The sequence below is a fragment of the Saccharopolyspora spinosa NRRL 18395 genome, from assembly GCF_000194155.1.
GTDB lineage: Bacteria > Actinomycetota > Actinomycetes > Mycobacteriales > Pseudonocardiaceae > Saccharopolyspora > Saccharopolyspora spinosa.
In genome coordinates this window covers 693948-751618 of the sequence record NZ_GL877879.1, presented here as the reverse complement: position 1 = coordinate 751618, position 57671 = coordinate 693948, and the positions used below count along the sequence as shown (strand labels likewise).

The 57671-nt window shown below is 66.9% G+C and carries 37 protein-coding genes and 1 pseudogene; 19 read left to right on the top strand and 19 right to left on the bottom strand.

The features are described 5' to 3' along the window. The first annotated feature begins 401 nt into the window (after nt 1-401). The 3 genes from SSPN_RS0122635 (at nt 402) to SSPN_RS0122625 (ending at nt 2735) form a co-directional block, all read left to right on the top strand. Entirely contained in the window at nt 402-956 is a 555-nt protein-coding gene (locus SSPN_RS0122635; protein WP_044574778.1) for a sigma-70 family RNA polymerase sigma factor, read from the top strand. Continuing rightward, the gene (locus SSPN_RS0122630) at nt 953-1657 is read left to right on the top strand and encodes an anti-sigma factor family protein (RefSeq protein WP_010309303.1); all 705 of its coding nucleotides are present in this window, start codon (nt 953-955) and stop codon (nt 1655-1657) included. The genes SSPN_RS0122635 and SSPN_RS0122630 overlap by 4 nt, the downstream gene beginning before the upstream one ends. A gap of 91 nt (nt 1658-1748) precedes the next feature. Continuing rightward, on the top strand, nt 1749-2735 hold the full coding sequence (locus SSPN_RS0122625) for a DUF1996 domain-containing protein (RefSeq protein ID WP_010309299.1): 987 nt from the start codon (nt 1749-1751) through the stop codon (nt 2733-2735). Between the two features lie 88 nt (nt 2736-2823). Here SSPN_RS0122625 and SSPN_RS0122620 read toward each other — a convergent pair whose 3' ends face one another. Further along, nucleotides 2824-3744, bottom strand: a complete 921-nt coding sequence (locus tag SSPN_RS0122620) for a hypothetical protein (RefSeq protein WP_010309296.1) — start codon at nt 3742-3744, stop codon at nt 2824-2826. A 280-nt stretch (nt 3745-4024) separates the two neighbouring features. On the opposite strand from SSPN_RS0122620, the pseudogene SSPN_RS0122615 reads away from it, so the two are divergent. Continuing rightward, a pseudogene (locus SSPN_RS0122615) lies at nt 4025-4387 on the top strand (LysR substrate-binding domain-containing protein); the annotation flags it as partial. Nucleotides 4388-4885: 498 nt separating this feature from the next. On the opposite strand, the gene SSPN_RS60145 reads toward SSPN_RS0122615, so the two are convergent. After that, nucleotides 4886-5668: a P27 family phage terminase small subunit gene (locus SSPN_RS60145; protein ID WP_237710807.1), complete on the bottom strand. Its 783-nt coding sequence runs from the start codon at nt 5666-5668 to the stop codon at nt 4886-4888. Nucleotides 5669-6206: 538 nt separating this feature from the next. On the opposite strand from SSPN_RS60145, the gene SSPN_RS0122605 reads away from it, so the two are divergent. Together SSPN_RS0122605 and SSPN_RS0122600 are read left to right on the top strand one after the other, a co-directional pair. Continuing rightward, nucleotides 6207-7034, top strand: a complete 828-nt coding sequence (locus SSPN_RS0122605) for an ABC transporter substrate-binding protein (protein ID WP_029535624.1) — start codon at nt 6207-6209, stop codon at nt 7032-7034. Nucleotides 7035-7045: 11 nt separating this feature from the next. After that, complete coding sequence (locus SSPN_RS0122600; RefSeq protein ID WP_010309281.1) at nt 7046-8539, top strand: amino acid ABC transporter permease/ATP-binding protein; 1494 nt, start codon at nt 7046-7048, stop codon at nt 8537-8539. Between the two features lie 268 nt (nt 8540-8807). On the opposite strand, the gene SSPN_RS61750 is transcribed toward SSPN_RS0122600, so the two are convergent. From SSPN_RS61750 to SSPN_RS0122585, 3 genes are all read right to left on the bottom strand, one after another. After that, nucleotides 8808-9575: an MFS transporter gene (locus tag SSPN_RS61750; protein WP_272941776.1), complete on the bottom strand. Its 768-nt coding sequence runs from the start codon at nt 9573-9575 to the stop codon at nt 8808-8810. Continuing rightward, entirely contained in the window at nt 9559-10275 is a 717-nt protein-coding gene (locus SSPN_RS61745) for an MFS transporter (protein ID WP_010309273.1), read from the bottom strand. The genes SSPN_RS61750 and SSPN_RS61745 overlap by 17 nt, the downstream gene beginning before the upstream one ends. Nucleotides 10276-10338: 63 nt before the next feature. Beyond that, the gene (locus SSPN_RS0122585) at nt 10339-11844 is read right to left on the bottom strand and encodes an FAD-dependent monooxygenase (protein WP_010309270.1); all 1506 of its coding nucleotides are present in this window, start codon (nt 11842-11844) and stop codon (nt 10339-10341) included. A gap of 296 nt (nt 11845-12140) precedes the next feature. On the opposite strand from SSPN_RS0122585, the gene SSPN_RS0122580 reads away from it, so the two are divergent. The 7 genes from SSPN_RS0122580 (at nt 12141) to pabB (ending at nt 30834) form a co-directional block, all read left to right on the top strand. Beyond that, nucleotides 12141-19082 carry a non-ribosomal peptide synthetase gene (locus SSPN_RS0122580; RefSeq protein ID WP_083822028.1) on the top strand — a complete coding sequence of 2314 codons (6942 nt, stop codon included), beginning with the start codon at nt 12141-12143 and terminating at the stop codon, nt 19080-19082. 92 nt (nt 19083-19174) lie between these two features. After that, the gene (locus tag SSPN_RS0122575) at nt 19175-19606 is read left to right on the top strand and encodes an ester cyclase (RefSeq protein ID WP_010309265.1); all 432 of its coding nucleotides are present in this window, start codon (nt 19175-19177) and stop codon (nt 19604-19606) included. A gap of 359 nt (nt 19607-19965) precedes the next feature. Next, entirely contained in the window at nt 19966-25452 is a 5487-nt protein-coding gene (locus SSPN_RS0122570; RefSeq protein WP_010309263.1) for a non-ribosomal peptide synthetase, read from the top strand. Nucleotides 25453-25475: 23 nt separating this feature from the next. Beyond that, nucleotides 25476-26627, top strand: a complete 1152-nt coding sequence (locus SSPN_RS0122565) for a Gfo/Idh/MocA family oxidoreductase (RefSeq protein ID WP_010309259.1) — start codon at nt 25476-25478, stop codon at nt 26625-26627. Then, complete coding sequence (locus SSPN_RS0122560) at nt 26624-27388, top strand: thioesterase II family protein (RefSeq protein ID WP_029535623.1); 765 nt, start codon at nt 26624-26626, stop codon at nt 27386-27388. The genes SSPN_RS0122565 and SSPN_RS0122560 overlap by 4 nt, the downstream gene beginning before the upstream one ends. Beyond that, entirely contained in the window at nt 27378-28463 is a 1086-nt protein-coding gene (locus tag SSPN_RS0122555; protein ID WP_010309254.1) for a class I SAM-dependent methyltransferase, read from the top strand. Before SSPN_RS0122560 ends, SSPN_RS0122555 begins: the two co-directional genes overlap by 11 nt. Nucleotides 28464-28740: 277 nt before the next feature. Then, nucleotides 28741-30834 (top strand): aminodeoxychorismate synthase component I, encoded by a 2094-nt coding sequence (gene pabB / locus SSPN_RS0122545; protein ID WP_010309248.1) that lies wholly within the window; start codon nt 28741-28743, stop codon nt 30832-30834. A 15-nt stretch (nt 30835-30849) separates the two neighbouring features. On the opposite strand, the gene SSPN_RS0122540 is transcribed toward pabB, so the two are convergent. From SSPN_RS0122540 to SSPN_RS0122530, 3 genes are read right to left on the bottom strand one after another with little or no spacing between them, the layout of a single operon-like run. After that, nucleotides 30850-31515 (bottom strand): TetR/AcrR family transcriptional regulator, encoded by a 666-nt coding sequence (locus tag SSPN_RS0122540; RefSeq protein ID WP_010309246.1) that lies wholly within the window; start codon nt 31513-31515, stop codon nt 30850-30852. Between the two features lie 41 nt (nt 31516-31556). After that, a complete protein-coding gene (locus SSPN_RS0122535; RefSeq protein WP_010309243.1) occupies nt 31557-33023 on the bottom strand; it encodes an AMP-binding protein in 1467 nt (488 codons plus the stop codon). Between the two features lie 27 nt (nt 33024-33050). Beyond that, entirely contained in the window at nt 33051-33740 is a 690-nt protein-coding gene (locus SSPN_RS0122530; protein ID WP_010309240.1) for a methyltransferase, read from the bottom strand. A gap of 260 nt (nt 33741-34000) precedes the next feature. On the opposite strand from SSPN_RS0122530, the gene SSPN_RS45105 reads away from it, so the two are divergent. Genes SSPN_RS45105 through SSPN_RS45100 form a run of 4 tightly spaced genes read left to right on the top strand, consistent with a single transcriptional unit; the run spans nt 34001 to nt 38202 of the window. After that, complete coding sequence (locus tag SSPN_RS45105) at nt 34001-34528, top strand: pyridoxamine 5'-phosphate oxidase family protein (protein WP_010309237.1); 528 nt, start codon at nt 34001-34003, stop codon at nt 34526-34528. A gap of 49 nt (nt 34529-34577) precedes the next feature. Next, nucleotides 34578-36230 (top strand): (2,3-dihydroxybenzoyl)adenylate synthase, encoded by a 1653-nt coding sequence (locus SSPN_RS0122520; protein ID WP_010309235.1) that lies wholly within the window; start codon nt 34578-34580, stop codon nt 36228-36230. Further along, entirely contained in the window at nt 36227-37420 is a 1194-nt protein-coding gene (locus SSPN_RS0122515) for an FAD-dependent monooxygenase (protein WP_029535622.1), read from the top strand. The genes SSPN_RS0122520 and SSPN_RS0122515 overlap by 4 nt, the downstream gene beginning before the upstream one ends. 32 nt (nt 37421-37452) lie before the next feature. Further along, nucleotides 37453-38202, top strand: a complete 750-nt coding sequence (locus SSPN_RS45100; RefSeq protein ID WP_158309616.1) for an aminotransferase class IV — start codon at nt 37453-37455, stop codon at nt 38200-38202. Between the two features lie 261 nt (nt 38203-38463). On the opposite strand, the gene SSPN_RS0122505 is transcribed toward SSPN_RS45100, so the two are convergent. The 9 genes from SSPN_RS0122505 to SSPN_RS0122465 all read right to left on the bottom strand — a co-directional run bounded on the left by SSPN_RS0122505 (nt 38464) and on the right by SSPN_RS0122465 (nt 48504). Continuing rightward, complete coding sequence (locus tag SSPN_RS0122505) at nt 38464-38760, bottom strand: muconolactone Delta-isomerase (RefSeq protein WP_010309223.1); 297 nt, start codon at nt 38758-38760, stop codon at nt 38464-38466. Further along, nucleotides 38757-40334: a phytoene desaturase family protein gene (locus SSPN_RS0122500; protein ID WP_029535621.1), complete on the bottom strand. Its 1578-nt coding sequence runs from the start codon at nt 40332-40334 to the stop codon at nt 38757-38759. The genes SSPN_RS0122505 and SSPN_RS0122500 overlap by 4 nt, the downstream gene beginning before the upstream one ends. Then, nucleotides 40331-41347, bottom strand: a complete 1017-nt coding sequence (locus SSPN_RS0122495) for a membrane dipeptidase (protein WP_010309217.1) — start codon at nt 41345-41347, stop codon at nt 40331-40333. Before SSPN_RS0122495 ends, SSPN_RS0122500 begins: the two co-directional genes overlap by 4 nt. Before the next feature lie 48 nt (nt 41348-41395). Continuing rightward, nucleotides 41396-42904, bottom strand: a complete 1509-nt coding sequence (locus SSPN_RS0122490) for an aldehyde dehydrogenase family protein (RefSeq protein WP_010309215.1) — start codon at nt 42902-42904, stop codon at nt 41396-41398. A 105-nt stretch (nt 42905-43009) separates the two neighbouring features. Then, complete coding sequence (locus SSPN_RS45095) at nt 43010-44725, bottom strand: dipeptide ABC transporter ATP-binding protein (protein WP_010309213.1); 1716 nt, start codon at nt 44723-44725, stop codon at nt 43010-43012. Continuing rightward, nucleotides 44722-45819, bottom strand: a complete 1098-nt coding sequence (locus tag SSPN_RS0122480; protein WP_158309615.1) for a LacI family DNA-binding transcriptional regulator — start codon at nt 45817-45819, stop codon at nt 44722-44724. Before SSPN_RS0122480 ends, SSPN_RS45095 begins: the two co-directional genes overlap by 4 nt. A gap of 81 nt (nt 45820-45900) precedes the next feature. Then, nucleotides 45901-46851, bottom strand: coding sequence for an ABC transporter permease (locus SSPN_RS0122475; RefSeq protein ID WP_010309210.1), 951 nt, complete (start codon nt 46849-46851; stop codon nt 45901-45903). A 12-nt stretch (nt 46852-46863) separates the two neighbouring features. Next, nucleotides 46864-47757, bottom strand: a complete 894-nt coding sequence (locus SSPN_RS0122470) for an ABC transporter permease (RefSeq protein WP_083822021.1) — start codon at nt 47755-47757, stop codon at nt 46864-46866. 24 nt (nt 47758-47781) lie between these two features. After that, nucleotides 47782-48504, bottom strand: a complete 723-nt coding sequence (locus SSPN_RS0122465; RefSeq protein WP_010309205.1) for a maleate cis-trans isomerase family protein — start codon at nt 48502-48504, stop codon at nt 47782-47784. Nucleotides 48505-48988: 484 nt separating this feature from the next. On the opposite strand from SSPN_RS0122465, the gene SSPN_RS0122460 reads away from it, so the two are divergent. Beyond that, nucleotides 48989-50590 (top strand): ABC transporter substrate-binding protein, encoded by a 1602-nt coding sequence (locus SSPN_RS0122460; RefSeq protein WP_044574769.1) that lies wholly within the window; start codon nt 48989-48991, stop codon nt 50588-50590. Nucleotides 50591-51367: 777 nt separating this feature from the next. Here the strand turns inward: SSPN_RS0122460 and SSPN_RS0122455 are convergent. Beyond that, nucleotides 51368-52333, bottom strand: a complete 966-nt coding sequence (locus SSPN_RS0122455) for a hypothetical protein (RefSeq protein WP_237710688.1) — start codon at nt 52331-52333, stop codon at nt 51368-51370. 258 nt (nt 52334-52591) lie between these two features. Continuing rightward, nucleotides 52592-53878, bottom strand: a complete 1287-nt coding sequence (locus SSPN_RS45090) for an MFS transporter (protein WP_044575329.1) — start codon at nt 53876-53878, stop codon at nt 52592-52594. 144 nt (nt 53879-54022) lie between these two features. Here SSPN_RS45090 and SSPN_RS0122445 point away from each other — a divergent pair, with 144 nt between their 5' ends. Then, nucleotides 54023-54955 (top strand): LysR family transcriptional regulator, encoded by a 933-nt coding sequence (locus SSPN_RS0122445; RefSeq protein ID WP_010309194.1) that lies wholly within the window; start codon nt 54023-54025, stop codon nt 54953-54955. The last annotated feature ends 2716 nt before the right edge of the window (nt 54956-57671 follow it).

The following is a 57671-nucleotide window of genomic DNA, read 5'->3' as shown; positions in this document are numbered from 1 at the left end:
CGCCGTACCAGGCAACTCCGATGCGTATCGACCTTCCGCCATCAGGTGACCAGGCTCTGGCACAAGGCGCTCCGGCGCCGAAGCCGGACATCCCTGGTGGGTGTGTGAACCGCATTGTTGACCGCGAATGATCGCCACGAACACCAGGATGATCGCCTGCATCACGACAGTGATGAGGTTCTGCGGCTAGGTCAGTATGCTCGCCGCGAGGTCGCTGATCGAGTGGTACCAGTGGCCAGCCCGTGTCACTCCAGCGCGCGAAGGTTCGGCACGACGTCCACGACGGAGTCCGGTACCAGAGTGCCGCAGCCGTTGAACCGTCGCGGCCTGGATTACGTGTGGCTACCAAAACGCTGATCGGAGCCCCATCCATCGGTGCTGCAGGGCGGAAGGAGTGGTAGATGGCGAGCTTATTGTCTCGTCGGACGCAAACCGCTGGCGATGATGCGCTGATCCGGTCGCTGTTCGAGGAGCACGGTCGCGCCCTGCTCGCTTACTCGACGCGACTGACCGGCGATCGAGCGGCGGCCGAGGACGTCGTGCAGGAGACGCTGGTACGAGCGTGGCGAAATCCCAACGCCCTGGTGAACGGGAAGGGTTCCGTTCGCGGGTGGTTGCTGACCGTGGCGCGCAACATCGTCATCGACCGCAGCCGCGCGAAGGCCGCTCGTCCACCGGAGGTCGCGGCCACGCCGACAGCGCCGCCGGCAGTGCGTGACCACGCCGACTCCGTGGTCGACTCGATGGTCGTCACCGAGGCGCTGGATACGCTTTCGGAAGACCACCGCGACGTGCTGGTGCAGATCTACTTCCGAGGACTCAGCGTGGCTGAGGCAGCCGCTGAACTGGCAATACCGCCGGGAACCGTGAAATCACGATCCTACTACGCCTTGCGGGCACTTCGTGAAGCGTTGGGCGGCGCAGCGTTGGTCGCATGGAAAGAGGTGGCTCGATGAGCAGCCAGGATCACAAGGTCGACCTGGGCGCCTACGTGTTGGGCGTACTCGACGAACCGGAACACAGCGCGCTCGACGAGCACCTGACGTCCTGCGGACACTGCCGTGGGGAACTGGAGGACTTGGAGCAGATGCGGGCCGTGCTGGACGAGGTCCCGCCGGAGTTGTTCCTGGACGGACCTCCGGACGACGCAGACCTGCTGTTGCAGCGCACCTTGCGGCAGGTTCGTTCGGAGAAATCCAGGGCGTATGGCATCAGGCACGCCGTGGTAGGCGCGGCGGCGGCTCTCGTCGCGGCCGTCGCCCTCGGCGGCGGCGTGCTGATCGGCCGAGCGGGTGACAGCGCACCGCCGCTGGTCGTCGCGCAGCCGCCGATCGCGTCCATGCCGCCCGCCGGAACGAAGGCCGCCACGGCCGTCGACTCGGCCAGTGGGGCGAGGCTGACTGTGACGGTCACGCCTGCAGCTGGCTGGGTGCGGTTGAACGCCGCGGTCAACGGGATACCGGCGGGCGAACGGTGCCGCTTGGTCGTAGTGGGCAAGGACGGTAGCCGGGAGATCGCTGGTAGCTGGCTGGTGTCCGAGAAGGGCGCGAACGAAGGCAGCGCGCTGGATGGTTCGGCGCTGATGGCGCCGGACGATGTGGCGGCCGTCGAAGTGGAGAACTTCGAGGGCACCAGATTCGTCTCCACGGCGGTCTGACCAGGCGACATATTCCGACGTCAAGCCCCGTCCCGGAACATCCGGGGCGGGGCTTGCTCAGGCCGCGGCCCGGGAGTGCGATGATGGCTCGGTGTCCACAAGCCAAAGACAGTCTGGGCGCCGGGCGTGGCGGCTGGCCGCAGTTCTGCTGCCGGTCGGGCTCGTCGCGGCGTTGGGTGTCGGGTACGTCGACGGGCACGGTGTTCATGGCGCTCCGGGGCCGGTGACCGGCGATTTCGTCGACATCGCAGATGTTCCCCCGATGGGTCCGCAAAACCGGTTCGGCCCGGACGCCTCGACCGGCGTGATGACGGTTGACTGCGGTCGTAACGAAAACGCCCACCGCAACGCGGACAACGTCATCGCATCGCCTGCCGTGTCCGGCGGAGCGCATCACATGCACGATTACGTGGGCAACCTGGCAACGGATGCGTTCGCCACCGACCAGAGCCTCGCTGCAGCCGAAACCACTTGTGTGAACGGCGACAGGTCCACCTACTACTGGCCAGTGCTTCGCCTGCTGAACGGCGACGAGCCGGGTTCCGCCGATATGCCGCACAACCGCGGCACGATTCTTCAACCGGCCTCAGTACTGATAAGTTTCCGCGGCAATCCGGCCAGCAAGGTGATCCCGATGCCCCGGTTCCTGCGGGCCGTCATCGGCGACGCGAAGGCGCTCACCAACGGCTTGGACAACGCCGCCCGAGTGCACTGGACCTGTTCCGGAATGCTCGACCGGCAGACGAACCGCTATCCGAGGTGCCCGGACGGGCATCGAGTGGTCCGGGTCTTCGACTTTCCGAGTTGTTGGGATGGCAGGAGGAACGACAGCCCGAACCATCGCGATCACCTGGTGTTCCCGGCGGGAAACGGGGTATGCCCGACCAACTCGTTCGCCGTCCCGCAGTTGCGCATCGAAGTCGACTACGACGTGCCCAGCGACGCGGAGTACGCCATCGACACCTTCCCCGATCAGCAGCGCAGCCCGATCACGGATCACAGCGATTTCATAAACGTGATGACCGATGAGCAGATGGCACACGTCGTGGCCGTCGTGAACAACGGGCGCATCGGCTGAGGAAGAAACCTCCGAAATGAAAATGGTCGTGAGTGCGTTGTCCGGGCTCCGCCCGGCAACGCACTCACGACCATTGGTCAGCGGTAGGTCAGCCGAAGAACACCGACTCCACGGCATTGTCGAATCCGACCTCGCCGAGATCGGCGACATCACCGTTGATGACCAACGACTTGCCGGTGCAGTTCTGCCCGGACCACAGCTTCAAGGACCCGGACGCCGAAATCGACGACGTCACGTCGCGCCGCGCGACGTTCTTGCAGCCCGGTCCGGCCACGCCCTGCGAAGCACCGTCGTCGCTGAAATTCTTGTCGTCGAAGAGAACCGCGCTGTCGGCGGATTCGGTCGGCTGCGTGCTGCCGTCCTGCGCATCGCCGTTGCCGTCACCGGTTTCGGTCCCGGCTTTCTGGCCGTTCGGAGTGATCCCGAACCACGTTCCGCCCACACCTTGGCCCTTGGCGTCGCCCGGCTTGGTGTCCTTGGCGAAGCGGTAGACCGGCCAGCCACCGATGGTCACCTGGAGGCTGCCGTCGTCCCGTTTGACGGTGCCCACCTTGGACTTCGGAACGCCGGCCAAGAAGATCCTGCCGCCCGGAGCCACGGTCAACGGCGGCCAGGTCTTCGCGCAATCCCCGTTGCAGTTCGACACCGAGGGCTTGGCCGTGTCCTTGTCGAACCGGTACAACGTGAGTCCGGCACCGTTGACCACTACCGGGTCCAGAGCACCTGCCTGGGAAGCCTTCAACTGCACCCACTTTCGCGCAACATTCTGGTCCGCGGTGTTGGCTGTGCCGTCGGACCCGGTTGCCCAGTCCCCGGTCTTCGCCGTCGCATTGTGCGCCTTGGCGGTCCCCGCCAGTAAGGACAGGCCGGCGCTTCCGGTCTCGGGGACCTGCGCACTCGGCGCGGCAGGCGCCGGACCCGCCGCGAAGGTCGGCAACCCGCACGCGCTCAACGACACCGCTCCGGCGACGACGAGGACGGCAACGTACTTGGCTCGCTTTGACAGCATGAGTTCTCCCCTCAAATCCCGGGCTCCAGCCAATCTGCAGCCACGTACGGCGGAAACACGTGCCCCGATCCGCACCGGTTCAAGAGATCGCTGAATTTTTCGGACGCCCGCCGTTGACTCGATGGATGGCGTATGGTGATCGCGTCATGTCTGTGAGTGACATGTGGACAGAGGCGGGATGGACGCCGGGGCGCTGGGCAGCGGCGATCAACCGCATCTTGGCTTCGGTGCGTGCGGCGGCGGCTCGCGCATTAGGTGATCGGCTTGGCCGCACGATCACCAAGGACGATCTTTGGTCGACGCTGCGTTCAGCAAGTACTCGATCTCCGTGAGCCAGCACTTCAACACGTCCAGCGTGGCGACGATCGGCGGTCTCCTACGGACCGGCGTGGGCGTGGCGGCTTTGCCGGCCTTGGAGTTGCAGGGTTTCGGTTTGGAGGATCTCGTCGCGGTACCCGTGGATTCGCCGGGAGCGACCAGGGTCATCGGCGTGGTGTACCACTGCTCCCAGGACCTCTCGCCTGTCGCGGCTCGTTTTCTGGACTTCATGCGTGCGACCGAGATCGATCCCCCGCGAGGAGTCTCCCGCGGCCTCGACGGCGACACCGGCGAACCAGACGCGATCAACTGGCACCGTACATGATCAGCCAGCGCGCCGATGCCGGCTTGTTGCGCGCCGTGTGTCCATTTCGTGCGGACTTTCCCCGGTATGAAGGCGTTCCTGGGCACGATTCCGCTTCCGCCCGAAATCTGTCCAATTGCGACTCTCCAGCGAGGCTTAGTCTCTGCGGTTCCTATTCCTGGTGCGCCACCAGACCACGGGAGCCCTCTTGAGCCCTCTACTTCCTGGCCCGAGTCACCGACCCCAGCTGAGCCGGGGGCCTGCTTAGAGGCTCCGGCAATAGGCCGGGAAAGTTGATTAGAACCGCAGGTAGAAGTCCGTGAGCCCGTTGGGTGCTGCAGAGGCCGCTGTAAAACCCGTTCTGCCTAGAGGTTTCGGTGGCGATCCCAACGGGCGCGGTCTCGTTCCGCCTCGCCAACCGATGTGAAGGGCGAACGGCCTGTTCGCTTCGGTAGGTGGCACGAACGGTCCGTTCGCTTCAAACAACACGCCAAACGCTGCTACCGCACCCAGCCGCGCTCACGGTTTCTGGGCGGGCGGGCGGGCGGGGGGCCCGGTTCTTACCAGGGGACTCGGGTGAGCTTTTCCGGGTTGACGATGTCGCAGATCTGCGTCTCGCTGCGTTCGCTGACCAGCGGCGATTAGCGGGCGCCCTACCAGGGCGACCAGTGCTGCGGCCACGTCGGGAACCTTGAACGACGCCGCGGGTACGCCGCCGGTGATGTCCGCTGCCGGGCTGGCCAGAGCCCGTGTGGTGCCCCGGCGTCGAGGGCGGCGTAGCGGTCGCCATCGACGAATTTCGTTGCCAGACCGAAAGTGTTGGCGTAAAACTGCACGGCAGCGTCGACGTCCGCCACCCGGTGTTGCGTGTTCCCGATTTTGATTGGGTCGATCTTCGCGGGGGCACTCATCGGGCGACCCGTAGCCGGTTCCTTCTGCGCCGTCGAGGTGTGCAGCTCGGCACCTCCGCGACGGAGGATCCGGGGCAGCAGTGGGGTTTCGAGCCCGCGGCTGCTCCAGACTTCGGCACCTCCGCTCCAGACTTCGGCACCTCCGCGTCCGTTCCTTCCGGTGAATAGATTCTTGCGATAGTTGTGGTGCCACCTCGCGCCGTACGGCGCGAACGTGGCCTCGGCCTCCCGCTGCACCGTCAGCGCGGGGGTTCTTCACGAACCCGTTCGGCCCCTGCACCAGCAGCGCGGAGCCGCTGACCAGCTTGGTCGCCTGCTTGTACCGGGTGAGCGCTTCGCAAACCACCGCGAAGGCATCCACGTCCCAAGGCGTGAGCACTCCGACCGCCATCAGATTGGGCGCCAACCGGTCCCACGCCGCACGGGCGTCCTCGGACGGCTCCTTCAACGGGGTGACCTCGCCTTCGGGCGGGATCGGCTGGTTGATGCGGTCGTGGCGGTCGCCGTGCAGCACCTTCAGCGCGCGATGGCTTTCCGAGCCCCACAGGCTCGGGGAGTCAAGCCAAAGCGCGGCAAGCTGGTCGAGCCGCTGCCGGACCGCCGGGTGGTCCTAAAAGTGCAGGAGCAGCACGGGACCGCGCTCCAGCCCGCCGTCCTCGTAGGAGGACAGGTGGGCGGACACCTCGTGGTGGCGGGGAAGTCGAGCGGGTTCCACGACCGGCGGCGTCGCACACGGCGTTCGCCCCTTTGTGCAGTGTTCGCGGAAGCTCGTGCAGCAAAGGCTTTCCGGGGTTGCCCCGGTTTGTTCCCGCGAATATCACAGTTCAATGCGCTGGACGTTGCCAACATATCGAACGGAGGCGCCTAAATGCCTCTCCCGCAGTACCCGCCTCACCACGGCCGCCGTGCTCGCCCTCGCCGTGGGCGGCATGACCGCGTGCGGTGACGGCGGCGCCACTGAGGCGGCCGCACCGTTCAACGCGTCGTTCTGCGCCGAGCTCCGCAAGAGCCACCCGGAACTCGTCGGGGCCGAGCTGAAGGTCGGCACGACCGTTGGGCAGGGCAACTTCGAATTCATCACCCCCGACGAGCCGGATGTGGTGAAGGGCCTCGACCCCGACCTGGTGAGCCTTGTGGGCGACTGCCTCGGCTTCCGCTCCACGTTCGCCCAGATGGAGTTCACCGGCCTGGTGCCCGCGCTCCAGTCCGGACGCGTGGACCTCGTCGCGTCGAACCTCTACGTGACCGAGGAACGCGCGCGGAAGGTCGACTTCGTCACCTACCTGAAGACGATGAGTGCCGTCGTCACGCAGAAGGGGAACCCGAGGAAGCTCACGAGCGCCGACGCGCTGTGCGGCACCACGGCCGCGCAGGTCGCCGGAACCGTCGAGAGCGAGATCATCGAGAAGCAGTCGCAGTCATGCGAGCGGTCCGGCCGCGCCGGGATCACACCGCTGGTCTTCTCCGCGCTGGACCAGGCCGTCGCCGCGACCACCACCGGCCGCGCCGACTTCTTCATGAACGACGCGGGCATCGCGAAGTCAGCCGTTGAGAAGTCCCCCGAACACCTCGACCACGGTTTCTTGGTCGACACCAACCTCGTCATGGGCATCGCCACGAACAAGAACAAGAGCGAGCTCCGCGACGCCGTTCACGAGGTGCTGGTGCGTGCCGAGGCGGACGGTGCGCTGCGCGAGCTCCAGCGGAAGTGGGGCTTCGGCGAGAATCAGCTCATCGCCCCCCAGATCGTGGCCTGACGGAGGTTCCCGTGCCGTCCTTCTGGCACTACTTCCTGCTGCCGTCGATGTGGCAGGGCCTGTTCACCGGGCTGAAGATCGCCGCCGTCGCGTTCGCTGCGGGTCTGGTGCTCGGGCTCGCGCTGGCCGTCGCCCGCGACGCCGCGCTGGGCGTCGTCCGCCTGATGAGTGCGGGCTACGTGTGGCTGTTCCGCGGTACGCCAATCCTGCTGCAGCTGGTCTTCCTGTTCAACTTCCTCCCCGCCGTCGGGATCGGGCTGCCGCCGCTGCAGACCGCGATGCTCGGCTTCGCGCTCAACGAGGCCGGGTACTGCACCGAGATCTTCCGTGGCAGCCTCCGGTCGGTGAGCCGGACGCAGACGACGGCCGCGGCGTCGCTCGGGATGGGCCGGTGGCTCACGCTCTCGCGCATCGTCCTGCCGCAGGCACTCAAGGCCGCCATCCCGGCGCTCGGTAACGAGGCGATCTCGCTCGTGAAACTTACCTCCATCGCGTCAGCGATCTCGGTCACCGAGCTGACATTCCGCAGCCAGCAGATCGTCGCCACCAACTTCGAGGTCGTGCCCGTATACGGCGTGGCAGCCGTGATGTACCTGCTCGTCATCACGGCGATGACCGCCGCGCAGTCCGCGCTGGAACGTCGATTCGGCGCTCCGGCCGACCGTCCGTCGGCCCGGGCGCGCCTCTTCGCGTTCCGCAGCCGGACGCGCCTTCCGCGCGCCGGGCGCTCAGCGGTGCCGGTTGCCGGGGTCGACCGCTCCGGCCGCGACAACGCGTTCCTCTCGATCCGCAACGTCTCCAAGCGCTTCGGCGACCGCGAGGTGCTGCGGGACGTAAGCCTCGACGCCCGGCGCGGCGAGGTTCTCGTGCTGACCGGTCGCAGCGGGTCGGGCAAGAGCACCCTGCTGCACCTGGTTAACCATCTGCAGGCGGTGGACGGCGGGGAGATCCTGGTCGACGGTCGCCACGTGGGCTATGTCGAGCGCGGGGGACAGCTCGTCGAGGTCGCCGACCTCGCACGGGCCCGCGCTGAGGCCCGGATCGGCATGGTATTCCAGCACTTCGACCTGTTCGAGAACCTGTCGGTGCTGGACAACGTGGCGTTCGCCCCGCACCACGTGCACGGGCTCAGCGAGGAGGCGGCGCGCGAGCGGGCGAGACAGCTGCTGGTCCGAGTGGGCCTCGGCGAGCACCTCGGCTCGTTCCCCGCCACCCTCTCCGGTGGTCAGCGCCAGCGGGTCGCGATAGCCCGCGCGCTGGCCGTCGACCCCGTCGTGATGCTGTTCGACGAGCCCACGTCGGCGCTCGACCCCGAGCTGGTCGACGAGGTGCTCGACACGGTGCGTGGGCTTGCGGCAAGCGGGATGACGATGCTGGTCGTCACCCATCACGTCGAGTTCGCGCGGGAGATCGCCGACCGGGTGGTCGTCCTCGCGGACGGGCGCATCGTGGCCCAGGGCCGCCCCGACGAGGTGCTGGGAGGCCCGGCTGGCGCGCGTGGCTGAGCAGAGCCGCAGCGGAATGGTCTTTCGGTTTTAGGTTGATCTGCTTGTGGGGGTTTGCGGGCGGGTGAGTTGATCGAGCGAGTGACCGGCGTCCGGTATTCGGTGACGCAGACCTGGACGGTGTTGCGCGAACGGCTTGGCTGGAGCCGCAAGTCGAGTTATCAATCCCTTGCCGCCGCACGTTCCCCCGGCGTCGACCTCGCTCACGCTGCGACGGCACGCTCGGTCCGTTGCGGACGTACGTGTCGACCGCCGGGGGCGAGCAGTACTACTCGGGGCGCTGGCGGGGAAGCATCTTCACGGACAGCACCGCCGCTACGACGGAGAAGACGATGCTGCCTATCACCACTGTGCTCAGGCCGCTGCTGAACGCGTCCCGCAACAGATCCGCGGAGATCTGCGGGTGGGCGACGATCCTTCCGGCAGCCACCTCGTGCGCGATCTGGGCTGCGCGCTCCACCGGGAAGCCCATGTCACCCAGCTGGCCGCCGAGGACACTGTGGACGTTGGCGGATAGCAAGGTGCCCAGCGCTGCGACACCGACGACCACGCCGAGCGGGCGCATGCTGTTGGCGATCCCACTTGCCAGGCCAGCCCGTTCCACGGGCACGCCGCCCAGGGCTGCCGCCATGATCGGTGCCTGGCAAAGCCCGCCTCCCGCGCCGAGCAGCACGAAAGCGGGTCCGAGCAGCAGCCAGCTGGTGTCGGTGGTGATCAGGGTCAGCGGCAGCAGGCCCAGCAGCGTCAGTGCCACCGCCGTCGTGGTAACGGCAGATGTGCTGTAGCGGCTCAACAACTTGCCGCCCCACGGCGCGGTCACCAGGAACGGCAGGATGATCGGCAGCAGGGCGCTCCCCGCAGCCAAGGCGGAGTAGCCCCGGATCTGCTGGAACCAGATCCCCAGGTACGTCATCAGGCCGAAGAAGGACGCCACGACCGCGAACAGGATGACCAGTGCCCCGCTGTAGTTGCGCTGCCGGAACAGGCTCAGGTCGACCAGGGGGTGGCGGAGGCGGTGCTCAGCCAGGATGAACACGGCGAACAGGACGATGGCAGCGATCAGTGAGCCGAGCACGACGGCGTCGCCCCAGCCCCGGCCAGCCACCGAGATGATGCAGTACGTGATGAAGAACAGCGCCGCCGAGGCCAGCAGCAGACCGGTCAAGTCCAGCTTGCGGTCGGCGTTGCGCTGGTCCCCCCCGCCAGCCCGGCCCGTCGACCAGCACGCCGCCGAGCAGGGGGCCCACGACGAAGGAAACCGACCCGACCGTGGTGTAGATGCCCAGCGCGCGGGCGCGTTGGCCGCCGGTGAAGCCTGCGGTGAGCTGCGCGAGTCCGCTGGCCGTGAGCACCGCTGCCGCCAGCCCCTGCACCGCCCGGGCGCCAATGAGCACGCCCGGGGTCTGTGCGATGGTGATCAGCATCGAAGCGAGAGCGAAGGCCAGCACGCCGATGCCGAACACCTTGCGGAAGCCGATGCGGTCGGCCAGCACGCCCGCGGCGAGCAGGCTGGCTCCGTAGACGAGGCTGTACCCGTCGACGACCCATTGCATGCCCGAGAGCGAAAGCGAGAGGTCCGTGCTCATTCGGGGCAGTGCCACGTTCACGATCGTCGTATCGATGCCGGCCATGCCGACGGCCACGGCCACCACGGTCAGCAGCCTTTTCTGTCCTGGGCTCCACGGCTGTTCTTTCAGCCGCGCAGCAGCGCTTTCCTCCGAGGACGCCTCTGTCATTGCGGGGATTCCTTCAGTAACTGGATTGTTTACTTGTAATCAAACCTGTCTGCGCAGTTATCGTCAAGCCGCGCCGAACAGCTCGGACAATGCGCTGTGCAAGGTGTCCGCAGGGCCGGTGCCATCGCCCGCCCACGCGATATGCCCGTCCGGGCGGATCAGCATTGCGTCCACAACGGACGGTTCCGTGGTCTTGGCGGCGATCAACTTCACTCGATCGGACCAGGCTGCCGCGACTGAGCGGCACCGCGAACCGCCGCTCAGCTCCAGCAGCACCGGTCTGCCGTCGCGCAGCAGCTCCGCCAGGCGGGTGGCGGTCGCGTCGGTGATCAGGGGAACGTCGTGGGCGAATTCCCCGGCCAGCGGATGGGAGTCGAGCCCAGCGGGGTGACGGATCCAGGTGCCGGTGATCATCTCGGTGAGATATCGGTTGACCTCGTCCATCTCGATCATTTCCGCGAACAGCTCGCGTAGCGCGTCGACCTGTGCGCCCGGACGCATGAGTGCGACCTGGGCGCGGGTGTTGGTCAATACGCGGGCCGCCACTGGGTGTTGCTCGCTGTGGTATGTGTCCAGCAGCGTCGGCGACGCCCAGCCGCGCACCTCGGCAGCCAACTTCCAGCCCAGGTTGAACGCGTCCTGCAGGCCCAGGTTCAGGCCCTGCCCTCCGGTGGGGAAGTGCACGTGCGCGGCATCCCCGGCGAGCAGGATCCGCCCGCTCCGGTATTGCGCCGCCTGGCGGGTGTTGTCGGTGAACCGGCTCAGGTGCTCCGGGGTGGACAGCGGGAAGTCCTGGCCAGTGACGCGTCGCACGCTCGCCCTGATCTCGTCGCTGGTCGCCGGGCTGTCGAAGTCGACGTCCTGGTCCCATTCGCAGGTCATCACCCGGTTGCCGAGCCAGTTCAGGCACACACCGCGATCGGTTCGCACCCGCCCGGGCGGGAAGTTCTCGGTCGGTGCCGGGGCGAAGAAACCCAACCGCGCCACCACGGTGTGCCCGGATCCGGGGAAGTCGATGTCGGCCTGCCTGCGCACAGCGCTGCGGCCACCGTCGCAGCCGACCAGGAACGGCGCCCGCGCCCGGTAGGTTCCGTCGGGGGCGGAGATGTCGGCGACGACGCCGTTCTCGTCGTGCTCCATCGACGTGAACTCGTGCCCGTGGCGGATGGACGCGCCCAGGTGCAGGGCGTGTTCGCGGAGGATTTCGTTGATGCTGTCCCGGCTGAACGCCAGGGCCCGCGGCTGCTCGGTGCGCACCTCGGACTTGCCGATCACGAACATGCCGGAGAAGTGCCCGCGCACGCGCGGATGCCCGTCGTCGTCCTGGAAGTACTCCTGCAGTTCGTGGGAGCTGCGCGCCGCGTCGTCGAAGGCCTCCAGCAGACCGCGGCGATCGAGGAGTTCGAGGCTTCGGGAGTGCAGTCCCACGATCCGAGGCTCGGTCTGCTCCGGTCGGCACCGCTCGACGACAAGCGTGCGCACGTCGTGCAGCCGCAACTCGCAGGCGAACAGGAGGCCCACCGGGCCACCGCCGACGATTATCACCTCGAAGTCTGCTTCTGGCCGCATGGTTCTCCTAATGCAGGATTGACACGGCGGCACGCCGTGGACGAAATGAGGGGATTCAGACGAACGCTTCAAACCCAGGAGCGCCGCATGCGGCCGTCCGGAGTAAATCTCTTCCTGGGGGTTTGTTTACATGGTAACATCGTCTTACGGAAACGGCTAGCGGTAAGTGGGGAAACCGCGCTCGGGGAAGTTGGCTCCGGATTTCGGAACATTCCGTTTGTTGCCCTTGGTGTTGGTTGAACACCTGGCGAACTCGCCGATGCTCGCCTGCAAATAGATATGCGTGTGAGGGATAGATGGCAGATCAGGGATATCCGCGATCTCGTGCCGAAGCGGCGGCGGTGTTCGAAGCGGTCGAGGACAGCGTCGCGGCCCTGACGCGTTCGACCACGTGTGCCGCGTGGACGCGGGACCGGGATGATCTGTTGCTGGTGATCGAGGAGCCCGAAGGTGGTGCTCCAGGGGACTTCGGCGCGCTCGCTCAAGAGGTGCGCGCGGCCGTGTCGCGGCAGCACGACCTCGTGCCTGCGGAGATCGTGTTCGTCCCAGCTCGATCCATTCCTCGCGGCGGCAACGACGAGGTGCTGCGCGCGGAGACGGCTGCCATTCATCTCCGGGGTGGCTTGGACGTGCTGCACGCGACCCGGCAGCTGGGAGTCGCGGCGCCGCCGCTGCTCGGCGCGGAAGAATCCATTGTGGACGACGAGGTGCTGCGCGGCCTGGCTGACGCGGCCGAAAGCGGTGGCGAGGCCGCGCCGCTGGACCTCGAACTCATGCGGCTGGACGTCGCCGAGTTGCTCGGTGAATCAGCGGAGAGCATCGCCGACGACGAAGACCTGATCATGCGGGGCTTGGACTCCATCATGATCATGACCTTGGTCAACCAGTGGCGCGCCGACGGGGTGCAGGTCAGCTTCCCGGAGCTGTTCCAGGACGCGGTTCTGGCCAAGTGGTGGGAGAGCATCAGCGGGACCAGCGAGCCCGAGGCCGGCGACGAGGCGGCGGTCGACGAGGCGGTGGTCGACGAGGCGGCGCCGTTCGACCTGTCGGTGATGCAGCATGCTTACTGGGTCGGACGCGGCGACGAGCAGGTGCTCGGCGGGGTCGGCGCGCACTTCTACAACGAGTTCAGCGGTCGCGACGTGGATCCGCCGCGGCTGGAGCGCGCGGTGCGGGCGCTGACCGAACGCCACGGCATGCTGCGAGCCCGGTTCACCGATGACGGCAGGCAATGGATCGCCGCCACCTGCCCTTGGCCCGGTCTGTCGGTGCACGATCTGCGTCAGCTCGCCGCGGACGAGGTCGACCACCGCCTGAGCTCGCTGCGCGAGCGCCTGTCCCACCGCCGGCTGGAGGTCGAGCGGGGGGAGGTGTTCGACGTCCAGCTCTCCCTGTTGCCTGGCGGTGCCAGCCGGGTGCACGTCAACATCGACATGCTGGTCGCCGACGCGTTGAGCTTTCGCATCCTGCTCACCGACCTGGCCAGGTGCTACGAGGAACCGGAGGCCGAGCAGCCGCCCATCGGCTACAGCTACCCGAAGTATCTGGCGCAGCGCAACCGCCGGCGGACCCAGGCGGCCGAGCAGGCGCGCGCATACTGGCGGGACCGGATCGCCGACCTGCCAGGCGGGCCGGAGCTGCCGTTGGCCATCGCACCCGAACGGATCAGCCAGCGCCGGGTGACCAGGCGTTACCACTGGCTCGACGCGCAGGGGCGGGATCTGCTGGCGGCCAAGGCGCGGCAGCACGGGCTGACCATGCCCGTGGTGTTCATGACCGCCTTCGCCGAAGTGCTCGGGACCTGGAGCGCCAGCAAGAGGTTCCTGCTCAACCTGCCCCTGTTCGACCGGGAGGCGGTGCACCCCGACGTGTTCCGCCTCAGCGGCGATTTCACCAACTTGATCCTGCTGGAAGTGGACCTGACCGAGCCGAGCTCCTTCGCTGAGCGCGCCCGGCGGCTGCGTGCGCAGCTGCAGTCCGACACGGCCAACGCCGAGTACTCCGGCGTCGCGGTCCTGCGCGACCTGGCCAGGGCCAACGGCGGAGAACCGGTGCGCGCACCAGTGGTTTTCACCAGCGGGCTGAGCCTCGGCGAGCTGTTCAGCGAGGAGGTCCGCCGCTGCTTCGGCAGCCCGACATGGATGATCTCGCAGGGCCCCCAGGTGTGGCTGGACCACCAGGTCACCGAGCACGACGGGGGCTTGCTGCTGAACTGGGACGCGGAGAACGAGCTGTTCCCCGACGGTCTTCTTGACGCCATGTTCGCCGCCTACCGCGTCGTGCTGGACTGGCTGGCCGCAGCCGACTGGGCGCAGCCGGTGCCGCCGTTGCTGCCGGCCGAGCAAGCGGCGGTCCGGGCTACCGTCAATGAGACCGAGGGGCCGACGTCTGGCCTACTGCTGCACGAAGGTTTCTTCCGCACTGCCGAGATCGCGCCGCAACGGCCCGCGTTGCTTTGGGGCGAGCAGGGCGTTCTCAGCTACGGAGCGCTCGCCGACCGCGCCCGCCGCATTGCCGGCTTCCTGCTGGGGCGCGGGGTGCGGCCCGGTGAGCGGGTGGCGATCACGCTGCCGAAGGGTCCCGACCAGGTGGCCGCGGCGCTCGGGGTACTACTGGCCGGGGCGACCTATGTGCCGGTGGGGGTGGACCAGCCGGTGGCGCGCCGGGCGAAGATCTACCGCCGCGCCGAGGTTCGCCAGGTACTCACCACTGCCGAGGAGCGGACGGACTCGACCTGGCCCGCCGATGTCGAACCGGTCGCGGTCGAGGTCGCCACGTCGGTGGACCCGCTGACCACCCAGGTGCCAGGGGACCGAACCGACCTCGCCGCCTACGTGATCTTCACGTCCGGTTCGACCGGCGAGCCGAAGGGTGTGATGGTCAGCCATGCGGCGGCGATCAACACCATCGCCGACCTCAACGAGCGCTTCGAGGTCGGCGCCGAGGACCGGGTGCTGGCGATCTCCGCGCTGGACTTCGACCTGTCGGTCTACGACATCTTCGGCCTGCTCTCAGCTGGCGGGGCGCTGGTGCTGGTTCCCGAGGCCGAGCGGCGCAACGCCGCGCACTGGGTGGAGTTGGCACGGCGCTGGAAGGTCACGATCTGGCAGTCCGTGCCCGCGTTGCTGGACATGCTGTTGACCGCGGCCGCGGCTGCGGACCAGGTGCTGGACCTGCGGTTGGCGCTGCTGGGCGGTGACTGGGTGACCGTCGACCTGCTCGACCGCCTGCGGGCCTGCTCGCCGAAGGGCAGGCTCGTCGGTCTCGGCGGGACCACGGAGGCCGCCATCCACTCCACCATTTGCGAGGTCGAAGAGATCCCGGCCCAGTGGAGCTCGGTGCCCTACGGCACCCCGCTGCGCAACGTCCGCTGCCGGGTGGTCGATGAGCGGGGCCAGGACTGCCCGGACTGGGGGGTGGGGGAGCTGTGGATCGGTGGCCGTGGTGTCGCGCTGGGCTACTGCGGCGACCCCGACCGCACCGCCGAACGGTTCGTGGTGCGGGACGGGATCCGCTGGTACCGCACCGGTGATTTGGCCCGGTACTGGCCGGACGGTTCGCTGGAGTTCCTGGGTCGCGCCGACCACCAGGTCAAGGTGCGGGGCCATCGCATCGACCTGGGTGAGGTCGAAGCCGCGCTCAACAGCCACCCCGACGTCGCCCGCAGTGTCGTGGTGGTGACGGTGGCGGCCGGTACCCGGCTGGTGGCTGCCGTGTTTCCCGGTGGGCGTGTGCCGCCTCTGGAAGACCTGCGGGACTGGCTCGGCACCCAGCTTCCCGCGCACATGGTGCCCGCCGACTTCGTGGTGTTCGACGAGCTACCACTCAACGCCAACGGCAAGATCGACCGCAAGCGGCTCGTTCGACTGCTGGCGCCGGAAGAGCGCACGACGGCGGAGCTGCGGTCGCCGCAGGGTCCGGTGGAAGAGCTCGTGGCCCAGGCCTGGTCGGATCTGCTCGGCGGGGAGCCGATCGGACGCGACGACGACTTCTTCACCCGCGGCGGTGACAGCCTGCTGGCCACCCGCGTCGTGGGCAGGCTGCGCGCGGCCGGTCTGCGCGGGGCTGAGCTGCGGGCGTTGTTCGCCAAGCCGGTGCTGCGGGACTTCGCAACAGACCTCGAAATCGGTGCGTCACCGGTTGCGAGCGCGCTCCCGGCTGACCCGGCCCACCGGTACGAGCCGTTCCCGCTCACCGACGTGCAGCAGGCTTACCTGCTGGGGCGGGGCCGGGACTTCGCGCTCGGCGGTGTCGCGTCCCACTGGTATTGGGAGTTCGACACCGCCGATCTGGACCTGCCGCGCTTGGAGGAGGCATGGAACCGGGTCGTCGCCCGCCACGAGATGCTGCGGGTCGTGTTCGAGGACGGCCGGCAGCGCATCTTGCCCGCGGTGCCGCGCTATGCCCTCTCCGTCGAAGACGCGCGTGGCGGTGCTGAGCAGGTCGCGCTGGACCGAATGCGGGCCGCCATGTCGCACCAGGTGCTCGACGTCTCGCGCTGGCCGCTGTTCGACATCCGCGCCGTGCGCTACAGCGGCGGGCGGGTGCGCCTGGGGTTCAGCCTCGACCTGTTGATGCTGGACGCGCTGAGCATCGTGATCGTGTTCGCCGAGCTGAGCGAGCTCTACCACCGTCCCGGAACCCGGCTGCCCGAGATCGGGGTCTCCTTCCGCGACTACGTGCTCGGTGCTTGCGGGGATCGAGAGCAGCTCGCCGAGAGCAAGCGCTACTGGGCAGAGCGGGCTCCTTCGCTACCTCCGGCACCGCAACTCCCGCTGCGCACCGATCCGGAACTCGTCGCGCAGCCGCGCTTCACCCGCAGGCAGAGCCGGATTCCGCGGCAACGCTGGCAACGCATTGTCGAACGAGCGCGGCAGCGCGGGCTCACCCCGGCTTCGGTGCTGGCGACTTGCTTCGCGGAGGTCCTGGGACGCTGGAGCAGGCAGCGGGAGCTGACGCTGAACCTGACTCTGTTCGATCGCCGCGAGGTCCACCCCGAGATCAATGGCGTGGTCGGGGATTTCACCGCCCTGCTGCTGGTGGGTTACGAGCCGAGGGCGGGGGAGTGCTTCGCCGAGCGCGCGGCCCGGTTCCAGCGCCAAATGTGGCAGGACCTCGACCACCGCGACGTCTCGGCAGTGCAGGTGATGCGGGACCTGGCCGCTTCCCGCGGATCTGCGGCCGCTATGCCGGTGGTGTTCACCAGCGCGCTGGGCATCGGCCGTGACGTCGCCGCCGAGCGGTTCGCCGAGGAGGTTTGGGGGCTGTCACAGACCCCGCAGGTCTGGCTCGATCACCAGGTGCGCGACGACGAGGGCGGCATGCGGTTCAACTGGGACGCGGTGGAGGAGTTGTTCCCGGAAGGGCTGCTCGACGCCATGTTCCAAGCTGAGTGCCGCCTGCTGGACTGGCTGGCCGATGCCGACTGGTCGCAGCAATTGCCAGACCTGCTTCCCACTTCGCAACGAGCGGTGCGCGAGCAGGAGAACTCGACCCGCGAACCGACCGCCGCAGCGACGCTGCTCCACAGCGGATTCTTCGCTCGTGCGGACGCCGACCCGGCGCGTACCGCCCTGGTGTGGGGTGCGGACCAGCGGTGCGAGTACGGCGAACTGGCCGACCTCGCCCTGCGGGTGGCCGCGCACTTGGTGGAGCGCGGGGTGCGGGCGGGCGACAATGTGGCCGTTGCGTTGCCCAAGGGACGCGACCAGATCGTTGCCGTGCTCGGCGTCCTGGCCGCTGGAGCCGTGTACGTGCCGGTGGGCGTCGATCAGCCCGATCAGCGCAGGCAGCGGATCTACTCGCGGGCCGGCGTGCGCGTGGTGCTGGACGACCTGGCGGAGGCGTACCGCCGGAAGCCCTTGGCGGGTCCGGTTGAGGTGGATCCGGAGAGCCTCGCGTACGTGATCTTCACCTCGGGTTCGACCGGTGAGCCGAAGGGTGTGATGGTCAGCCACGCGTCGGCGATGAACACCATCGCCGACGTCAACGCCCGGTTCGGAGTCGGCGCCGAGGACCGGGTGCTGGCGATCTCCGCGCTGGACTTCGATCTGTCGGTGTACGACATTTTCGGCTTGTTGTCGGTCGGCGGTTCGGTCGTGCTCATCGACGAGGACGGAAGGCGGGAAGCCCGCGAATGGGCCGGGCTTTGCCGCCGCTGGAACGTCACGGTTTGGAACACCGTGCCCGCTCTGCTGGACATGCTGCTGGTGGTGGCAGACGTCCTGCCCGGGTCGTTTCGGCTGGCTCTCGTCTCCGGCGACTGGGTCGGCCTGGACCTCTGGGACCGACTTCGCGAGCGGGCACCGGGGTGCGCGCTGGTCGCGCTTGGCGGTGCCACCGAGGCCGCGATCTGGTCGAACTTCTTCGAAGTCGAACGGGTCGACCCGCGATGGCGTTCGATCCCCTACGGCAGACCGCTGGCCAACCAGCGGTTCCGCGTGGTCGACCCCACCGGTCAGGACTGTCCTGAGTGGACCGAGGGGGAGCTGTGGATCGGTGGCCGCGGTGTCGCGGCCGGCTACTGCGGCGACGCCGATCGCACCGCCGAGCGGTTCGTCGAATGGGACGGGATCCGCTGGTACCGGACCGGGGACCTCGGGCGGTACTGGCCTGATGGCGTGCTGGAGTTCCTCGGCCGGGTCGACAACCAGGTGAAGGTGCGAGGTCACCGCATCGAACTGGGCGAGATCGAGGCGGCGTTGACCGCGCATCCCGACGTCGGCCAGGCCGTCGCCGCCTCCGTCGGGGACCGGGCTCCCGCGCTCGTGGCGGTGGTGGTACCCGAGGGCGACCGGTCCTGCGATTCCGACGAACTGCGATCGTGGCTGCTCGACCGGCTGCCCGCCTACATGGTGCCCGAGCGGATCGCCGAGATCGCTGAGGTGCCGTTGACCGCCAACGGCAAACTCGACCGCGCCTCGGCCATCCGCGGGCTGGCCGACGGCGCGCGGGAACCGGCTGAGACCGGTGAACCGCTTCGCGGCGAGGTGGAGATCGCGCTGGCCGAGCAATGGCGCGAAGTGCTGGGCGTGCCGGCGCTCGCCCGTGACGACAATTTCTTCGTACTCGGCGGCGACAGCCTGTTGGCCACCCGCGTGGTGGAGCGCATTCGCCGCCTGTTCGGCGTGGACATCGCGTTGCGCGAGTTCCTCGCCGGGCCATCGCTTCAGCAGCAGGGGGAATTGGTGAAACAGCGTTCGCAGGCCGGTCACCAGATGGAGGAAGGCGTCATCTGATGGCCCATCGCGCTACCTCGACCGATGGGTGCGGATGGGGTACGCTGCCTGTGGAATACGCGTATACAAACCTCTGCTGTCGGGAGTTCTGGATGCAGACCGAGCGCAACAAACTGCTTTACCGGCGCTGGATCGAAGAGATGTGGCACGCCGATCCCGCGAACATGGATCAGCTGGCGGCCGAGCTGGCGGCACCCGGTTTCGTCGCGCACTGGCCCGACCGGGAAGCGCGCGGTCCGGAGGCGCTGGCCGAAATGGTCCGACGGGGGGTCTCGATGTTCACCGACGTCAAGGTGGCCGTGGAGGTGGGTCCGCTGGCGGACGGCGACCTGGTGTCGGGGCGCTGGGTGTTTCGCGGTTCCTACAACGGCGAACTGCCGGGGGCGCCAGTGGCGGCGGGTACCGAAGTGGTGTTCGCGGGTATCGACGTGATGCGCTGCGCCGACGGCAAGTTCGTCGAGTACTGGGTCAGTTCCGATGGTTTGGAATTCATGAAACAACTCGGGTTCACGCCGAAGCCCTGACTAAATCCAGGTGTTCTTTGTCGCCACTTCCGACGAACTGTCGGAAGTGGTCGGCGTTGGTTCGCGTTAATTGTGTGAACGCGGCTGCTAATAGTGTGAACGGGTGCTGCTAAGTCCTCCGCTGCTGGATTTTGGATGCTTGTCGTCGTGGTTCGGCGGTGCTATGTTGGCGACAGCCGAAGATCTGAATTCAGCGGCGAATGCAGGTGAAGCTGGGGGGGCTGGAACACCATTTCCGGCTTCGTGGAAATCTTTCTCCAGTTCGCTCGCTGCTCGTCGAATCGTCGTTTTTTGGGTGTTCACGACGGTGGTGTCGATTCGGTAAGCACACGCGCGCGTCCGACCTGGGAGGATGACAGATGAATGCCGCAGAGCTGGTCGCGGTGCTCGAAGGGCTGGGGGTGAGCCTGTGGGCGGAAGGCGGTCAGCTTCGTTTCCGGGCGCCCGAGGGCGTGCTGACTGACCTCCACCGGCAGCAGTTGCGTGCGGATAAGGAAGCAGTCCTCGACGTGTTGCGTGCCGCGGCCGGGCAGGTGAGCGTCGTCGCCGATGGCGGTGCGCGGTTCGAGCCGTTCCCCGTCACCGACATGCAGGCCGCCTACCTCCTCGGCCGCCGCGACGTCTTCTCCTACGGCGGGGTGTCCTGCCACGGCTACGGGGAGCTCGAGTTCACCGAGCTCGACCCGGTCCGGTTGGAGGCCGCCTGGCAGCGGCTGATCGAGCGGCACGACATGCTCCGCGCTGTCGTGGACGACGACGGTACCCAGCGGGTCCTGCCAAAAACCTCGCCCTACCGCATCAGTTTCGACGATCTTTCCGAATTGGGCGAGGGAGCGCGGGCGAAGCGCATCGCCGGGATCCGGGAGGAGATGGACCACCGGGTTCAGCCCAACGACGTGTGGCCGCTGTTCGAGCTGCGGGTCAGCAGGGAGCCGGCCCTGTCCCGGCTGCACTTCTCCATCGACTTCCTCATCGCCGACTTCGTCAGCATTCAGCTGCTGCTCGAAGAGCTCCGGCACTGCTACGAACACCCCGACGAACCGTTGCCGCCGTTGGAGGTGACGTTCCGGGACTACCTCGCCGCAGAACGCCAACTGCGCAGCGGCCCCCGCTACGAACGCGACCGCCAGTACTGGTTGGGCCGCATCGACGAGCTGCCGCCGCGCCCGGATTTGCCGATGGCCGAAACCACCGGTTCCGCTGGCCAGGCCCGTTTCCGGCGCTACGCGTTAATGCTCGAACCCGAGCAGTGGTCGGCGCTGCGGGATCGCGCCAGGGCGAAGGGCATGACGCCATCGACGGCGGTGCTGGCCGCATACGCCGAAGTCATCGGGAAGTGGTGCCGCCGCCCGGACTTCACGCTCAACCTGACCTTGCTCAACCGACAGCCGCTGCACGCCGACGTGCCCCGCATCATCGGCGACTTCACCTCGGTCGACCTGCTCGGCGTGTGGCAGAACCGTGCGACGAGCTTCGCTGATCGGGCGGCGGCGCTGCAGGACCAGGTCTGGCGCGACCTTGACCACCGCCTGTTCTCCGGCGTCGAGGTCATGCGCGAAATCGCCCGCCGCAACGACTCCGACGCCGCGCTGATGCCGATCGTCTTCACCAGTGCCATCGGCGTCGGCGGAACCGACGATGGGCTCGGCGAAAACCAGTGGGGCAGGCTCGGCTACGGCATCAGCCAGACCCCGCAGGTCTTCATCGACTGCCAGAACATCGAGCGCTCAGGCGGCCTTTCGACGAACTGGGACGTGCGGGAAGGCGTGCTGCCCGAGTCCGTCGTCGCGGACATGTTCGCGGCATATCGTCAGCTGCTGACCCGCATGTGCACCGAGGACGAGGTGTGGACCAAGCGGTTCCCGGTCGACCTGCCGGAGCACCAGCGAGTTCGACGGCACTCGGTGAACGACACCGCGGCCCCGATGCCGGACGCGCTGCTGCACGACGGCTTCATCGCGCAGGCCGAGCGCGCCTCGCACCGGACCGCCATCCTCAGCGCCCGCGGCGAGCTGACCTACGGCGAGCTGCTCGACCGCGCCCGCGGGGTGGCCGCCGCACTGCGGGAAGCGGGCTGCCAGCGCGGGGACGTCGTGGGCGTGGTCATGGACAAGGGCTGGGAGCAGGTGGCCGCGGTCCTGGGCATCCACCTCGGTGGTGCCGCATACGTCCCGGTGGACACTGCCCAACCGGAGGTGCGCCGTGAGCGGATGCTCGGCGATGCCGGCGTGCGGCTGGTGCTCACCCAAACTTGGCTGCACGACGAGCTGGGCCTGCCCGAGGGCATCACGAGCATCGTCGTCGACGAGCACGGGCCGGCTGGAGCCTCCGCAGCGCCGGACGAGCGGGCCGCGCCCGACGACCTGGCGTATGTCATCTTCACGTCGGGCTCGACCGGCCGGCCCAAGGGCGTCATGATCACCCACCGCAGCGCGGTCAACACGATCAACGACATCAACACCAGATTCGGCGTGACCGGCGACGACCGGGCGCTGATGCTGGCCAATCTCGGCTTCGACCTGTCGGTCTACGACATCTTCGGCACCTTGGCCCTCGGCGGGGCGCTGGTGATCCCCGAGCACGATCGACGATCCGATCCCTCGCACTGGGCGGAGCTGGTCGCCGAGCACGGGGTGACGGTGTGGAATTCCGTACCAGCGCAGATGCAGATGCTCCAGCAGTATCTGGACGCCGAACAGCTCCGGCTGCCCGCCGCCCGGCTCGCCTCGCTGCGCCTGGCGCTGCTCTCCGGTGACTGGATTCCGGTCGGGCTGCCCGCCGCAGTCGACAAGCACCTGCCCGAGCTGCGGATGATCAGCCTCGGTGGTGCGACCGAAGCCGCCATCTGGTCGATCTTCCACGAGGTAAACACGTCGGTGATCCACCAGCGCAGCATCCCCTACGGCAAGCCCCTGACGAACCAGACCTTTCACGTGCTGGACCAGGACATGCAGGACTGTCCGGAAGGGACGGTCGGCGAGCTCTACATCGGCGGTGCCGGGGTAGCCCTGGGATACCTCGGGGATCCAGAGCGCACTGCCGAGCGTTTCGTCGTCCACCCCACCAGCGGCCTGCGTCTGTACCGCACGGGTGATCTGGGCCGCTACCGCGAGGACAGTGAGATCGAGTTCCTCGGCCGCGAGGACTCGCAGGTCAAGATCCGCGGGCATCGCATCGAATTGGCTGAGGTCGAGGCTGCGTTGCAGTCCCACCCGCAGGTGGGCCGGGCGATCGCGGTGGTCGACGGGGAGCGCTCGACGAACAAACGGCTCGCGGCGTTCGTAGAAGGCCGCGAGCCGGAGGCGGAGCCGCCGACCGCGGAGCCGGTGGTGCGGGAGGTGACCCGCGCCGCGCAGCTGATCCGGCGCGGTTTGGACGCCGACATTGATCGCGACCGCATCGCGGAGTTCCTCGAGCGGCTCGACGCGGCCCTGCTACACGCCATGACGCACGCGCTCGCCGACGGTGACCCGTTCGCCGGTGGAGCCGTCCTTTCCGCCGACCAGGTCGCCGCCGCGCTCGGCGTCGCGCAGGTGTACCGGTCGCTGGTGCCGCGGTGGCTCGCCGAACTGGCGGGGGCCGGGTTCGTCGAGCATGACGAGAACGGATACCACGACCTGCGCGTGGTCGAAGCCGAACAGGTCGAACGGTGCTGGGCCGAGGCCGAGGCGGTGCGACCGGAGCGGATCTGCCCGACCGCGCTGATGGGCTACTTCCGCGACTGCGCGCGGCAACTGCGGCAACTGCTGCGCGGCGAGGTCAGCGCTTCCCGGATGTTCTTCCCGGAAGGCCGGATGGACATCGCGGAGGCGACCTACAGCGACGGCGTGGCAGCAGACCACAACAACCAGGTCGCCGCCCAGGCGCTGCGCGCGATCGCTGCGCAAACCGGCGGGAAACGGCTGCGGGTGCTGGAGGTCGGCGGCGGCATCGCCAGCACCACCCGGCACGTGATGGACGTCCTCGCCGGTTTCGACGTCGACTACACCTTCACCGACGTGTCCCAGTTCTTCCTCAACGGCGCGCGGACGCGCTTCGCCGCGCAGTCGATGGACATCCGGATCTACGACATCAACCAGGACTACCGCGAACAGGGCCTGCGCCCGCAGTCCTTCGATGTGGTGCTCTGCGGCGGCGTGCTCAACAACGCCCGCGATATCGCGTGGACCCTGCGCCAGCTCAAGGAGATGCTGGTCCCCGGCGGTTGGCTGGTGTTCATCGAGGCGACTGGTGAGCACTTGGAGATCAACGTGTCGCAGGCGTTCATGATGGAGGAGTTCGAGGACTTCCGCCGCGAGGAGGGCACCACGTTCCTCGACCGGCGGCGCTGGCTGGAACTCGTCGGGTCCTTGGATGCGGACTGGGTGACCTGTCTGCCCGCCGAGAACGACCCGCTCTCCCTGCTCGGACAGCATGTCTTCGTGGTGCGCCTGCGGCCCGGGAAGGTGCGGGTCGAAGCCGCCGACGTCGTCGAGCACGCCCGCAAGCTGCTCCCCGAACACATGCTGCCCGTGGAAATGCAGGTCGTGCACGACATCCCGCTCAGCGACAACGGCAAGGTCGACCGCGGCGTGCTGCAGCAGTGGTTGGCGCGCAGCGCGCCAACCGAACGGGCGGACACCGCCGAGGACCACGGTGACGAGCTGGAGGAGCGGCTGGCGAGCATGGCCGCCGACGTGCTCGGCGTGCCCAGGCTCGGCCGAGAGCAGAACTTCTTCGACTGCGGTGGCGATTCCCTGCTGGTCGCCCAGCTCGTCGGCCGGATACGGGAGCAGGTTCCCGAAGCCGCCGGCCTGTACTTCGACGGCCTGCTGCGCCGCATCCTCAACCAGCCGACAATTGCGGCGCTAGCCGAGCACATCCGGCAGACCCAGCGGACCGAGCACGAGGCGGTGGCCAATACCGCGATGTCGCCATTGATCGTGCTCAACGATCCGGGTGCGGAGCCGCTGCGGGTTCTCGTGCACGAAGGGATCGGCACGATGGCGCCGTACCGGTGGCTGGCCAAGGAACTCCTCGAGGCGGGACCGCTGGTCGGGCTCGCGGTCAACGACACGTCCGGTTACCTGGGCCTGCCCGCCGAGGAGCTGATCCCGCGACTCGCCGAGCGATACGCCCGTGAGCTGCTGGACCAGGGCGGTGAGCAGTTCCACATCGTCGGCTACTGCCTCGGCGGGCTGCTGGCGACCGAGATCGCCGGTCGGCTCACGGAGGCCGGTGCGCACGTGGCGAGCCTGGTCGTGGTCAGCAGCTACCGCGTGCCCTACCAGATTGGCGAGGAGCTGCTGTTCGAGTACGCCTTCGGCCGGGTGCTGTCGGCCGATCTCGGGAGGATGGGGTTCCCCACCGACGAACAGCTCGTGGGGCAGGCGTTCCAACGAGTGCTCGCGGCGACCCCCGGCCAAGTGCCGGACGGGGCGTTCGACGCGCTCGACGGGCAGCCAGGCCTGGTGGAAGTGGCGGAGCGGTTCCGGGCGCTGCGCCGACGTTCACCGGAAGAACGCCGGGCCGCGATGGCGCGGCAGTTCGTTGATGAGGGCCTCGCCGTCGGCTCCCCGGAACAGGCGACCCAGCTGTACGAGGTGTTCCGGCAGAGCTTCCGCGCGGCGAACCTGCATCAGCCGGAGCTCTACGCGGGTGACATGACGCTTCTGCGGCCTCGGGGCACGCTCCGGTTTCTGCCCGGCCTGCAGGCGGACATGACCGAGTTCTGGCGCGATGTCTGCCTCGGCGAGCTCGACGTGATCGACGTCGCCGGCGACCACTTCAGCTGCCTGGACGCGTCGAACGTCGCCGAAGCTGTCCGCCACATCCGCGCGGTGGCCGAGAAGTCCGCAGTCAGCTGATCTCCAGTCGGAAGAAGGAGCACATGAGCAGAGTCCTCGACCCCGGGCGCAGGCCGAAGGTCGTGGTGTGCGGGACCAGGTGGGGCCGCGTCTACCTCCAGGCGTTCCTGGAGCCGGACTTCCCGTTCGAACTCGCCGGGATCGTCGCCCAGGGCAGCGACCGGTCCCATGCCTGCGCAGAGTTCTACCAGGTTCCGCTGTACACCAACGTCGACCAGCTCCCCGACGACATCGACATCGCCTGCGTCGTCATCAGCGCAGGAGTGCAGGGTGGGCGAGGCGCGGAAATGGCGCAGGCCATCATGGGCCGCGGCATCCACGTGCTGCAGGAGCACGCGTTGCACCACGATGAGCTGGCTGAATGCCTGCGGTGCGCCCGCAAACACGGGGTGCAGTACCGGTTGAACACCCACTACCCGCACATCGAGCCGGTCCGCCGGTTCATCGCCGCAGCACGGGAGCTGGTCAGCAAGCAGCGGCCGCTGTTCATCGACACGACCTGCGCCATCCAAGTCGCGTACACGCTGTTCGACATCCTGGGCCGGGCGCTCGGCGAGGTCCGCCCGTGGGGTTTCGACGACGTGCCGGTGGTGTCCGACCGGATTCGCGGGATGACCGACCTGGAGTTCCCGTACCGCGTCGTGAACGGCGTGTTCGCCGGTGTGCCGATGGTGCTGCGTGTGCAGAATCAGCTCAAGTCCAGCGACCCGGACAACTACACCCACCTCTTCCACCGGATCACGGTGGGCACCGACGGCGGGCACCTGACGTTGGCCAACACGCAGGGTCCGCTGCTCTACAGCCCCCGCCCGCACGGCCCGGAGCGGGCGTGGCACACGGTGCGGCTGTTCGACACCGACGCCGAGCATCTCACCTACCCGAGCGCCACCGTCATCGGTGACGTCGAAGGACCCGACTACCGGCGGATTGTCGGCGATATCTGGCCAGGTGGTGTCCGCACAGCGCTAGGTGCGCTACGCCATGCCGCGCTCTCCGGCAACGATCCGCTCAAGCAGGGGCAGTACTACCTGACCCTGTGCCGGCTGTGGCAGGACCTCACTACCAGGCTCGGCTATCCCGATCAGCTCACCCGCACGGATCCGCCGGACGTGCTGCCGGTCGACGACATGATGGCCGCCGCGCTTGCAGTCGAAGTGAAGGAGGGCTGGGGGTGACTAGCACGATGGCGCCGTTGTACCAGCGCTGGTTCCGGTGTTATCGGCCCGTGGAGCACTGCGCGGGCCGGCTGATCTGCCTGCCGCACGCCGGTGGTTCGGCGAGCGCTTTTCGCACCTGGGCGCGCGCCCTGCCGCCGGACGTGGAACTGCTCGTCGCGCAGTACCCGGGCAGGCAGGACCGCATCTCCGAACCGCACGTCCGGGACATGGACGCGCTGTTGGCCGGTCTGATCAGGGCGATGCGACCCGTGCTGGACCGGCCGTTGGCCTTGCTGGGCAACAGCATGGGGGCGGCAGTGGCCTACGAACTCGCGCAGCATCTCGGGTCGGCGTGCGCGCAGCTGTTCGTTTCCGGGCGGCCTGGCCCGAGCCGACAGCGACCCGGGGTGGTGCACCTCAGCGGTGACGACGGGCTGCTGGCCGACGTGCGCAATCTCGGAGGTGTCACACCCGAAGTGCTCGAAGACCCGGTGCTCCGCGAACTCTTCCTGCCGACTCTGCGCGCCGACTACCAGCTGATCGAGACTTACCGGCCGACGACAAGCCCGTTGCCGGTGCCGGTGATGGCGCTCATGGGCAGCAGCGACCCCGAGGTCGACGAGGCCGATGCCCGCGCCTGGGCGGCGGCCACGACAGGCGAGTTCGAGCTGCGCTGGTTCGACGGTGGTCACTTCTTCCTGACCGACCGACCGGACGACGTGGTGAAGGTGGTCGCCGAGCGCCTGGCCGGATCGTTCGGAGTGCGCGATGGCCGCTGAATCCGAGGCTCACGCACGCGGGTTCGCGATCCGCATGTTCACCGCCGCAGTCGCCGCGCAGGAGCTGTTCACAAGCTACCTCGGCCTGAAGCTCGGCTTCTACCGGGAGTTGGCCGCCGGTGGACCGGCGACCCCGCCGGAGCTGGCCCGGCAATGCGGCGCCGACGTCCGGTACGTGCGGGAATGGCTTGAGCAGCAGGCCGTGGCGGGAATCCTGGAGGTGCACGACCAGGCAATGCCCGAACTGGACCGCCGCTACCTGCTGCCCGCAGGACACGCGGAGGCGCTGCTGGGTACTGATAGCCCGTACTCGATCTCGCCGATCGCGGTGCTGCCGATGGGCGCCACCGGCCGGGTGCTGCCCGCGCTGCTGGACGCCTATCGCACCGGCGGCGGCGTGCCCTACACCGAATACGGCGAGGATTCCCGGGACGGCCACGCCGGCTCCAACCGAGCGCTGTTCACCAACAACCTGGCCGACTGGATTCGGCGTTTCCTTCCGGACATCCACAACCGGCTGCTCATCAGCGGCCGTGTCGCCGACGTCGGATGTGGGGCGGGGTGGGCGAGCATCGCGCTCGCGAAGGCCTACCCCGATGTCCACGTCGACGGCTTCGATCTCGACCAGCAGTCCGTTTTGGATGCCCGGCGCAACGCTGCGGAGCACGGCGTGGCCGACCGGGTCAGCTTCGAGGTCCGCGACTGCGGCGATGCCGAACTGGCCGGTAGCTACCAGTTGGTTTGCATCTTCGACGCGCTGCACGACATGTCGCGTCCGGTCGAGGTACTGCGGACCTGCCGTGTGTTGCGCGCCAACGCGGGCACGGTGCTGGTGATGGACGCCAAGGTGCCCGATCAGTTCACCGCGCCCGGCGGGGACGTCGAGCGCTTCCTGCACGCGGCGAGCGTTCTGCACTGTCTTCCGGTCGGCAGGTCAGAAGAGCCTTCGGCGGCCACCGGAACGGCGATGCGGCCCTCGACCGTCCGGACCTACGCGGTGAAGGCGGGTTTCTCCGACATCGCGGTGCTCCCGGTGGACGACCTGTACCACCGCTTGTACCGGCTGCTCGACTGAAGTGCCGAAATCGGACTGGGGAGGAAAGGTGACCGGACGACTCGCACCCGGAAGCAGCTCGTGCCGGTGATCTTCGCATGGCGAGGGCCGGCTTGACGCGTTGCAACCCGCCCGGCCCTTGGCGGCCGCAGTGGTAAAGGCCAGGGCCGAACTCGCCGGCGAATGCGTCAACGCCGAGCAGGCGCACCGGCTCGTGCACCGCTTCGGTTCGCTGCTGTAGCCGCAGATTGCGCTCGGTACTAGGGGTTTCGCGGAACAGTGCCGGGAAAGGTTGATCATGCGCACGCTGATTATCGACAACTACGATTCCTTCACGTACAACCTCGCTCACTACCTGCAAGACGTGAACGGCGAACCGTGCGAGGTCGTCCGCAACGACGATCCGACGTTCCGGTTGAGTGATCTCGACCGGTTCGACAACGTCGTCCTCTCTCCTGGACCTGGCCACCCGGAACGCCCGGCGGACTTCGGCCACTGCGCGGAGGTCATCCGGCACGCGGCCCTGCCGGTGCTCGGCGTTTGCCTCGGGCACCAGGGCTTGTGCCTCGCCTACGGCGGAACCGTGGCGGCGGCTCCGGAGGTCCGGCACGGGCGGCTCTCGCAGGTGAACCACGAAGGCCGGGGCCTGTTCAACGGACTGCCCTCGCCGTTCCCGGCCGTCCGCTACCACTCGCTGGTGGTGACCCAGCTTCCCGACGAGTTCGAGGTCGACGCGTGGACCCCGGACGGCGTGCTGATGGCCGCACATCACCGAAATCGTCCACAGTGGGGAGTCCAGTTCCACCCGGAGTCGATCTGCACCGAGCATGGCCACCTGCTGCTGTGCAACTTCGCGGAGCTGACCGGCCGCTGGCAGCGGGAAAACGCACGGCCAGCGTTACCCCTGCGGGCCCGGGTCGCGGCGACACCGCACGCTGCGCAGGTCGAGGCGAAGCTGCGGGTGCTGGCCGAGGAACTACCGGGATGGTGCCCGCCAGAGCGGGTGTTCGACGCGCTCTACCAGGAAAGCCCGATTTCGTTCTGGCTGGACAGCAGCCTCGCCGAGGGGGAGCAGGGCCGGTTCTCCTTCATGGGTGACGCGTCCGGGCCGCTGGCGCGGGTCGTCGAGGCCGACGTCTGGCAGGGCTTGGCGATCGTTCGGGAGGCGGACCGGACCATTGAGGTGCGCGGCCCGTTCCTGGACTGGCTGGAGTCCGATCTGGCGGCGCTGTGGGCCGATGTGCCCGACCTGCCGTTCGATTTCGCGCTGGGCTGGGTCGGCTACCTCGGATACGAGATGAAGGCCGAATGCGGCGCGCGGCGGGCGCACCGGGCGCAGACGCCCGACGCGGGCATGATCTTCGCCGACCGCGCCGTTGCGTTCGACCACCAGGAGAAGCGCGCCTACCTGCTCGCCCTGGCCCTGGTCGACTGCGAGCAGCCCGCGCAGCAGTGGTTGGTGGAGACCGGCCGACGATGGCGGGAACTGCGCTCTCAACAGTCCGATGAGGACGTTCCGGCACCGGCCGGACCGGTCCAGGAGCTGCGGCTGCGCCACGATCGGCACGACTACATCGGACTCATCGAACGGTGCCAGGAGCAGATCCAGGCCGGCGAGAGCTACGAGGTCTGCCTGACCAACATGGCCACCGGCGAATGCGACCTGGATCCGTGGCACAGCTACAAGTTCCTGCGCGCGCACAGCCCGGCGCCGTTCTCAGCGCTGTTGAGGTTCGGGGCGCTGTCGGTGCTGAGCACCTCGCCGGAGCGGTTCCTGCGGATTTCCCGGGACCGGGCGGTGGAGTCCAAGCCGATCAAGGGAACGCGACCCCGCTCGGACGACCCCGTGGAGGACGCACGCCTGCGCGAGGAACTGCGGACCAGCGAGAAGGACCGCGCGGAGAACCTGATGATCGTCGACCTGGTCCGAAACGACCTGGGCAGGTGTGCGGAAGCCGGTTCTGTCCACGTCCCGAAGCTGTTCGACATCGAATCCTTCGCCACCGTGCATCAGATGGTCAGCACCGTGCGGGCACACCTGCGGCCGGACGTCTCGCCCATTGCGTGCGTGCGCGCGGCCTTCCCCGGCGGTTCCATGACGGGTGCCCCGAAGATCCGCACCATGCAGATCATCGACGAGTTCGAAAGCGGTGCGCGGGGTATCTACTCCGGTGCACTCGGCTACTTCTCCCTGAGCGGGGCGACCGATCACAGCATCGTCATCCGCACGCTCGCGGTGAACGCTGGGCAGGTGAGCTTCGGGGTCGGCGGGGCCATCACTGCCCTGTCGGATCCCGAAGAGGAGTGGACCGAGACGGCGGTGAAGGCCGCTGGACTGCTGCGGTTGTTCGGCGCGGGCTTCCCGGGCAATGACGTGGTCGCGACCGAATGAGTCGCGATGCAGGTCCTATGTGGACGAAAGCCAACCAGTGATCATGGCTTTCAGGCCCTCGGGGTAGCTGTCGGTTTCACGGGCGGTGGACCACTGGTCGGAGAGGCAGGCGAGGTTGGGCATCTGCTCCCGGTCGACGTCGGAGACCAGCACGATCGCGAAGGGCGGCCGGTCGAGTTCGTCGGTGCGGCGGCGGGTGGCAGTGCGCACGAGCGCTTCGCCGAGAGTGAAGTGCCACACCGCGCGGTAGGCCGCGGCGGCGCACTTGCGGTCGAGTCCCGCCTTGACGAACGTGGCGAGGATTTCTTCGACGATCCAGAGCACCGAAGGCGCCATCATGTCGCCTGCGGCGAGTACTTCGATCGCCCAGGGATGGCGGATGAGCTGTCCGTGCAGGAGTTTCCAGAGCTCGATGAGGCGATCTTGGGGGTTGTCGGGCAGTTCCGGGCGGGGTAGGCGGGCGACGAGCCTGTCCAGGATGAGGACGAGGAGTTCGTCCTTGTCCTGGACGTGGCGGTAAACGGCCATCGGGGAGCTGCCGAGTTCTTTCGCGACCCGGCGCATCGTGAGGGCTTCTATGCCATCGCGGACGAGGATGCGCTCGCCGACGTCGACGATGGCGTTCTGGGACAGCCGCGGTGGGCGGCCGCCCCGATTCAGAGTCTTGCCAGCCGGGCTCATCCTGCCATTATGTCAGCCGGCGGGTGCAGCCGGGACCGAACTCACCACGTCCCACTTCGCAAGATGAAGCGGCGGAGCTTGCCGGTGCCGGTGCGCGGGAGGGCGGTCACGACCGCGACGGACCGGGGAACCTTGAACGGCGCCAGCCGGTCGCGCACTAAGTCGAGCAATTCTCTTTCCAGATCCTGCACTTCCGCGTGCCGGGTGGGGACGATGTAGGCGCGCAGCTTGGTCGCACCCCGCTGGTCGGCAATCGCGGCCACCGCGGATTCTTGCACGGTGGGGTGCTCGTCGAGGATCCGTTCGATTTCCACCGGATCCACCGTGATCCCGCCAACCATTTCCAGATCGTCCTTGCGTCCCTTGTGGATCAGGCGCCCCCGGTCATCGAATGCCGCACGGTCGCCGGTGTTCAACCATCCGTCGCGCAGCGCCTGCGCGGTGCGTTCCGGCTGGTTGAGGTAGCCGGCGAGCAGCGTCGGCCCGGTCACCCAGAGCTCGCCGTCGACACCGCAGTCAACGATGTCCCGACCGCTGTCGTCGCGCAGGCGCACCTGGTAACCCGGCAGCGCGAAGCCGAGCGTGCCCGGTCCTGGTGAGTCGAGCGTGTTGGCGCAGAACGCGCCGCCAACCTCGGTACAGCCGAGCTCGTCGAGCACGGGGGCCCCGAGGATGTCGGTCAACCGCTTCCCCAGCTCGGCAGCGAGCCGTTCACCGGCCGACACCGCAACGCGCAGCGACGGGAAACGCTGCCCGTCGATCTCGGCGAGGAGGTTGGCGTATGCGGACGGCACCGCGTGCAGCACCGAGACCAGGTGCCGATCGATCGCTTCGGCCACGGTGGACGGGGCCGGGTGCTCCGGCAGCAGCACCGCGGCCGATCCGGACAGCAGCGGGTAAACGAACGAGTTGCCGAAGCCGTAGGCGAAGTGGAGCTTCGACACCGACAAGCTGACATCGGCTTCGGTCATGTGCAGCATCGCCGAACCGACAGCGCGGTGGTAGTGCTCGAGATCGGCGTGGCGGTGCGGAACGCCAATGGGACGGCCGGTGGTCCCGGAGGTGTACTGCACGTACAGCGGGGCGTGCGCCGGTACCGCTTGGGCGGCCGCGAGGGGGGAGGTTTCGGCGCGGGCGAGAAGTTCTCCGGCGTCGAGGCACCGGACGCCATCGAATCGCTCCGGCGAGTCGGTGATGACGAGCTGCGCGCGGCAGTCTTCGGCGATGAAGGTGTGGTCGACGACCGTCAGCCTGGGGTTGGTGGTCACCGCGACGGCGCCCAGGCGTGCGAGGGCGAGGAAGGTCGCAATCCAGGCGATCCCGTCCGGCATGCTCAGCAGCACGTGCTGGCGGGGCCGGACGCCGCGCTCGGCCAGCACGGTTGCGGCTCGCGCGGCGAGGCCGTGGACCTGGCCGTGCGTCCAGCTCGAAGAGCCGACGAGGTAAGCGGGGTTGTGCTGCCAGTTGTTGCGCGCTGAGCGGTCGGCGAGTGCCTGCGCAACGTTCACCGTTTCTCCTTGTCGACGACGAGCGGATCAGCGGGCGGGGAGGAACTCGATGAGCTGGTAGCGGATCACCCCGCCGGATGGCGACTCGTAGCCGACGGCACGCCGGACGGCCGGGGTCCACCCGTGGGCGTCGGCCAACCGCGCGACTCGCCTGCCGTCGCCGAGGCTGGTGAAACCGAGCAGCAACCTGCCACCCGGCTTCAGCCGTTCGCCCGCTTGGCGCAGAAAAGTTTCGTGCGCCTGGTAGTCGATGTCGTAGAAAGCTTTTTCCAGATCGGAAATGGCGATGGTTTCGGCGGTCGTCGGCACGAAGTTCGAGTTCCATAAAATGGTGTCATATCGTTCTCCCGGGGGAAGCGGGGAGAACATGTCGCCGCAGTGCGCGGTGAGTCGGTCGGCCACCGCGTGCCGTCTGGCGTTCAGCTCGATGTTGTCGGTGGCGGCTTTGTTGATGTCGGTGGCGCGAACCAGGCGGCAGCCGCGCAGCGCGGCGAGCACCGCCAGGTATCCGGTGCCCGCGCCGATCTCGCAGAAACAGCCACCGGTCGGGTAGCGGACCCACTCCGCGTAAAGGGCTGCTGAGCGGGTCAGATGGGGTGCGTACACGCCTGGGAGCAGGTCCCAGTCCAGGCCGAGCAAGCGGAATGTGGTTGCGTTCGCGATCTGGCGGTGGGCTTCGATCAGGCGGGTGACCATTTGCTCGCTGGAGGCGTCCATGACCGCGTGTTGCTCCTCTGCGAAACAGTCGGATTCAGGGCGAGTCTACCGATTCCGGGTCAATGGACAAGGGCTAGAAAATTGCCAAATGAAAGAGTGATTTAGATCACATATCGCCCTTTGTTGGGGTTTGTTAACGTGTACGCGTGAAGGCAAGTGCCGGGTATCCGAGGAATTGCCGGCAGGGCGGTTCGGTTGCGCTTGACGACCTGTGCGAAAATCCGTTCGACGAGTTCTCGAGATGGCATTCCGAACTGGGCATGAAGCGTCGCCGGGGGCATTTCCGCGCCGTACTGGCGGCCACCGGGCTGGACGGCGCGCCAGAAGTGCGGTCCGTCGCGGTGATCCGGGTGACGGGCGGGTTCGCGTTCTTCGCCGCCCACCACGGAGCGGTCATCGGCCGGTTCGGGGCAGACCCCCGTGCCGCGGTGTGCTTCGACTGGTCGGAGCACCGGGCCGAGGTCAGAGCCTGCGGCCAGGTTCAGCGCTTGTCCGATGTGGACTCCGATGGTTACTTCGGGACGCTGCCGGAGCGAGAGCAGCTGACGATCTGGTTGCGTGACCAGGAACCGACGAGCGCGCCGCGAGCCGAGATGACGCGCCGGCTCGCCGAGGTCGCGGACCACTTCCGGGGGCAGCTGGTTCCCCGCCCCCAGCACTGGGGCGGTTACCGGATCATCGTCGATGACATGCTTCTTCGCCTGCGGGGCGCGGACGAGGTGTGGGACGAAGTCAGGTTTCGGCGCACCGCGAGCGGATCGTGGGGCCGCACCTGGAGTTCCTGCTGACCCGGGGGGCGGGCGTCGGGGGGGGCGGGCGTCGGATCGAGGAGGCGGCGTGCTGGCAGGATGTGTCGAGTGGCCCGACGAGGTCGCGGCGGAGTACCGCCGGAAGGGGTACTGGCGCGATGAGACCCTCGGCGGCCTGTTGCGCAGATGGGCCGCAGAGTACGGGCAGCGCACGGCAGTGGTGCGTGGCGAGGTGCGTTGGAGCTACGTCGAACTCGACCGGCGGGCCGACCGCCTGGCCGCCGGTTTCGCCCAGCGGGGGATCGGTTCAGGTGATCGAGTCGTTGTGCACCTGCCAAACATCCCCGAGTTCGTCGCGGTGTGCTTCGCCTTGTTCCGCCTCGGTGCGGTGCCGGTGTTCGCACTGCCACCGCACCGGAGCGCGGAGATCAGGTACCTGTGCGAGTACTCGGCGGCGATTGCCTACGTGGTGCCCGAATCGCACGCCAAAACCGACTACCGGCTGATCGCGGCGGGCGTCGTCTCGACCGTGCCATCGCTGCGGCACGTGTTCGTGGTGGGCGATCCGGGCGAATTCACCGCGCTCGCCGATGTCGACGCTGAACCCGCCGCCGTGCCCGAACCCGGTCCGGCGGACGTGGCCTTCTTCCTGCTCTCCGGCGGCACCACCGGACTGCCGAAGCTTATTCCCCGCACCCACCGCGATTACGCCTACAACGTCCGGATCACCGCGGACAACGCCGGTCTCGATGTCGACACCACCTATCTGGCGGTGCTGCCCGCAGCGCACAACTACGCGCTGGGCTGCCCCGGTGTGCTGGGTGCGCTGTCGGTCGGCGGCACGGTGGTGCTCGCCGACAGCGGCAACCCCGATGAGGCGTTCACCCTGATCGAACGGGAAAAGGTGACGATGTCCGCACTCGTCCCGCCGCTGGCGCTGCTGTGGACCGACACCGCGACCGAGCGGGATCTGTCGAGCCTGCGCCTGGTGCAGGTGGGCGGTTCGCGGTTCGAGGCCGCACCGGCTGCCAGGTTCCGGGCTCGGTTCGGGTGCGTGTTGCAGCAGTCCTTCGGCATGGCGGAAGGGCTGCTGAGCCAGACCGCGCTGTCGGATTCAGCTGAGGTGGTCGATTCCACCCAAGGGCTCCCGCTCTCGCCCGATGACGAGGTCCGGCTGGTCGACGCCGACGCCGACGCCGACGCCGACGCCGCCGACGTCGCGGTGGGCGAGGTGGGCCACCTGCTGGTCCGGGGTCCGTACACGATCCGCGGCTACTACCACGCCCCGGAACAGAACCAGCGGGACTTCACGCCGGACGGGTTCTTCCGCACCGGAGACCTAGCGCGCCGCACTCCGGAAGGGCGGCTGATCATCGAGGGCCGCGTCAAGGACGTGATTAACCGGGGTGGTGAGAAGGTGGCCGCCGAAGAAGTCGAAGGTCACCTGCTGGCGCACGAGGCGGTGCGGGAGGTGGCCGTGGTGGCCGTGCCCGACGCGGTCATGGGCGAGCGGACCTGTGCCTTCGTGGTGGGCCGGGCCGCAGTCGGCGCCGCCGAGCTCAAGGAGTTCCTCCGGGGGCGCGGCCTGGCCGCCTACAAGCTGCCGGACCGGTGGGAGCAGGTGGAGTCGCTGCCCCGAACGGCCGTCGGGAAGATCGACAAGGCTCTGCTGCGCGAGCAGGTAGCGGCGAAGGTCAGCCGGGCGTCGGCCAGCAGCAGGCGTCGGCGGGCGATCCGATGAGTCCCGTGGTCGTGGTGGGTGCCGGCCCGGTCGGCCTGACGGCCGCCCTGTGCTTGTGCGCACTTGGCATCGAGGTCACCGTGCTGGAGAAGCGGGGCCGCGATGCGGTCCGCCCCGGCAGCCGGGCGCTCTTCGTGCACAACGATTCGCTGCAGCTGCTCGACCGGGCCCAGCGCGGGCTCGGCACCGAGATCGCCGAGCACGGCACCACCTGGCACACCCGCCGCACGCTGTTTCGCGGCCGGGAGGTCTACTCGAAGACCTATCGGAAGCCGACCGGGGCCGAACTGCCGCCATTCGCCAGCCTTCGCCAGATCGACACCGAGCGATTCCTGTTGCGTGCGGCGGAGTCGGCAGGTGCTGACGTCGTCTGGGACGCCGATGTCACCCGGGTCTCGGCAACGGACGCCGACGTGACGTTGGAGGCGGGGGACGGGCGCAGTTGGCGCAGTCACTACGTGATCGCCGCCGACGGCGCCCGTTCTGCGGTGCGATCGGCCGTCGGCATCGCGCTGGCGGGCTCCCGCGCGTTGGGTTCCCACGTCGTGGTCGATGTTTCCGCCGGTGCGCGGCCCCGGCCGCTGGAGCGCAGCTATCACTACGCGCACCCCGCACTGTCCGGGCGCAACGTTTTGACGGTTCCGTTCACGGGCGGCTTCCAGGTGGATCTGCAGTGCCGACCTGATGACGATCCGGACGACCTGACCGCAGAGGCTGCGGTCGCGCGCTGGATCCGCGCCGTCGTCGACGAGGACGAGATCGGCGACGTGCTCTGGGTCTCCCACTACCAGTTCATGCAGGTGATCGCCGAGCGGTTCGTCGACGCGAGCCGCCGGGTCCTGCTCGCCGGGGAAGCGGCGCACCTGTTCCCGCCGTTCGGGGCCCGCGGCATGAACAGCGGGATGGCCGACGCGGAAGCGGCGGCGCGTGCGGTAGGGCTCGCGCTGACCTGCGGCAAGCGCACGTCTGTGGAGGACTACGATCGGGTCCGGCGAGAAGCTGCCCGCCGCAACAGCTGGGCGGTCGGTGCAGCGTTGCGGCACGTGGCACCGCCATCCCCGTTCGGCAAGATGAAGCTGGCGCTGGCCGGATGGCTGGCTCCGCACGTCCCCAAGATCGGGGAGTGGCTCGAACGGGCACCCTACGGGCCGCGGCGGCCCCCGCGACCAGGCGGAAGAGGACGGTACTGACCATCGCGACGAAACGCGGGGACCGAGTGCTCGTGTGGCACAACGGTGCGCTCCACGAGGAGTCCGCTGAACCCAATCGTCCACTGTGGGTGGTGGATTCGTGGCTGCTCGACGAGGGCGAGGTGCGTGGCCTGGCGCTGCACCGAGATCGGTTCGTCAACGGCTGCCGCGAAGCGGACAAGAAGGCCCCGGACGAGGTGCTTGGCTTCTGGCTGGAGATGTGCCGTGCGTTGCCGAGGACGGGCAGGTGGTTTCCGCGCGCGGAGCTCAGCGGCCATCCCAAGAAGCTCCGCGCGGTGATCCGCCCTTGCCCCGACACCGGGGGAGAAGTGGTGCTGTGGCCGTGCCTGGACCCGCGCAACTCGCCTCGCCGCAAGGGGCCGGACGTCCCGGCGCTGGCGAACGCGCGGCAGAACGCGCTCGTTAGAGGTGCTCATGACGCGGTGCTGCTAACGAAATCCGGAGCGCTGCTTGAGGCCGCTCACGGTGCCTTGCTGTGGTGGAGCGGCGAACGCATCTGTATGCCGGTGCATGACGACTTGCTGCTTCCCAGCGTCACCCTGCGCCTGATCCGTCAACTCGCGAGCCGCGACGGCGTCCCAATAGCGCGCGTTGACGCCCAGCTGCAGGACCTCGCGAACTGCGAGGTGTGGTATGCGAACGCCCTGCACGGCATTCGCCTAGTGCGCTCCTGGCTGGGAAGTCCAGTCCGGCTCGGGGAATCCGTGCGAGCGGCGCGCTGGCAGGACGCGCTCACCGAGCTGCGTGAGCCGCTGCCCTGAGCGGCGCGGTGCACGCGCATGACGCTGCCCTTGCCGTGAATCCCGGGATCCGGGTGCCCCGCATTCGACCAGCGCGGGGAACTTCCCGTCCCGATCGTTCGGGTGCCGGGTCGATCCCCGTCTCCTTGTCCCGGTCGCTCATTGGCAGCGGTCGAGCAACATGCGACCACAACCGGCCAAAAACGAAACCAGCGGGCTCACCTTCCGGCAAACCCGCTGTTCACAGCCGTCGAGACGACGGGATTGTCTCGACGGCGTCGTTCACGCGCTGATCGACACGACCGGATCAACGGGGTGCGTTGCCAACGGATGCACGGTGACGGCCATGTAGGGCCACACGGGCAGGGCGCTGATGATGTCGTGGAGCTCTGTTGCGTCCTCGGCGCGCCAGAGTCCCCAGTTCTCCCGCCGGCCCGGGACTCGCCACATCCGGACGAGATGTCCTTCTGCTGCCCGCTCGGCGGCCATCTTCCGCTCGTCGATCGAGAGTTGCCGGATCGTGTCGGCCGAAAGATCGCGTGGCCACTCGATTTTGATGTTGACCAGAAATTCCTTCATCGAAGTCTCAAACTCCTCACCATTTTGTTCACCAATGTCGCGGCGTTACGTCCTGGTGCTCCGGTGACGTATCCGCCGGGCCAGCTGCCCGCGCCGCCCACGACGATTCCCATCGACCGTGCGGCGCGCGTGAAGTCGGTTCCGGGCCTGCCGTCCAGCAGTTGTGACGGAAGCATGTCGCCGTGGGTGATGTTGCTTCCGGTGAGTCCGAACTCATCTTCCAGGTCGTGTGGCGAGAACCACCGCGCGTCCTCGATTCTTGTCTGAAGGCCGGGGAAGGACTCTTCCAGCTGTGCCAGACAGGCGCCGAAGAAAGTCGCACCATGCTCGCGCCAGTACTCCCGGCCGAGTCGGTACGGCGCGTGCCACACGTTGATGCTCATCAGGTGTTTGCCCTTGGGTGCCAAACCTTCCGACGTGAGACTCGGGATGAGTCCCCACATGATCGGCTTGGCCGAAGGGCGGCCTGCGATGCCGTCCTCGACTGCCGCGGTGATGTAAGCCGGGTCCGGGGCGACCCGGAACTGGGCCGAGAGCAGTGTCTCCAGTGGTACGTCCTCGGGAGCGCCGGCGACGCCGGGGAGCGAATCGAGAGCCAGGGCTATCTTGAAGGCCGACCCCTCGGGCGGTTCGGGGGTCGCGGCCTCCGTGAGCGCCCCGGATGGAAGCATGGTGGCGAGGCGGGACGGTTCGACTGCGGACACCACCATGTCCACCCCGGTGATCTGTTCACCCGACTCCAGCACCACGGCCGTAACCTGTCCGTGTTCGGCCAGCTCCAGACGGACGACAGGAGCGTTAGTTCTGATCTGGACGCCGTGCTCGCCTGCGGCTCGCGCGAGTGCGTCGACGATCGCACTCATGGAGCCGACCGGTAGCCCGACCGAGCCGCGCAGCGGCGCATCGCCGATGCCGAGCACGTCTTCGGTCGACGAGGCTCGGGAGATGGGTCGCATGAGCAGTCCCATAGCCGAACCGGGCGCATCCGGAGAGACGAGTTGCCCATTGAGGGCGAGCATCATCATCAAGCTCTTGGCGGCGTCGGTCCGCAACGACTCGGCGAGCAGGTCGTTCAGGCTTCCGTCGAGCACGACAAGGCGGAACTCGTCGCGTACCGCTGTCGGCATCCGGTCCAGCGCTTCCTGCAACGAGGGCGGCGGTTCCCACAACGAGAGCCCGCTCGCGGCGCCGAGAGCATCGAGGCGCTCGACGAGCAGACGATGCCGCTTGGCCTCACCGGTAGCGAACGTCTCCAGCTGTGCGGCCACCCGATCACGGTCGCGCCAGCCGACGAACAGGCCCTCACCCATGCGCTGCAACAGGGTCACGTCCGGGCTGACGAACCGCAACCCGTGTCGCGCCAGCTCCAACTCCTGGATGATGCGTCCCTCCAATGACCCCGGGGAGTTGGTGATCGCGCCGAGGTACCCGGGAAGGTACTCCAGCCGACCGGCCATCCCGCCGAGCGTGGGGCGAGCCTCAAGGAGGGTGACGCGCATCCCGAAGCGCGCCAGGTAGTTGGCAGCGACCAGGCCGTTGTGTCCCCCGCCGACGACGACCACATGGGGACTCATGCGGACGGGCGGTCGAAGGTCTGCTCGAACAGGCGCAGCCAGTTGCCGCCGAGAACCAGGTCCAGATCGGCGGCGGTGAACCCGCTCCGCATCATGGTGCTGACGAGCGTCGGGAAGGCGGCAGGGGACTGGAACCACGTCGGCCACTCGACCACCGGGGCGCTCTCGTCGATCGGGACCGGGCTTTCGCGACCCCACCGGCCCATCCGCCACCATTTGACGGCCTCGACGTCATACCCGGTGTAGAAGTCGGTGCCCAGGGCGACGTGTTCCACACCGAACCGCTCGACGGTCCACGAAATCATGTCCACGAATTCCTGCTCGGTGGTCTTGACGCCGTTCTTGAGCATCCGCACGTACGGGCTCAGGCCCACAACGCCGCCGGCGCTCGCGAGCTCGCGCAGCACGGTGGACGACTTCGGGCGCCGGCCGAGTTCGACATCGGTACCGACGAACTCCAGCGGGTTGGCATGCGTGATCGCAACCGGAACCTGGCTGAACTCGATGGTGTCGAGGCACGTCCGCTCGGAGCAGTGCGACAGGTCGACGAGCATTCCGACCTGGTTCAGTTCCTTCACGAACTGCCGTCCCACGTGAGTGGACAAGCCGGCGTCGTCGTCCTCCCAGCAACCGGCGGCGATGCTGTTCTGGGTGTTGTAGGTGAGTTGCACGATCCGCACGCCCAGGTCGTGAAAGACCTGCACCAGCCGGATGTCGTCTTCGAAGGGGGAGGTGTTCTGGAATCCCAGAACGACCGCGGTACGCCCGGAGGAGACCACCTCACGGATCTCGGCCGCGGTGCGGGCCGGCGCGATCAGGTCGGCGTTCTCGGCGAAGAGGTCGTTCCAGTGGCCCAGGACAGACAATGTTTCCCGGGCGGTCTCCCACACCGCGACCGTTACGTGGACGCAGCCGACGTGGCCGTCGCGCCACTCCAAGAACCGCTTGCGGGAAGGCCTGCTGTACTCGAGACAATCCACGATGATGGCCCCGGTTTGCGCTCCTGCTGTCATGTCCTCTGCTTTCTTTCCGAGTCCGATTCTTGTTGACACTGATTTGGGTCAGGCGAGTCCGAAAGGGTCTGCGGCTGAGGCAAAGTCCTGCACAATCGCTTTGACCTCTTGGAACTCGCGCAAGCCTTCGATACCGTTCTCCCGTCCGATGCCGGATTGCTTCACACCTCCGAACGGTGTCTGCCAGTCCATGCCCCGGTAGGTGTTGATCCACACGGTTCCAGCGTTCAGGCTCTGCGACATCCGGCGGGCTCGCGCCATATCGGAGGTCCAGCAGCCGGCAGCGAGCCCGAAGGCCGAGTCGTTGGCTATCGCGACTGCCTCCTCCTCGGCCGCGAACTCCACGAGCGTCAGCACCGGGCCGAAGACCTCGGTCTGGCAGATGCCGGCGCTGTTGTCAGCTACCCGAAGGACGGTCGGCGCCACCCAGTAACCCCGCTCGAGGCCGGCAGCCACCGGTGGGGGCTCGGCGCCGCCCGCGAGCACGGTGGCACCGTCGGCGATCGCCTGGGAGATCAACGACTGGATGCGCTGCTGCTGCTGGACCGAGGCGACCGGGCCGAGATGTACCCCGGCCTCCGTGGGGGCACCGACGCGCAGCCGGGACACGCGCTCCAGCAGCGCAGCGGTGAATTCGTCCGCCACACCGTGTTGCACGAGCACCCGAGAGCCGGCCACGCAGGTCTGCCCGGTCGCGGAGAACCCACCCTGCACGACCGCGGTCACCGCATCGTCGAGCGGCGCATCATCGAAGATGATGTGAGCCGACTTGCCGCCGGCCTCTGCGACGAAGTGGCCGAGATGACTCGAGACAGACATCCCGACCTGCGCAGCCGCGGCTGTGCTGCCGGTGAACGAGACCATGTCCACCGACTTGTGCTCAACGAGCCGCTGCCCGACGCCGGTGCCACCCTGGACGATGGTCACAGCACCGTTGGGTACGCCGGCCTCGGTCACGATCTGCTTGAGGAGGATGCTCGAGCCCGGCGAGTTAAGCGGCGGCTTGATAATGACGGCATTTCCGGAAGCCAACGCCGGGGCGAGTTTCCAGGTGCCGAGGGAGAATGCTCCGTTGAATGGCGTAATAAGTGTCACGACTCCCACGGGCTCATACCGCAGGGTCGCCTCCTTGGTCGCCGAGATGCTGAGGCGTTCCTCACGCGTAGTGCGCAGCAGCGCGGCGTAGTACTGCCACCAGCGTGCGCTGACGGCTACCTCGGCCTTAGTCGCAGGAAATGGCTTGCCATTGGCCAGCGTCTCGAGCGCCGCGATTTCATCGACGCGGGCGTCGATGCCGCGCCCGATCGCATCGAGCACGTCGGCGCGCTGAAGGTTGCTGACCGAGCGCCATTCTCCGCTGGCGTAGGTCGCCCGGGCAACAGCGACGGCCTCGTCGACCAGATCGACGTTGTGGCTCACCGTACCCCAGGGCTGGCCGGTCGCTGGGTCAGTGAGTGCTTCGTGCCGGGTACCTTGACGTGTGCGGCCGTTGATGTCCGAGTGGAATTCGGTTGTGGAGAGCAGAGCGAATAGGTCTGGCGAGGTCGTTGCAGTCATACAGACTCCTGTGCGGTTCTCGATATGAATTCAGATTTCCGAGCCGGAAAAGGGCGCAATGAAGGGCTCAACCGGTTCGGGCACGCGCTGGAATCGTCCTGCGGATTACCTATCGGCTGCTGTCGACCGCGCACCCTTGGTCGGCACTGATGCGCGAGCTGCACGTGTCTCCACCGTTCGTCCGCCTTGCGGAATTTCATGGCCGGGGACGGAGCCGAGCAGCTTTCTCGTGTAGGGGTGCTGCGGGTTTTCGAAGATCTCGTTGTTGCTGTTGGCTTCGACGACCTCGCCGTCCTTCATCACACAGACGTAGTCCGCGATCAACCGCACCACTGCGAGATCGTGGGAGATGAACAGCAAGCTGAGGCCGAGCTCGGCCTGCAACCGGTCGAGAAGCCGGAGGATCTGCGCCTGCACCATGACGTCGAGGGCGGACACGGGTTCGTCGCAGATGAGCAGATCAGGGTTGAGGGCGATCGCCCTGGCGATCGCGACACGCTGCCGCTGTCCGCCGGACAGTTCCGCGGGGCGGCGGTCGATCACGTCCGAGGAAAGTGCGACCTGATCGAGCAGCTCGAGCACCCGCGCGCGTCGTTGCGCCTTGCCTCCGCGCTTGTAGAAGGCCAATGGCTCCTCAACGATCCTGCCGATCGTGTACATCGGGTTCAGCGAGGCGTACGGATCCTGGAATACCGGCTGCACACGCTGCCGGAATCCGGCGAGCTGGGCCTTATCCATCGTCGCGATCTCCTGCCCCTCGAAGAAGATCGAGCCCGAAGACGGCTCGATGAGCCGAAGGAGCATCCGCGATGTCGTCGTCTTTCCCGAACCTGACTCGCCCACGACGGCGACCGTCTTTCCGCCCGGGATGTCGAACGTGACGCCGGCAGCGGCTCGGACCTCCTTGCGATTGCCTCGGGGACGGTAGATTTTGGTCGCTTCCCGGACCTCCACGAGGCTCGGCTTGCCAGCGTCCGTCTCACCGGTGGCAGTATGGCCCGAGTCGACGCGCACGGCCGCGATGCTCGGGGCGGCGTCGAGCAGGGCCTTCGTGTACTGGTGGCGCGGAGTTGCCAGAACCTGCGCAGTGGGCCCTGCCTCGACGATCTCCCCCTCGTTCATCACGATGATCCGCTGGGCACGTTCAGCCGCGAGGGCGAGGTCGTGGGTGATGAGCAGGACCGCGGTGCCGATCTCGGCGGTCATCCTGTCGATCTGGTCGAGAATCGTCCGCTGGACGGTGACATCGAGCGCACTGGTGGGCTCGTCTGCGATGAGCAGCTTCGGCCGGCAGGCGAGCCCGATCGCGACCAGCACGCGCTGGCGCAGCCCGCCGGACAGCTCGTGCGGATACTGCGCGGCACGCTGTTCCGGCTCCGGGATTCCCGCGGCTCGAAGTGCTTCGTGGCTTTTTCCCCGGACGTCGCGCCTGGTCGCGAACCCATGTGTCAGCAGGGTTTCCGCGACCTGGGTACCTATCTTCATGCTCGGGTTCAGGTTCGACATCGGGTCCTGCGGCACCAAACCGATGAGACGGCCTCGTACGCTACGAAGTTCGGTGTCCGACTTCGTGGTGAGGTCGGTGTTCTCGAAGCGGATGCTACCGGCGCGGATTTTGCCGTTGGCGGCGAGCAGCCGGATGACGGACATGGCCATTGTGGACTTGCCGGAACCCGATTCTCCGACGATCGCGACTGTCTCGCCGCGTCCGACACAGAACGACACGCCCTTGACAACGTCGGAGGAACCGTTGGGTCCGGTGAAACTGACGACAAGGTTGTCGACAGCAAGCAGCGGCAGCCCGTCGGGGGAGTCACTCATGGGTTTGCCCCTTCTCGTTGGTGACGCTCGCCGGGCTTTTCCCAATCCGCCGTCCCGGCGCTGGGCGGCGGCTGTGACGACTCCCGGATGACGAGCTTCCGGGGGACGGTGATCGGGGGCATCGCATTGCCTTGTGCCTCGCCCTTAACCAAGCTGATGAGCCTGTTGGTCGCCGCTCCGGCGATCTCTTGGACAGAGCCGCTGACCGAGGACAGCGGTGGCACGAGGTACGGCGCGAAGTCGAGGTCGCCGAAGCCGACAACGGCGATATCAGTGCCAACGGTACCGCCGAGGTCCGTGATGGCTCTTATCGCGCCCACGGCGAGTTGGTCATTCGACGCGAGCACCCCCTTCGGCCACGGACCGACGCGCAGGTGCGCCGACATGGCCGAGTAACCGGCCTTGTAGTCGTAGCCGTCGGTGACGATACGGATCCCATCCGCCTGCCCGTGGCGGCGGACCACGCTGCTAAATCCCTGCCACCGATTCTCAGCGGGGACCGAGCCCCTGATCGCACCAAGGAATACAAGCGGCACACCCCAGTCCTCGACGAGGTGGGCGGTGGCCTCTTCGGCACCGCAGTAGTCGTCATAGAGAATCGTCGGGACGTCCAGGCCCGGAATGGTCTGTCCGATCGTCACGACATGAATCCCCCGCTCGGCGATCCTCGCCAGCTGTGCGCGGATCTCCGGACTGCCGAGGTCGTCACCTGTGTTGATGATGATTCCGTCGACGCCCTCGTACGGGATGCGGGCGAGGTAGCTGAGCGCCTTGGCCTGATCGTGGCCGAAGCTCTTCAGCTGTAGCGCGAAGCTGTGCTCTGCGCACACGGTGTCGACCGACTTCGCGATCATCGAATACCACGGCTGCGAGATGTCACCGACCAGGAGGGCCAGACACCGGTGGGAGCCTGATCGCAGGCCGGACGCCGCCCGATTGGGGTGGAACGACAGCTCGTCCGCGACCTTCAGCACCTTCTTCCGCGTGTTCTCGGCCACCAGCTCCGGACGGTTGAGCGCCCGGGACACGGTCGAGATGGAAAAACCGGTGGCTTCGGCGATCTCGGCCATCGTGCCGGCATCTGGCCTCGTCACAGCTTTGCTCGGCTCCCGGCCTGGGCCGCTAGTCATGCGCATTCCCCGAGAACGTCACCAGCACGAACATCTGGTCTCCCCTCAACTGAGCTTGATCTTCGGATTGAAGTAGGCGTACAGGATGTCAACCAGGAAGTTGATCAATACGAAGATCACGGCGATCAACAGGATGCCGCCCTGCAACAGCACGGTGTCGCGCTGAGTGATCGCCTGGGACAAGGCCAGACCTATACCGGGCCATGCGAATACCGTCTCGGTGAGCACGGCACCGCTGAGCAGGAAGCCAGCCTGGAGGCCGACGACGGTGATCACCGGGGGCATCGCGTTGGGCAACGCATGCCGAAACACGACCTTGCGCTCCGGCGTACCGCGGGATCGGGCGCTGCGCACGAAGTCGCTGCTCATGACATCGAGCATGGACGCTCGCGTCATTCTCGCGATGACCGCTACCGACCACGCCGCGAGCGTGAGCACAGGGAGGATCGCGTGGCTGGCGACGTCCCCCAGTCCACCCCCGCCGACGATGCTTCGCATACCGCTAACCGGCAGCCAGCCGAGGGTCAGACCGAAGAGCAAGACGAGGATCAGCCCCAGCCAGAACGACGGCATGCTGGTCAGAACAAGCACGAACACCGTCAGGCCGCGGTCGCGCAACGAGTTGGCCTTCAGCGCCGCCCAGCTGCCGAGCACGATCCCGAGAACCGCCGCCACGATTACGGCGGGAACCGCGATGACGGCGGTGTTCACCAGCCGTGACAACAGCACGTCCAGAGCAGGCTGATGATAGGCCGTCGAGACGCCGAGATCTCCTCGAAGGAGATGTCCTAGGTAGATCAAATACTGGACGAAGATGTTTCGATCCACGCCGAGCTGGTCACGCAGAGCCTGCTTCTCCGCCTCGCTCGCGTTGCCGCCTAGCCGCACATCGGCTATATCACCCGGAATGATCTGGCTGAGCAGGAAGACCGCGAACGTCACGCCGAAGATGACCGGGAGCAGCTGGAGCGCACGTTTGCCTGTGTACCTGAGCATGGGTGTGCCTCCTCAGGAGTTGTTCCGCACTCGCGGATCCAGGTGGTCACGAACGGCGTCGCCGACCAGGTTGAAGCCGACAGTGAGGGTGACGATCGCCAGCCCGGCGAGCGTCGCCACGTGCGGCGCGCTCAACAAGGCTGCCCGGCCGCCGTTGAGCATCGCTCCCCAGTCCGGCGTCGGGGGTTTTACGCCAAGCCCCAGGAAACTGAGGCTCGCCGCCAGGATCACGTTCTTGCCGGTCTGCAGCGCGCCGATGACCACCAGCGGGCTCACAACGTTGGGGGCGACGTGCAGGGTGGCCGTCCGGAAGTGTCCCAGCCCCAGCGTGAGAGCCGACTCGACGTAGGGCTGCTCCTTCTCGCCTAGGACGCTTCCGCGCACGAGACGGCCAACCTCGGGAATGGTCACCACGACCATCGCGATGATCATCGAGACCATGCCCGCCCCCAGGGCGGCGCCGATCCCCAGCGCGAGCAGGACGCCCGGGAATGCGAAGACGACGTCGAACACGCGCATAATCACCGCGTCGATCTTGCCGCCGACGTACCCCGACATCAGGCCGATCAGCCCGCCGATGACCAGCGCGATCAGTGTCGGCGCGACCGCGACGAAGAGGGCGAACCTGGCGCCATGAATCAGCCGGCTCAACACGTCCCGTCCGAGTTCATCCGTCCCGAGGACGTGTCCCGGGGAGAACAGGGCCAGATACCTCTGGTGCGGGTCGGCCAGGATCGGGTCGTGCGGCGAGATAAGGTCGGCGAAGATCGCACAGAACACGACCACACCGACGATGACCACGCCCGTGACATGGGTGGGCTTTGTCAATGTCGAAAGCCACCCGCTGAGCGCGGGCCGCTTTGGAGACGCGGTTTCCTGGACAACACCAGCCGCCATCTCGATCATCCTCTCGGTCTTGGACAGTTGAACTCAGGCCACAGTCCAAAGTCGGCCGAGGTTGGGGATGACGTCCGGCAAGCCGAGCGTGCGCAATGCGTGCCAGAGCGTCGACTGGTTACTGCTGACCACTGCGGCACCCGTGTCCATTTCGAGGTAGGGCAATGTCTCGAAGGTTCGGTAGGTGCCACAGGAGATGAGGATCGCGTCAGCACCGCCGGCCTTCTTGTACACGGCCTTGCCGAGGCGGTAGGCACTGTCGGCGTCGTGGGTGCTCGCGTCGTACGGGTCGGTCATCTGGAGGCCTTCGATGGCACTCACCTTGATGCCGTGACTTTCGAGAGACGCTGCCAGCGCCTCGTTCACATCGTTGGTGTAAATGGTTCCGACAGCGACGGTGGTGGCGTCAAGCGCCTGCAGCGCCTTGACCGCCGACTCCTGCATCGTAATGGCTGGAATCCCGGTGTGCGCCGTGATCTCGCTGGTGATGCGCTCGTCGGCGCCTGGGCCATCGAGGAAGGTCCCCGGCGCGCCGCATTGCACGATGAGGTCGACCTTGGAGGTCGCCAGCTGGCGGGACGCCTCCAGCACCTGCGACATCATCACCTTCAGACCCCCCTCGTCCACCCTGGGGACGATGGTGCGGGCATCGGCGAAGGCGACGCCGGTCGGGGCGACGCTCCGCCACTCCTCGGCGCCCTCGATAGCGGTTGCGGGGCGGATCTGGCCGATCTTGGCGCGCCAGCCTAGAAGCATTCTGAACCCAACTCCTCAAGTCGTGATTCATCGGCAGACCCTGTGGCCCACTCTGGTCGCTTCCCCGATACCGGTCAGAACGCGACCCAGAGGGATTTGAGAACCGTGGCGCAGAGACTGACGGGGGAGTGCGACGACGAGGACCATAAGCGCACTGCACGGCCAATGTCAACGTTTGCAGTCATCGCGTCAAAGGCACATGCGCCCCGCTTGAGCCGGCGACGGACACGTCGAGGGGCGGCCCCGCTGGAAGTCGCACACGTCCCGCGACTGATCGAGGCCAGGTGTCGCAGCGTCTCGCGAGAACCGTTGTGCGACAGCGGAAATGGAGCTTCTACGTAGCCCAAACCGGACGGTGTGCACGGGTCTGCTGAGGCGAGCGCCGCCGTTGATGGGTCCGCCCTCGGGCCGTTGACAGCCTGAGGCTAGCCATCTACGTTATCCCCTCACGCCACAATCGTTTGCAAAGACCACGGAGTCCCGCATGACAATGCGCAAGAGGCGTGTCTTGGCCGCCGTTCTTGTCGCCACATCCCTTCTCGGCGTCGCCGCCTGCTCCGGTGTGGGACAGGGCGGCGGCGACCAACGGGTTCTCGTCATCGCCTCGGGAGGGGAGATTCCGGCACTCGACCCGCAGAGCATCAGTGGAACCGTCGGCCTTCGTGTCACTGACGCCATCTACGAGACTCTCGTTCGCGAGGATCTCGATACGCAGACCAAGACGGCTCCCGAAGTCAGGCCTGCCCTGGCCGAATCCTGGAACGTGTCGGCGGACGGCCGGGTTTACACGTTCAAGATCCGGGACGGCGTGACGTTTCACGACGGCACGTCCCTGGACGCAGCGGCGATCGCTACGAACTTCGACCGCCTGATGGACGACCGCTCTCCGGTGTACAACCAGATCGCGAGCGCCAACATGAAGTTCGTGACCCGCTGGATCGCGAGCGCCAAGGCGACCGGCGATCTTACCTTCACCATCACGCTCAAGAAGCCGTTCGCGGAGCTTCCGCGGCTGCTCACCGACCGCCGGATGGCAATCATCAGCCCAGTGGCCCTGGCGAAGTACCCAGGTGATGCAGTCGGTCGACATCCGGACGGCACCGGACCCTTCCGAATCGAGAGTGTCGAGCAGGGCACGGATCTGCATCTCGAGGCCAATGTGACGTACTGGCGCGGCGCCCCGAAGGTCGATGGCCTCGTATTCGTGAACATGCAGGATCCCACAACCACGGCGATGGCGCTGCAGACCGGAGAAATCGATGTGATTCCCAGCGCCAGCGCGGAGCAGATCGCGCAGCTGCAAGGCAAATCTGCAGCGGTGGTGCAGTACCCGGCCCCGGCCAACCAGTATTTTATCCGGCTCAACACCAAGACAGCGCCGACTGACAACCCGCAGTTCCGCCAAGCCTTGAACTACGCGATCGACCGCGACGGAATCATCGCTGCCGTGGATGGCATGGGGCAGATCATGGGCGGTCCGATCCCGGTCGGCAACGACGCCTTCCAAGAAGGCGCTCGGCAGCGATACGAGTTCAATCCGGACGAAGCACGCCGTCTCATCCACGCTTCCGGGGTCCAGCTTCCGGCGGTCGTCAAGGTATACGCCCCGAGCGGCGGTCCTGGCTTCTCCCAAGCAAGCCAGATCATGTCGCTCGTGCAACAAGATCTGAAGAACGTCGATGTCCAGCTCGACGTCGAATACGTCGAGTTCACTTCGCTGGTAAACCTGGAGGCGCCTGGGTACAAGAACGGCGTCAACGGCTCCTTCAATGGGTGGACCACCGGCGCGGACAGCGGGTACTGGCTGGAGCGAATGTTTGGTGCGGACCAGATACCGCCGGCCGGTGTGAACCGCGGCTGGTACGTGAACACAGATCTAGCTCGGATCTTCGACCAGGCGCGTAACAGCATCGAGCCGGAGACGCGCCGCGGTCTCTATCGCGAAGCCGCCGACATCATCGCTGACGACGCACCTTGGGTCTTTCTCTACCAAGACCGCCTGCCGCGGATCTTCCGGGCGAACATCACGGGAATCCACGGGACACCCAGCGTGTTCGTCGACTACGCCACTATCAGCAAGTCGTGACCAAACGCTGAGCAAGGCACACAGCGTTTCGTGGCGGTGGACGGAATCGCTGTCACGAATCCGTGCGGTGTCGCAGGTCCCCTGCCAACCGTTGAACGGCTTCGCCATGTCGGGTTGCGAATGAGATCGCTTTGTGAATGGCGTACGGCCCATACGGATATACAGCAGCAGGATGGCCTGCAGGCCGAGATGAGCGGGCATCTCGGCTATGCCAAGGGTGATCCGGCAGGGCGGGGCAGCCCGAACTCCCGCAGGCGGCATCAGCGCCAAGAAGCATCGCCGCTCCCGGGCATTCGGACGCCGGGTGATCTTTACCTCGGCCAACCAGCTCGGGTTGATCCGTCGTGATGGAACCGTCCTCGCGCCCAGACCGTTTAGGGCCTGGCGGATGGTGCCAAATTTCGGCGGTGAACGGCGTCGTTAAGCCCTGTGCGGGAGAACCGCATGCACGGATTGACGGGCGGGAGCTGGAAACGGAACCACGATGAGACCACGGTCATGGAGATCAACGATCCAACGGGAAACCGTTGGGTCACCGATGGCTCCGCGACCTACCGCCGATCACGGTCACCGCGCCAGCTCCCGACCCTACTCGGTTTTCGCAGGTCGGTGGCCTCATAGGGGTTTACTGGGGTCAAGGGTCGCAGGTTCAAATCCTGTCGGCCCGATGTTGCCTTTTCGTGTCCCTATGTGGATCTTGCGGTGTTCGCCGGTTCGAGATCAAATGGGCACTGGCCGGTGGCGCGGTGCGGGCCGCGCCACCGCCGGTCCCGGTCGTCAGCCCGCCGTGAAATTCGGCAGGTCGGCGGTACGGGCCCTGTGCAGGTTCTTGATGACGTTACGAGCGTTTGAGTACTTGGTCGCCCCGGACTCGTAGAGCAGCCATGTCGTGCCGTTGTAGTCGGCGATGCCCTCCGACATGCTCGGCGCCTGGAAGCACTTGGCGGAGCGGTCGTTGATGTTCCTGCCGTGGGCGACCACGTAGATGTTGCTGGGGTTCTTCCGGCCGTGTGACGTGCTGTAGACGAAGTGCGTGTCCGTGACCATCACGCCCTGCGTCTTGTCGGGTGTTACGTAGGTCGCAGTCTGCTTGAGCTTACCGTCCTTGTTCACCTTGTAGACGTACATCCGGTCCTTTTCGAAATGGCCCGTGTACAGCTCGTCGCCGTAGCCGGTGAGGAACGACGCTCCTTTGACCTTCTGGGCCGGACCGTTCGGCGCGAGCGACTGCCTGCCCGGGGCCTTGAACTTCGCCGCGAGGTCCGTGGTCTTGTACTTGTTCATGGACCTGTTGTTGCCACCCGGTACGAACACCCAGCCATTTACGACCGCGATGCCCCCGGCGTGCTTGCTTTTGATGTCGACCGGTCCGAGGACTCTGCTGGTGCCCGCCTCGATCCCGTAGATGCGCCCCGTGTAATCAGGAACCTTGGGATGATCTGTGTACATGCTGATCAGCATCAGGTCGTTGCCGGCGCCGTCCCAGTTCTCCCAAACCCCCAGGCCCTGGGGGATGTAACCCTCGGACAGGCCGGGTATCAGGTTGGCCTGCTTGAACTTGCTGTCGTATACCGTTCCGGCGGAAGGGCCGTGGTAGGGGGCTTTTCCTCCCGCGCCGCTGCTGTTGCACGTGATCGCGGCGGCTTCCTGCGCGACCGCGGTGGCCGGGGCGGTCGCCACCGCGGTCAGCGCCAGAGAGGCGCCGATCAGGGCGGTGGTGGTTCTGCGGATCACTGATCTCATCCACGTCCTCCAGACGTCTGCGTGGAGCCAGAGAACTTCGCGAACCAGCCAATGATCGAGCGCGCGGAACCGGCACGAGGGGAATCGCGGTCAAAGCACCTGAAATTCACAGATTACTTGCGGCCAATCGGGCTCTTTTCCTACCCCGTTCTGGTTATGCTCGGCATTTTCCGGTGCCGAACCGCCCCACCAACGTTGTTGATCCTGGCGGTGTACGCGATAACCCGGACCCGCCGGTCACTGCGATGTCGTCGTGGGTCATGCTCGTGCCCTGTCGCCGGAGAGATCCGACTCCTCATTCGGCGGAATCGGGCTGGCCGGTTTTGGCAGGAATCGGGCTGGCCGGTTTTGGCATGGCGACAGGAATGGCGTGCCGAGGAGTAGAACCCCGGCCAGCGCAATAGTTGTACGCGGGCTGGTGAGTTGGGCCAGGAGACCCCACAACATGGTGATCACGGCGATGCTGGTGCTGGTGCTGATCGACCAGGCGGTGAGCACCCGGGCGTGGCGGTCGGTATCGGTGTTGTTCAACCGGTAGGCGGCGAAGACGGGGTTGAAGATGCTCGCGCAGATGATCAGCCCGAATTGGGTGACCATCACGATCACAAGCCCGGCCAGGCTTGGCTGGATGAACGCGAGCCCAAGGGGCCAGCAGGCACGTAGCGTACCGAAGACCCGCAGCACCGTGTGTTCGCCGCAGTGGGAGGCGATGCGGCGGGCGAGTCGCGACCCGATCAGGCCACCGATACACGGAACAGCGAACGCCAGCCCGAACTCCCAGACCGGGAACCGCAGGTGGGAGAGCATCAGCACCGACAAGAGCGGCTCCGTCGCCATGATCAGCCCATTGACCAGCATGGTGTTGAAGAAGAACCGGCGCAGTGTGTGGTGGGCGAGGATATAGCGCCACCCCTCGACAATGTCGCTCCACCGACGTGTTGAGGTCTTTCCCGGGTTCGGGGGCTGTTCGGGTTTTCTGATCGCGATGATGCCGAGCGCCGAGAGGAGGTAGCTCGCCGCATCGACGACAACGGTGGTCACTGGCCCCAGCAGCCCGATGGCGGCGCCACCCACGGGCGGTCCGATGATCGTGGCCGACCAGGTGGTGGACTCGAAACGACTGGTGGCCACCAGAAGCCCATCGGCGGGGACGATGGTCTTGAGGTAGGCGCCGCTGGCGGCCGTGAACGCGATCTTCGCTGCCGCGGTGACGATAGAGACCACCAAGAGTTGCGCGAAGGACAACGCGCCCAGGCAGTAGGCGAGCGGTATGGATGCCAACGCCGCGAAGCGGACCACGTCCATGACGATCATGACAGGCCGCTTGGCGCGAAACTCCATCCAAGGCCCGAGCGGGACCGCCACCAGCGCTCCGATCGCGAGCCCGGACGATGACAGGGCCGCCACTTCTGCCGAGCTTGCGTTCAGGACCATGATGGCGACGACAGAGAACGCTCCGAACCCGAGCCCGGTCCCGTAGGCGCTGACCGCGTAGGCGGCCCACAACCACCCGAACGCCCGGCCCAGGCTCGCCCTCCGCCACATCTTCGGCACTCGCTCCGCTCCGCTTCACCCGTCATGGACAACGCTCTGCTGTCTGCGGGATTGAAGCCGGTTGATGGCCACTGCCACCAACAACGGATCGAGCGGCGTGTCACAACTCATCGTTGTGGGAGTAGGTTTTGCCTCGTGGATCTCGATGCGGTTCGTACCTTCGTCGCCGTTGCCGAGACCGGTCAGTTCCAAGCCGCTGCCGACGATCTGGGAATCACCCAGCAAGGAGCCTCGAGACGAGTCGCCACCCTGGAGCGGGAACTCGGCGTACAGCTCTTCGCTCGGACAGCCAGGGGCGTCCGGCTTACCGTTGACGGGCAAGCACTGCTACCCCATGCACGCGAACTCCTCCGCGCCGCCGAGCGTGTCACAGCGGCCGTGACTCCAGGGCGCAGGGCCCTTCGGATCGACGTCATCAGCCGCAGGGTCGCACCCTCCAGTATCCTGCGCGCCTTCTACCAGCAACACCCCGGCATCGAGCTCGACGTTGTCGCCCTGACCAACGCCGACGCCGCGTCGGCGCTGTCCGAGGTCAGCGCCGGAACCCTTGACGCCACCTTCAGATCCCTACGAGACTCCGCCCGCACAGTCCCGATCGGGCTCCGGTCAGCGCGCGTCATCGACGACCGGCACCAACTGCTGGTCGGCCCACAGCACCCGTTGGCGAACGCCAGGACCGTAACGTCGGCCGAACTCGCCGAGCACCCTATCTGGATGCCCGGAATGTCAGACCCCGAGCCGATGGGCTACTACGACGATCTGGCGAAGGCGTTCGGGCTCACCATCGACACGATCGGGCCGATGTTCGGCATTGAAGCGCTCCTCGCCGAAATCGCGGACTCAACCCGGCTCGCCACCTTCGTCGGCGAAGGCTCGCGATACCTCTGGCCGGAAAGCTACGACCTCCGTCGCATCCCCGTCGTCAACCCGACCCCGGTCTACCCACTCTCCGTGATCTGGCGAGCGGACAATCCACACCCCGTCCTCGCGAACTTCCTCGAGTACCTCCGGACCAGGTACCGGGCGACAGCCCAGGATGACGTATGGACCCCAGACTGGGCACGCTGAGACCCGGATAGGCCCAGGGCGAGCAGGAAGCTCGTCCGGATATCGTCCGAGCACACCAACACCAGCCGGACTCTGGTCATGAGGGCCGCCCCGCACGAACGCGGTGGACGCGGCTTACGTGTGTACTCGCCGAGGCACCCCATCCGGCCCTGCCTGTCCCGGTCGGGGCTTCCGAAAAATGACCCGTGATGGTCGGTTGGCGGTTTGTCGGGCGATGCGGGTGGGTTTTCGGGCAGTGCATTGCGGGTGGTGATTTGTTTCGGGTTAGGTGACGGGTGATTTGTTTCGGGTTAGGTGACGGGCGTGTGAGTGTGTCAAGTGGTGTGTCTGTCATCACGGACTTTGGGGCAGGGATTTTCGGTTTTCGGGGCAGTCGTGGCTGTTGTTCATGTTCGTGCCTCTTGTTGTGCCGTCAAGCTGGAATTGTGGCCTCGTCGGACGGCGGGATGGGCGGATGATCATCTTGGGGTGGAAGAATGACCGGGTCATCGCGAGTCTATTCGTGGGCCGTCCTGGCGGGCGTGGCGTCGCATCCAGGCTTTGCGTGAGGCGGGCATCGGTCAGCACTGTCCTCGGTGATCTGGTGTATCGCGGTGGAGTCGTCGTGTTTCACGGCCACGGCCACAGCTATCGCACGGAGTTGTGGGGTGATGGGTGAGGCGCCCGGTGCTGTGCTCTTTTCGTCATCGCGATGGGTGCCCGGTGGTGTGGGACTCCGGCGATTGAAGCCTCACCCTTGGTGCAGGATCATCGGGGTTTGCGTGGGCCGGTGCCGGGTTGTTGTGGGGTGCTGGGTTGTGAGCAATTCCGTCTCGGCGTGGGTGGGCTGCTCGTCGGAAGTCCGGTGTGTCCGTCCTGCACGACGACCAGCATTCTCCGGTGTCTCGTGGTCACCGGCCGGTCATGTCCGGTGCCCTGTCGGTGCGGGCTGCTGCCAGACGTCCGAGGCCACGGTCTCATCGGTCTGCTGCTCGCCGGGGTCGGGCGTTTCCGTGGCCGGTGACCGCTGGTCTGGTAGATCCTGGAGATCTCGTTTGGCGGCGCTGGTTCTGTTCTCACGGGCCTGCGTGCTCGCCGACTGTGCGGGCGGGGACTTCGGTACCCGGCAATTGTTGGGCCCACAGCACAAATCATGCTCAAGGGCTCGCCCTATCACCGGCGGACGATTGTTTGTGGGTGGTGTGTTGTGGTGCGGGTGCCGGGTGGTTGTCCTCGCCCGGTCGCTGGGTTGTGGTGTGTCGGCCTCTTGTTGTGCCGTCAAGCTGGAATTGTGGCCTCGTCGGACGGCGGGATGGGCGGATGATCATCTTGGGGCGGAAGAATGACCGGGTCATCGCGAGTCTATTCGTGGGCCGTCCTGGCGGGCGTGGCGTCGCATCCAGGCTTTGCGTGAGGCGGGCATCGGTCAGCACTGTCCTCGGTGATCTGGTGTATCGCGGTGGAGTCGTCGTGTTTCACGGCCACGGCCACAGCTATCGCACGGAGTTGGGTCCGGGGAGATTCACCTGAGCGCCATCACCTCCGCGAGGCCACCGGACGCACGCCCACGCCGTCGATCCCGGCCAGCCAACGCACGACAGGGCCCTCGGCTTTGGTCAGGCTCAATGCAGTTCACAATCGAAACCGGCCCACGCCCTCGGCCAGCTTCGTCATACACCCGACGGCGACGACCCGCCTGCCCTCGGCAAACAACGTCGCCCTTCAGTAACGATCGGCCCCTTGACAAGGGTCCCACCATCGGCGGCGGCCGCGTCGGCGACACCGTTCACGACGCGGCCGCCCAGGTCACAGCCATGATTAAGTCGAAAGCTCAAGATAACCACGGTTACGCCGCAGTCCTTCACCGTGGCCTCCCCACCGGCAAGATCAATCCGATCCAGGAGTTGCTGCCCGCACAGTGCGCACCGCGATCCAGCCCAGATCCACTGGGTTTGAGCTGGAGGAGGTCGTGAGGGGCTTTACGCCGCTGGTTCCTCGTGTCCACCTTCCCGTCTTGCTTGCCGGACCCGCACCGTCCGGTAGTTCCGGTGCGTCCCGTCGTTGTCGGGGCTGCTCTCCACCAGATCCGGCCGACTTGCTGGGGCCGGCTGCCCCCTGCTTCTATCGCCCCGCCGCGACGGGACAACGGCGCGGGTCTCACACCCGCACACAGATCACAGCGCCTCGTGACCCACGGTCTCTCACCTCCACTCAAACCACAGCGCCTCACGGCGCACGAAGAAGGCCCTTAACGCATTCGAGATCACCTTGGACGGACGCCTGTCCGCCGGACGCCGATAAAATCGAAATCAACAGTTACACCGAAAACTTGACAGCCCCGGGTCTTCCGAAAAATGACACGTGATGGTCGGTTGGCGTTTTGTCGGGCGATGTGGGTGGGTTTTCAGGCAGTGCATTGCGGGTGTTGATTTGTTTCGGGTTAGGTGACGGGCGTGTGAGGTTGTCGAGTGGTGTGGGGCCTTCCGGGGTGGATTCGGTCGCGGGGCGTGGGGATTGGCATCGCGAGGATGCTGGAGCGGGTCTCCCGGATTCGGCGGTGTTGCCGGCAGATACGGGATCGCAGGCGGTGCCGTCTCTGCAACAGGACCCGGCGTTGGCGCTGCTGGCGGCCCTGCCGGTGGACGCGGTGCGGGTGCTGGTGCCGGCGGGTGTGGTGTCCGCGGATGTGGTGTCTGGTGGCGGGTTGGTTGAGTTCGTGCGGGGTGGTGTTGCGGGT

Bases quoted from the DNA above. Each gene is read 5' to 3' on its own strand.
- SSPN_RS60145 (WP_237710807.1), bottom strand. From the start codon at position 5,668: ATGGCGGTCGGAGTGCTCACGCCTTGGGACGTGGATGCCTTCGCGGTG.
- SSPN_RS0122605 (WP_029535624.1), top strand. From the start codon at position 6,207: ATGACCGCGTGCGGTGACGGCGGCGCCACTGAGGCGGCCGCACCGTTC.
- SSPN_RS0122455 (WP_237710688.1), bottom strand. From the start codon at position 52,333: ATGAGATCAGTGATCCGCAGAACCACCACCGCCCTGATCGGCGCCTCT.
- SSPN_RS0122500 (WP_029535621.1), bottom strand. From the start codon at position 40,334: ATGAGTCCCCATGTGGTCGTCGTCGGCGGGGGACACAACGGCCTGGTC.
- SSPN_RS0122555 (WP_010309254.1), top strand. From the start codon at position 27,378: ATGGCCGCTGAATCCGAGGCTCACGCACGCGGGTTCGCGATCCGCATG.
- SSPN_RS0122505 (WP_010309223.1), bottom strand. From the start codon at position 38,760: ATGAAGGAATTTCTGGTCAACATCAAAATCGAGTGGCCACGCGATCTT.
- SSPN_RS0122635 (WP_044574778.1), top strand. From the start codon at position 402: ATGGCGAGCTTATTGTCTCGTCGGACGCAAACCGCTGGCGATGATGCG.
- pabB (WP_010309248.1), top strand. From the start codon at position 28,741: ATGCGCACGCTGATTATCGACAACTACGATTCCTTCACGTACAACCTC.
- SSPN_RS0122580 (WP_083822028.1), top strand. From the start codon at position 12,141: ATGGCAGATCAGGGATATCCGCGATCTCGTGCCGAAGCGGCGGCGGTG.
- SSPN_RS0122540 (WP_010309246.1), bottom strand. From the start codon at position 31,515: ATGAGCCCGGCTGGCAAGACTCTGAATCGGGGCGGCCGCCCACCGCGG.
- SSPN_RS0122465 (WP_010309205.1), bottom strand. From the start codon at position 48,504: ATGCTTCTAGGCTGGCGCGCCAAGATCGGCCAGATCCGCCCCGCAACC.
- SSPN_RS0122475 (WP_010309210.1), bottom strand. From the start codon at position 46,851: ATGCTCAGGTACACAGGCAAACGTGCGCTCCAGCTGCTCCCGGTCATC.
- SSPN_RS45105 (WP_010309237.1), top strand. From the start codon at position 34,001: ATGAAGCGTCGCCGGGGGCATTTCCGCGCCGTACTGGCGGCCACCGGG.
- SSPN_RS0122575 (WP_010309265.1), top strand. From the start codon at position 19,175: ATGCAGACCGAGCGCAACAAACTGCTTTACCGGCGCTGGATCGAAGAG.
- SSPN_RS0122585 (WP_010309270.1), bottom strand. From the start codon at position 11,844: ATGCGGCCAGAAGCAGACTTCGAGGTGATAATCGTCGGCGGTGGCCCG.
- SSPN_RS45090 (WP_044575329.1), bottom strand. From the start codon at position 53,878: ATGTGGCGGAGGGCGAGCCTGGGCCGGGCGTTCGGGTGGTTGTGGGCC.
- SSPN_RS0122530 (WP_010309240.1), bottom strand. From the start codon at position 33,740: ATGGACGCCTCCAGCGAGCAAATGGTCACCCGCCTGATCGAAGCCCAC.
- SSPN_RS0122570 (WP_010309263.1), top strand. From the start codon at position 19,966: ATGAATGCCGCAGAGCTGGTCGCGGTGCTCGAAGGGCTGGGGGTGAGC.
- SSPN_RS0122630 (WP_010309303.1), top strand. From the start codon at position 953: ATGAGCAGCCAGGATCACAAGGTCGACCTGGGCGCCTACGTGTTGGGC.
- SSPN_RS61745 (WP_010309273.1), bottom strand. From the start codon at position 10,275: ATGACAGAGGCGTCCTCGGAGGAAAGCGCTGCTGCGCGGCTGAAAGAA.
- SSPN_RS45095 (WP_010309213.1), bottom strand. From the start codon at position 44,725: ATGAGTGACTCCCCCGACGGGCTGCCGCTGCTTGCTGTCGACAACCTT.
- SSPN_RS0122495 (WP_010309217.1), bottom strand. From the start codon at position 41,347: ATGACAGCAGGAGCGCAAACCGGGGCCATCATCGTGGATTGTCTCGAG.
- SSPN_RS0122565 (WP_010309259.1), top strand. From the start codon at position 25,476: ATGAGCAGAGTCCTCGACCCCGGGCGCAGGCCGAAGGTCGTGGTGTGC.
- SSPN_RS0122470 (WP_083822021.1), bottom strand. From the start codon at position 47,757: ATGATCGAGATGGCGGCTGGTGTTGTCCAGGAAACCGCGTCTCCAAAG.
- SSPN_RS0122460 (WP_044574769.1), top strand. From the start codon at position 48,989: ATGACAATGCGCAAGAGGCGTGTCTTGGCCGCCGTTCTTGTCGCCACA.
- SSPN_RS0122515 (WP_029535622.1), top strand. From the start codon at position 36,227: ATGAGTCCCGTGGTCGTGGTGGGTGCCGGCCCGGTCGGCCTGACGGCC.
- SSPN_RS0122490 (WP_010309215.1), bottom strand. From the start codon at position 42,904: ATGACTGCAACGACCTCGCCAGACCTATTCGCTCTGCTCTCCACAACC.
- SSPN_RS0122620 (WP_010309296.1), bottom strand. From the start codon at position 3,744: ATGCTGTCAAAGCGAGCCAAGTACGTTGCCGTCCTCGTCGTCGCCGGA.